Raw genomic sequence first — 57671 nt, 5'->3', positions numbered from 1 at the left:
ATGTCCAGCGGCTCCAGCTGTTTTAGCAGTTTTAAAGCCCGTTCCACGTAACCATGGGTATCACCTATAACGCCTATACGCATGCAACAACACCTGCTTTAGCCGGAATCAATTCAGTCCGGGGAGCCGCCCTCCCGTAAACCGGCCAGTATCTCTCTGGCCAGGGCCAGGGCGCGGCCCCGGTGGCTGATGCGGTTTTTCACCGCCGGTTCCAGTTCGCCAAAGGTTTTACCGTATTCAGGCACCAGGAAAAGGGGATCGTAGCCGAACCCGCCCTCCCCCCGGGGTTCGGTGGTGATGACGCCTTCGCACGTTCCCTCGGCCGTAAAAACCCGCCCATCCGGCGTGGCCACGGCCACCACGCAGCGAAAGCGGGCGGAACGCTTTTCCGCCGGCACCCCGGACAACAGGTTTAAGAGCTTTTCATTATTGGCCCGGTCATTGTGGCCCTCGCCGGCAAAGCGGGCCGAGTATACCCCCGGGGCGCCACCCAGGTAATCCACCTCCAACCCCGAATCGTCGGCCAGGGCCAGCCGGCCCGTGTGGCGGGCCACGGTGGCGGCCTTTTTCACCGCATTGTCCTTGAATGTGGCCCCATCCTCCACTATTTCCGGCACACCGGGGTACCGGTCCAGGGAAACCACTTCATAGCCCAGCGGGGCCAGCATCTGGCTCAATTCCCGTACCTTGCCCGGATTGCGCGTGGCCAGCACCAGTTCCATATCCATTCTCCTTAGACTCCTTAATACACATTATCGACCGCCGATCTGAGCCGCCAGTTCCGGACCCAGTACCTTCTTCTGGTAATCCACCAGCAGGCGGATCCCTTCCGCCGCCAGATCCAGCATCCGGTCCAGCTCCTCCCGGGTAAAGGATGCCTCCTCCCCGGTGCCCTGTACCTCCACCAGACGGCCCCGACCGGTCATAACCACGTTCATGTCCACCTCCGCCGCCGAATCTTCGGCAAAACACAGGTCCAGCACTACTTCCCCGTTAACCCTGCCCACACTGGTGGCAGCCACAAAATCCTTCACGGGCAGGCAGGGAATCAGCCCTTCCCCCACCAGGTGGGCCAGGGCGTCCACCAGGGCCACAAAGGCGCCGGTGATGGAAGCGGTGCGGGTACCCCCGTCGGCCTGGATCACGTCGCAATCCAGGGTCACGGTCCGCTCACCCAGCACGGCAAGATCCACCACCGAACGCAGGGAACGGCCGATGAGCCGCTGGATCTCCATGGTGCGCCCGCCGGCCCTCCCCCGGGCCGCCTCCCGGGGCGTGCGCGTACCGGTGGACCGGGGCAGCATACCGTACTCGGCAGTCAGCCAGCCCATGCCCGTATCCATACGAAAGGGCGGGACCCTGTCCTCCACGCTGGCCGTACAGATCACACGGGTATCACCCACTTCCACCAGAACGGATCCTTCGGCGTATTTATTGTAGTGCCTGGTTATCTTCACCGGCCTGATCTGGCCCGGTGTTCTACCATCCACCCTTACCATGGTTCAGCATCTCCTCTAAAAAGGTTGACGGATACAGGGGACTTTTCAAATGATAAATTGTTGGTCGTCAGAAATCAGTGGTGAATCAACAGCCGGCACTAAAGCTAATAAAGAAAGTAGGTGTCCCCTTCCGTGGCCAGTTCCACCCGGCCGCCGAAGGCTGCCCCGGCCTGGGCTCTCAGGGCTTCCAGATCATATTCGGGAAAGAAATGGGTAATGATCAGTTCCTTCACCTTTGCCTGCCGGGCCAGGGCTCCGGCCTGCCGGGCGGTCATGTGCCGGTCGCCGCAGTGCTCTTCGTCCCCATCCTGCCCGCTGGCTTCACAGAGGAAGATTCCCGCCTCCCGGGCCAGGGCGGCCAGTTCTTCCGTGGGAGCGGTGTCCCCGGAATAGACCATATACCCCGATCCTTCTATCCCCAGGGAGTATGCGGGCAGGGAATGCCGGGCCGGCAGGAAAAAGAACTGCACGGGACCCACGGAACCGCAGCGCACCCTCACCCCCGGGGGCACCTCTTCCTCCGGCAGGCTTTCAATGGGAATTATTTCAAAGGCATCGGTGCAGGCGGACAGCTCCGCAAAGATATGTACCGGTTCCGATGGTATAAAAAGCTGCACCTTGCGCTGGCGGCGGTTGTGCATGAGTTCAGCGGCCACGGCATGGCGCAGGCAGTGCAAATCCACGTAATGATCCGGGTGCAGATGGGTAATTACCGCCGCGCGCAGATCCCCGTGATGGATAAACCTGGTCAGGTGACTGAAGGAACCGTGTCCGGCGTCGATAAGCACATTGCCGCCGGCATCCTGCAACAGGTAGCCCGAACAGGCGCCACCGGGCCGGGGATAGGGTGCCCAGCAGCCCAGCACTGTAATGCGCATACTGCAAAACCCCCCCTATCTCAATATTTTTCATTGATACTTTAAAAAACTCACTCAATCTGCCATTTTTAAAATTTATCTTGGGTGGTCTAACCCACCTGTTCGCCCCCTGCTCACCCTATCATGTCTCCCGGGGTCAATGCCCTTACATTCCTCGGAAAATGGTCACTGGTCTTAAAGCCGTTACTACTCCCCATTTCTACCTTCCCGCCCCTCCCTGGCTTCCACACAGCAGCCCACCGCCCCGGTATACTGGGGGTTTTCCGGCACCACCACCCGCACCCCCAGCTCTTCGACCAGGATCTGCCGCAGGGCACCGTTTAAGGCCACACCCCCGGTAAAAACCAGGGTGTCACTGAACAGGCGCAGGATCATGGGCCGGATGCGTTTGAAAATGGTATGATTGACCCCCGCCGCCAGGGAAGGGATGGAATGACCCTCCACCACCTTGCCGATCAGTTCCGTCTCCCCGAAAATGGCACAGGTGGAGGTGAGGCCCACCGGGTCCCGGTAGTGGCGGCTGAGCTCGTCCAGGGTAATATTTAAAACGGCGGCCATATTTTCCAGATAACGGCCGGTGCTGGCGGCACACTTGTCATTGGTCTGGAAGTCCACCAGCCTTCCACCCCGCACCAGGGCCACCTTGCTGTCCTGACCGCCCAGGTCCAGCAGGGTAAAATCCGCAAGCCCCGTGAGATAAACCGCCCCCAGAACGTGGGCTTTGATCTCGGGAATGGCCCGGGCCCCCCGCAGGGCCACCGTCTGGCGGCCGTAGCCCGTGCTCACCACTGCCAGGGGTTTTACCCCTGCCGGCAGCAGGGCGGCCATATCCACGGCCAGCTGTCCTTCCACCAGCCGGCCGTGCTCCCGGTAAAAGGCAATGGTTTCATATATAAAGAAATCCAGGGCACCGTCCGCGGCCATTAGAGCCACCTTTACGTTACGGCTGCCCAGGTCGATACCACAGTACAATGGCAGGCACCTCGTTATGGCTATATTAACCGCTCATGGAACCGCTGGCGGCATATCGAAGGCCGTGGCTGGCGCGCCCCGGGTGTAACGGATGGCAGCGCCTTGCAGCCCATCATCCCGGGAGTCACCGCAGCATTTCAATAAAAGCCTCCAGACGCATGCGCGTACGGGCATCCAGGCGGTTGGGCTTGTCCCCTTCCAGGGTCAGCACGGGCACATGCAACTTCTGCCGCACAATTAAATCTTCAATCTGCCGGAAACAAAAACTCTGGGCATAATGGATGACCCCGCGGATCTGCCGCCGTTCCACCTCCCGGGTGATGTCCTCCAAACGGTAAAAAATGCCGTAGGGGTAACTGTACAGGCGATACCGTTCCACCAGATCCTCCGTATCAAAAGGCAGGGTGAACTGGCGCTGGGTTTCGTTATACACCACCCGGGCGCCCCGCTCCTCCAGAAAGTCGTACAGATCGTCCATTATGGGCGGCACACCGATATAACCCAGGCGCAGTTTCTGTCCCAGGGGAGCGGCCCGGGCCAACCGGTCCAGAAAGGTGTCCACTTCCCTTTCAAAGGCGCCGGGGTCCCCTTTAAAGTCACTGCAATTTACCTGAAAAAGGTGGTTGTCCCATCCCCCCACCAGGTTTTCCTGCCAGGTAAGGCGGTCAATTTCCCACACCTTGCGCCGGATCCGGTCCAGGCGCTCCCGGGCGCGATTCACCGCCGGCCAGTCCACACCAAACCGGCCCATCAGCTTTTCCAGTTGCAGGGCCAGCAGGTCCCGGTCCCGGTCGAAGGGATAGGCAAAGGGAATAACCTCCACTCCAGCCAGTTCCAGGGTTTCCATGAGGGCGTGGGTATTGCTGCAGTCCCCCTGGGTCACCGCCACCAGGGTGCGGATATCCCCGTATTTCAAGACGGTGCTGTAAATCCCCTTGATCCAGGCGCAAACGTTGCGGGGATAACCGGCCAGTTCCGCCTCCTCCACCAGTCCCCCGGGGTCGGGGTCGGTTATAAAGATATTGTTTAGATCCACGGGGATACAGCCAGCGGCGTATATTATTTCCACCGGTATGGTGGTGGTCAGCCCCACCCGGCGGGAAGATACTCCGCCACCGGATTCCTTACCGGGTACTATTTCCATAAAACAGTTCTCCTCGGTGATGGTGCATATATTTTACTGCTTTTCCGGGTGATGGTCCTGATGATGGCAGATCTGCTTCTTATCCAATGGGAAGCACCTGCCCGGCCAAAGTCCTTCCCGGAACCGGCATTATTTATCCGGTAAACCCAGATATTCTACTTCCCATCCAGATTTACCTGCTCCACGGGCGGGATAGCACACCCTAAAAAGCAGCGGGCCGCTTCCTGCAATACCCGGGGGTCGCCGCTGACATAATAACGGTGACACGCCGGCCCTCCGGCGTCGTTCAACAATCCCCGGCGGGCCATTTCTTCCCGGGCGGCTTTCACGGTGGCCACGGCCGGGTCCACCAGTTTCACCTCCGGTCCCAGAACCTGCCGGAATTCCTTTTCCAAAAAAAGATAATGGGTGCAGCCCAGGATAAGGGTGTCGATACCCGCCTCCTTTAACGGACGTCCATATTCGGCAACGGCGGCCAGAGATTCGGCCGTACCGGCCATCCCCGCCTCCACCAGGGGCACCAGCCGGGGAGCGGCCTGGCCGAAGACCGCCAGACCGGCATCCATGGATTTTAAAGCCCTCTGGTATGCGCCGCTTTTGATGGTGGCTTCGGTGGCAATAACACCGATGCGCCCGCCGGTACTTACCCGCACCGCTTCCCTGGCCCCCGGCTCAATCAGGCCGATCATCGGTACAGCAAAAAGATTGCGCACCACGGATAGGGAGACGGACGAGTTGGTGTTGCAGGCAAAGATGACATATTTAACCCCGCGGGAAACCAAAAAAGCCAGTATGTCCCGGGCGAAGCCCACCAGTTCCTCCGCAGTCCGGGGTCCGTAGGGCACGTGGGCGTTATCACCAAAATAAATGGTGGATTCCCCGGGCAAAAGGCGGAAAACCTGCCGGGAAACGGTAAGACCCCCCACTCCCGAGTCAAAAAGACCGACCGGTCTGGCATCGCTCAATTGAAAATCTCTCCTTAAAGCAAAATTCTATGCACGGCAATAAAGTGACGTAAATCTTTTTACCCTGCAGGCGGTACAGGCGCAGGTGCGGCCCCGTCCCGCCCGGGATGGCGTAAGGCCGGCGCCACGGTAAACGGTACCGGCCGGCTCCGGCTGTTTCGATATATATGGTACCGGCCGTTTCCGTATGCCCGGGCGGCCACAAAAAAGTAGGCCCCTTTAACCAGGACCCTCATATATCATATCATAGATTTACGGAGCGATAAATATTTCACAATTACCAGATTTTGTTATGTGGTCAGATCCCTTCTGGAAAAGTTACCGGCGGCGCCGGGTTGTTGATTTGGGCAACCCGGCACCCTGCCGTTGATGGCGGCATCACCCGGTGTTTCCACCGGTTAAACCTAATTGCCGCCGCCCGATCCCCACCGCCCGGTTAAGTAATCCACAATGCCCTGGAAAATGGCCTGACAGGCTTTTTCCCGGAACGACTCCTGGTTCAGCAGGGCCGCCTCCTGGGGATTGCTGATGAAGGCCACCTCCACCAGCACCGCCGGCATGGTGGATTCCCGCAGGACGGCAAAATTGGCCTCCCTTACCCCGTCATCCTCCAAACCCAGGTTTTTAACCAGGTTGGCCTGGATTTTTTCAGCCAGCTTTCTGCTTTCCTCCCGGCGGGCGGGATCCCCCCCACCGGCCGGACTTAAAATATAGGTGGCCGTACCCCGGACGCTGGCGTCCGTGTTGGCGTTGATATGGATGCTTACAAAGAGGTCCGCCCCTGCCTGGTTGGCCATCTGCGGGCGGTCATAAAGACCCACCGTGGAATCGTCGCTGCGGGTAAGCAGGGGTCTGGCCCCTTTGGCCGAAAGCATATCGGCCAAACGCCGGGCCAGCTTTAAGGTGATATCCTTTTCCTGCAGGCCGTTGCCTATGGCCCCGGGATCCTCTCCCCCGTGACCGGCGTCCACGGCAATAAGCGTATCCCGCAAAACATCGCCGGCATCGGGAATGAACAGCTGTAATTCCAGGGTCTTACGGTCCGCCGACATGGTGGCCCGGTAGCGTACCGGTCCCTTTACTTCAAAGACCAGGCGGGTAATGTTGGGCGACCGGCCGAACCAGCCCACCCGCAACTGTTGCACCGCCGCTGAGTTAACCGTTACCGGGCTGGAAAGATGCTCACCCGGACGCACACCGGTCAAATCCACCACCAGCCGGTCCGGAGAGGACAGGCGGAAAACATGATAATCCATGGCTCCTTCAGCCATCGCTTTTACTCTGGTATATTTCCCTTCAGTGGTAACATTCAGGCTGGTCACCGCGGGACCCTGTTGATCTTCGTTGCCCGGCTGCTGTCCCGGCGTGCCGCCGCCACTGCCGCCGTTGCCCGGCTGCTGCCCCGGTGTACCGCCGCCACTGCCGCCGTTGCCCGGCTGCTGCCCCGGCGTGCCACTGCCACTGCCGCCGTTGCCCGGCTGCTGCCCCGGCGTGCCGCCGCCGGGATTTTCACCGCTTCCATTATTACCCGGTTCAGGACGCCCCTCGCCGGGCAATCCCCGGGAAGGATCTTCCCCGGGTTTTATACCGCCCTGATCGGGCTGCCCCGTCACTTCCTGCACATACGTAGCTATAATCCAGCCCCTGGTCCCCCCGGGCAGCTGCACCTGGTACCACTCGGGAACCTTTCCCAAAACCGGCAGACGGTCACCACGGCTTACCCGGGCCAGTATTTCATGGTCCACGCCGGGCCCGCTGCGCACATTGACCACACTGCCGGTAACTTCCACCCGGGTACCCGCCGGTACCGGTTGCTGAGCGTCCGGTGGCGAACCGGCCAGTTTCAAATACACGCTGCGGTCCTGCCCGTTGTAATCCACCCCGTAACCCAGGGCGTCCGCCACATAACGGGCCGGCAGGTAGGTGCGGTCCCCCCTTATTAACGGGGATACATCCATTTCCCTGTCCTGGCCGTTAACCTTACAGGTTTTGCTTCCCACCATCAGCTGGATGGTTGCTTTACTCCCCGTTATAACTACGGTTCGGTTTTTTCCGTCCCACTGAATATTTTCTTCGGATATACCCAGCGCCCGGGCCAGGTAACGCACCGGCACAAAGGTCCGTCCCTGCTCGATAAAAGGAGTTGCGCCGGCCATGGAAAAGGTTTCTCCATTGACGGTATAATTGGTTTCTCCTACCTTGAACACCACTTCCGGCACCCCTTCCGCCGGGGACCAGGAAGGTGCGGAAAAACACAAAAAACCGGCCGTCAGGCAAATGGCTGCCCTGCGGCATAATCCCGGACATATTTTTTTTATTTTCATTTCTCCCATCTCCAGCCATTGTTCTCCATGGTTTGACACCTGCTGGATCAGGGTTTCTCCATCTTTTCTGGAAATCCTGCCATTGAAAAATCAAAAAATGAATGAAATCCCTCCCCTGGTATGGCCCTGGAGAGGAACAACAGTCATCTGTGACAGGGGACGGTTCTTTGACACATTGCGGCGTGACAGGGGACGGTTCTTTGACACATTGCGGAAATGTTGCCATCAGCAGCGTCATAAAAATCACTATCTGGAACGGATCAAGCCGCTATCCCTCTGCAGCGGCCGGCTGATATCCATATGCCCGGCCAGGGTTTGCTGCCGTTCCCCCTCCACCAGCAGTTGCACCTTTTGCACACTGGGAAACTGGGTCAGCGTGTTGACAATGGAATAAACGGTGAGCAACTCCCCGGAAGAACCGCCCCAGTGCTTTGTCTTTAACTCCCGGCTGAAATCCACCGTGGCCACACCGTCTTTAATGTTGATGTCCTTTAGCCGTGTCCCCGGAGGAATGGTGGGATTGAGCCCGCTGCCGGAAACCGGCCCCCGGCACAGTTCCTCGATGGTAGCCCGGGCAATGGCCTGTGTTCTGGGAATCTCTTTCTTTACCGCCACCAGATAGCCCCGGTCATCACTGAAATAGAGTACCACGGTAACGGCTTTGCCCGGCTCCCCTCCCGCCTGCCCCTGGCCCGCACCGGCAGTGTCACCGGGCATAACAGAGGTATCCCGTCCCCCGGCCTCGCCAGCCGGTACGTAGGGTTTCTCTCCTCTGGCCGGGGCGGTGCAGCCGCACAAAAAAAGGACCAGAGCCAGAACCGCTACGCCGGAAAACATCCACCGGACGGACTTCTTTTTGGCAATGGCCATCATTGGTTGTTCACCCCCTATACCATTATATTCCATTTATCCCTCTTTATGAAATACCCGGGGCATAATTTTTCATGGCGGGCAAATAATTATAGCAGCCGTCCGGTAGTGATCAGCGCAGGAGATTAAAGGCCGGGCATGCCTGCAATACCCGGTAATCCCGGGGAAAACACCCCGGTCACGCCTGAATAATCCGCCCGGAATCCGGCGGCAGGACCAGCTATGGAAAACCATAGAGCCCGGCATCCGGCGCCATAGCCGGCTGACGGGCCCATGGTCAAAAAAGGGTGAGTGAGTATGATGGGCAGATTATACCAGATTGTTTTATCACTGCTTTTTTTACTGCTCTACACCGCATTGCCGGCCGCCGGACAGGAGCAGCCGCCGTACCGCTGCCCGTGCCGTCCCGAACAGCCACCGGAAACAACCACCGGTGCGCACCACTGGCCGAAACTCCCGGCCCCGCCGGACTGTTGTCACGACAATTTTAACAGCGGGACAGTCAAGGGACAGGAACCCGGCGGAGTGATGATGCCGGCTACCCGACAGACCACCGGCCGGCCGGAGGAACAACCGCTCTCCGGTCAAAAGGGAACTCCTCCGGCCGGTGAGATAAGCATCCTGATTGACACCACCCGGCGCACCCTCACCGTTCTGGCCAACGGGGAACCCTACCGGCAGTACCCGGTGGCCGTGGGCAAGCATGAAACCCCCACCCCCCTGGGGAACTACCGGGTAAAGCGCAAGGCCATGCACTGGGGGACGGGTTTCGGCTCCCGCTGGCTGGGGCTGGACGTGCCCTGGGGCCTTTACGGCATCCACGGTACCAACAAGCCCTGGGCCATCGGCAGCTACGCCAGCCACGGCTGCATCCGCATGCACAACCGGGATGTGGAAGAGATATATCCCTGGATTCCCGTGGGAGCGCCGGTGATTATCATCGGCAACCCCTTCACCTACCGGGAACCGCCCTACCGGGACCTGCGGCGGGATTTTTGCGGCTCCGACGTTATGGAAGTACAGCGTACCCTGGCTCGCCTGGGCCTGTTCAAGGGAAAAATCGACGGCACCTGGCGTGAGGATATGGAGGAAAGCGTCTACACCCTGCGGGCCAGACACGGCCTTTCCCGGGACAACGTAATCGACAGGCCGGCCTACCAGGCGCTGGGCCTATAAGGCAGCCGGGGCGGCAATTGCAGGCAAAAAGTAATCTCCTGGAGGAGTTTTTATGTACCTGGTAACATTAAATTGTTTTCCAGTTACGTTTTTTCAAATCCAGCCGGATCGGCCGGTTCGGCCACCGGCCTCCGGCGACGGGCCGGCCGCCGGGGCTGGTAGCGGCTTTTGAGCACGGGCACCACCTGGTTTACATAATACAGGCAGAGGAGGAAACCCGCCAGCAGGTAAAAACCCGCCGACGGATCCGTGAACACCACAGCCAGGGCCAGAACGGCAAAGATTACCGCCGTTGTAACAGGAACAACCGCCCCGCCCGCCACCCGGCAGGGACAATGTTCTTCCGGAAACTTCCGGCGCAAGCGGATCACCGCCAGGCCGGCCAGGGCGTATACCACCGATTCCATGACCGCCGCCAGATTGATCAATACCAGGTAATGCCCCGTGAGCAAAACGAGCACCGAAAAGGCCAGGCCCACGGCAAATACGGCCACAATGGCCACCCAAGGGGTAAAAAAGCGCATGTTCAGACGGCTGAATGCAGGAGGCAGGGCGTATTCCCTGGCCATGGCATAAAGGAAGCGGGAAACGCTGACCAGACCGGCATTAAAGGTTTTCATGGAGGCCGCCAGGCTCAAAACCACCATCCAGATCAGCCCCACGGGACCCAGGACGGTACGGGCAAAAACCACCTGGGGTGCGGCGGCACCGGTTAAGGCTTCCCGGGGCACCACAGCCGTCATGGCCACGGTAAACAGGGCGTAAACCACGCTTAAAAGACCCACCGCCAGCAGCATACCCCGGGAAACCAGCCGGCTGTCGGTCACCTCTTCCGCCAGGGGTGTAACCCATTCAAAACCCACAAAGAGAAAAATGCCCACTGCCACGGCGCTTACTACCGAACCGGCGCTGCCGGGAGAAAAGGGAGCGGTCAAATGAAAGTGCACCCTGCCCAGGGCCAGAAAAGCCAGCACCACCAGTGAGACCAGCAGGCCGTAGGTCAAAACGTCCTGAAAGATTCCCGCCACTTTCACTCCCCGGATATTTAAGGCGGTAACCGTGACCAGCATCAGCACGATCCACACCAGCGGGTGCACCGCGGGCACGGCTGCGCTCAAAACCGCGGCCAGCACGTAACTTTCCGCCCCCACCACTCCCATAACCACAACCATATACAAAAGGGACACCGTCAGTGAAACCCGGTCGTTGTAGGCCCGGGCAAAATAAAGGCGAATGCCGGCTGCCGAGGGCAGCCGGGCATTCAACTCCGAAAAACAGGCCGCCGCCAAAAGGCACAAAAGCCCGCCGGTGAGGATGGCTATCCAGGCCGTATCCCCGGCCAGAAAACCGGCCACCTGTACGGCAGCCACAAAGGAAGAACTGGCCAGGGCGATGCCGGCGCTGGTGGCCACCACGGTACGCAGGGTGAGCACCCGTTTCAAGGCCATGTCATTCACCCCAGATCATCAGGGAAATGAAATCCAGGCGGACAATATCATCCTCGGAACCAAGGATTTTCAGCGTCCCGTTCATATAGGGCTCGGTGGGGGTGATGTCGCCGTAAAAAAGATCGGCCAGGGTTTCGCTGTCGGAAATCACCGTCAGATCGGGCTTCTCCGGTGCTCCTTCCCGGACGGACAGTTCGCCGTCCTTCAACTGTAAAGTATGCTCGGACGTAATATCGGTGGCCTTAACCAGCACCACCCGGTTCCAATCCCGGTTCATTGTTTTTAAACGCTCGTTTTTATTATAGCCTTCCTGGAATGCCTGCAAACTTGCGGTAATTTCGGCATGACTGGCCAAGACGTCAAACCTCCAGACTGTAATTTAAAGCGGAACGACGGTTCTTCCAGCACCGGCCGCACCGGGGGTCCTCCCAATTACATAAGCTGACGGCCCGTGCTTATGCCGGGACGCCACCCCTTGCTGAAAACCGGCCTTCGCTTTCCCTTATTGCAGGGGCACCACCCTGGGCTTAAAATCCAGCCGCTTTAAACAATCCCGGTAATCCCGGGCGGTAATTTCCTCCCGGGGCTTTTGCAACAGAGCCACCAGCACCGCCTCCATGACGTTGGTACCGAAGGAACGTCCCTCAAATTCGGGGGTGGTGGTAACCAGATAACCCGCACCCTTTTCCTTCAGGAAGGCCACGTCATCGGCAGTGGTGGTATTGGTGATAATAATCTGACCGTTCAGCCGGGGCATGTAGCGGCGCATCAGATGGTAATCCCCGGCAATAACCTGCGCCTCCTGGTAATAGTGACCGAATTTTTTAATCTTTTCCTCGTCCTGGGTTTCCTGTTTCTTTCCGGTGGGATAGAGCATATGAAAGGGCAGTTTGACCATTTCCGGCAGAATCCTGGCGGCCATTTCCTCCAGTTCCGCCACCGTGCGGATGGGATAGGGGATGCCGGCCGAAAAGATGAGGTCGCCGAAGGTTAAATCGCACCCCAATTCGGCCAGGGCCTCGGCCATGCCGAAGCGGTCCACCGCGCTGACCATGAGCACCCGGGTGCCCGGGGGCAGCAGGCCGGTATGTTCCCGCAGAAAATAGGCCGTTTCCCTTTCCAGGGTATTCTTCAGGCCGCTGCCGTCCACCACCGGCGTATGGCGCACGGCCTCCATCAGTTTGAGGCCGTCCTGCACGGTATAACGGGTTTTTCCCGCATAAAGATAAACATCGATCCCTCCCAGCCCGATGGCGTCCACCTTTCCATCCAGTTCCCTGAGCAGCTCAATGGCCCGTTGAAAATCACCATCGGTACCCCGCCGGCTGATCTCAAAATGCTCTCCCAGAAGATCTACTTCCACCCGGTGATCCCGGCGGGAAGAACCCAGGCTGACGCTGACCACCCGTTTCAAAAAAGGACCCCCGTTTCATAAACTGATCTTCCACCATTGTAACCAAAATACGCTAAAAATACAAGCGCCGGCTTTTCATCTCCTGCTCCAGGTAACGGCGCACCTCTTCGGGAGCCGACAACTGCAGGGCCCTGTGGGCCACCTCCCGGGCCTCCCTCAGGGTTACCGCCCGGATCACCTTTTTAATTTCCGGCAACGACCCCGCCGCCGCGCTGAATTGCTGCAACCCCAAACCCAGCAGAAGCAGGGTGGCCAGGGGTTCTCCGGCCATTTCACCGCACATGGCCACACACTTGCCGCTATTCCGGGCCGCGTCAATGACGTTTTTCACCAGGCGCAGCACGGCCGGATGCAACGCCTGGTGCAGGGGATTTACCCGGGCACTGGTCCGGTCCACCGCCAGGGTGTACTGCACCAGATCGTTGGTGCCGATGTTGTAAAAGTCGATTTCCGGGGCAAACAATTCGGCGGTGAGGGCGGCCGAGGGCACTTCCACCAGCAGGCCCACTTCCATCCGGGGGTCAAACTTTTTCCCTTCCTGTTCCAGTTCCAGCTGTGCCTGCTGCAGCATGTCCTTCGCCCGGCGCAAATCCTCCACCCGGGAAATCAGGGGGAACATCACCTTGACCTTGCCGTAAGCGCCGGCCCGCAAAATAGCTTTGATCTGGACTTTAAAGATCTCCTCAAAGTTCAAATTAAGCCTTATCCCCCGGCACCCCAGGAAGGGATTGGGCTCGTAATGCATGGACTGGAAAAAGGGGCTGCTGGGACCGGCGTAATCCAGGGTACGGATAACCACACAGCGGCCGCCCGTTTTCTGCACCACCTGGACATAAACGGCAAACTGTTCGTCTTCACTGGGCATGGTGTCCCGGCCCAAAAAGAGGTGCTCGGTGCGAAACAGGCCCACTCCCTCCGCCCCCTGGGCCAGGGCGCTGGTCACCTCACCGGGATGATCGATATTGGCCAGTAATTGCACCCGGTAACCGTCCCGGGTTTCGGCCGGCAAATCGGAAAGCATCTGCAACTCCTTGCGGCAGGCCAGGTATGTCTCCCGGCGGTGCCGGTACTCGGCCACGGTGGCCTCGTTGGGGTTGATGATCACCGTACCTTTGCTTCCGTCAACAATAAGCAGATCGCCGGACTGTACCTTGTGCACGAAACGGCCCAGACCGACCACCGCCGGTATTTCCAGGGAACGGGCCAAAATGCAGGCCGTACTGGTCCGCCCGCCACTTTCCGTGGCCAGGCCCAGGATGCGGGAACGGTCCAGCTGCAGGCTGTCGGGAGCGCTCAGGTCCCGGGCCACCACAATAGCTTCTTCCTTTAAGCGGGGAACCGGCGTCCAGGACTGGCCCAGCAGGATGCGTAACAGGCGGCAGCCCACATCCCGGTAGTCGGCCGCCCGCTCCCGCAGGTACTCGTCCCGGGAGTCCTCAAATATGTTTACATAACTGGTGACGACCTCACCCACCGCCCCTTCCACATTGACGCCCGAGCGGATGACATTGATCAGTTCGGACTCAAAGGTGGCATCCTCCAGAATCATGATCTGGGCGTGAAAGGTCCCGGCCCGGTCCCGCCCCAGATCCGACAAGGCCCGGGCATAAATGCTGGAAAGTTCCTGGTGGGCCTGGCGCAACGCATGTTGCAGCTTAACCAGCTCCTGATCCACATCCCGGGACGATATGGATTTCCGTTCAAATTCCAGCTGTTCCGGACGGAAGACAAAGGCCCTGCCAATGGCAATCCCCGGTGCTCCGGCAACTCCGCGCAACATGTTTATTACCCCCTTCAACCGGGAATGGTGGGACAAAAATAGCCAGCAAAAAATGCCGGCATTACTGGAACAAATAGGACTGCTTCTTTTGCTTGAGTATACTTCCATTATACTGGTCTTTATTTTCGAAGTCACTACCTTTTAATCCTTTTTTCCCCCGATTAACCGTCCAATTGAAAAAATCCTTGTGGCAATTCCCGGTTAAACCTGCCCCCCATGCTTCTCCAGAATTGCAACGGCCGGCTGCACCCTGTCCCCACCGGTAACCACCGTGACCAGGAAAGCCCTTCCCCCCGCCACACCATAATCATGGGCGCCATAACCGCTCACCGAAGGATCGGCCGCCTTTAACACCCGGGAATCGCTATTGGCCAGGCTGTCGATACCGGCGGAAAAGAGGGTCAATCCGGTAATGGTTTCCGCCCGACCGGCTACCGCGTAGTTGACTTCCGCATCATCCTCCACCCCGAAGCGCGATACCCTGTCCAGACCAACGATCTCATACCCGGCCGCTTTTAACTCCTCCACCGCCCGCCGCGCCGCATTGCTGGAAGGAAAATAGGCCAGAATGGAGCGTTCTCCTGGAGAAAGACGCATCTGATCACCTCCGGTCCGTTTTCTATATTATCACCCCGGGCCGGAGGAAACATGCTTCCATCTTTCTCCAGGAGGAATATTATTTCCGTCCGACCGAGCAAAAAAGTTTGCCGCCCCATGTCCGGAGGCGGCGTTGCTTAAAAATTTTGATGAGCAGTTATTAATTTCAGGATATACTGGCCGCACCTGTGATATAACGGTAAAAATAAAGAAAGAATCCGGCCGTGGAGCATTGCGCCCGGGGAAGTAAAATTTCCGTGGCCTGATGATAACCTTCCTCATTGGAGGAAGCACAGACCAGGTGGTAATACTCCCGGGCCACCAGGGCGTTGGCCCGCACCCATTCCTCGGGCGTAGCGCCCAAATTATACAGCCCGCCGGACCACACCCGGTAATAATGTTTCCTTTTTTTGGCCCATTTTTCATACTCCAGGTGTCCGTCGAAAAGTTTGCAGCAGGCGTGATGGGGTACGCAGGCATCCTGTACCAGGTGCGCGGCGGCCCCCAGCATGAACATGGCCTTACCCCGCCGGCCCCGCTGCCAGAGCAGCAAAGCCCTCTCAAAATACTGCCTGCACTTCTGGATGGCATTGGCCCAGGCCCACACCCCCCTTCCCCGCAGGGGATCAAAATGGTGGGTGGTGCTCCGTAATCCACGGTCGGCCCAGGTCACTCCCCTATTTAAATAAATGGCGAACTGGCTCAGGAAGCGGGCACATTCCCGGTGACCATCGTTAAACAGAATGAGCCTTCCCTGCTCGTTGCAAAAAACATGGGTGTCGCTGGCCCCCAGCACCTGCAGGGGAAGGGGCATTGCGGATAAATAACGGGAAGCGGTAGTCACCGGATGGGTTAAGCCGACAACGTTAATTCTCATTTGTCCACCTCGTTAACCTTTTTACAATTCTACCGGGCATTAAATAATTCTCCATCAACCAGAAAACCCCTTTTGCAAATTATGTTGATTCAGTTAAAATCAATGGCTAATTATGGTTAAATAAAGGCCCGCCTGCCGGTGGCAATTTGTATTATTTTTCACAAAACCCTCTTGTTTTTTCCATTTGATGTGATATTATTAATTACAGAATACATGCTAACTTTTGAATTATGCAGGCGTCCCCGGCAAGGGGGGAAGGGTTATGACAGCGGGGTGAAGTATTCCTCCAGGGAACAGCACTGTTTAGTGAAAATTGTTTCAGAATGGCGGGAAAACATTGTTTCTCCTGTCTTGTGAAAAGGCTAACTTTTCACAATCCCCACTGGAACGGTAATTTGCACCATTTGCCGGATTAAGGTTTTCTTTTCAGGGCAAATGTATATGATCAGTGTTATAACCCCCGTTGGAGGTGAGGGCGATGACCCTGGCACAAACCATCAAGTTTTTCCAGGAGGCGGGGATAAAAGCCATTCCCATCCCGGGCACCAGCAAGTATTACATCCAGTTCCGGGATGGAGGCAGTGTTTTTGTGGGGGAGAAAACCCTGTTCCATCTCCTGGACTCCACGGAAGACCGGGAAGAAGTGATCCGCTCCCTGCGCAACTTTCCCCACCGGCCCGGAAATTACCCCGAGCGCTACCGGAAAAGGGTAACCGTTGTATAAAAACCCTTTAAGCACCGGGTTTGTCCCGGAAAGGTTCGTTGCCGGTTTGCCAAAGGGATCCTCCCCCGGAAGGTAGGACTGCTTCCGGTTTATTTAACCCTCAAAAGAGGCCGGGCGATTCTTACGGCCCGTCTCCGGTACGGGCAGGGGGGCCGCAAGAGATGCATATCTGCCGGAACAGTAACCGGTACCCGAAAGTTCCGGGGGTACGACCCCCTGAAAGACCGGTACCGCCGGAGGCGGTACCGGTAAAGGCAGTGTGTGTTTGCGTGTTTTCCGTCCTTTCGTTCCAACGAGGTCAGGGGTCCGGGGGCAGATCCGGGGGTATATGGCTTTCGTGTTTTTGGAGCTTTTGTTCCCACCACAAAGGGGGAAACCAAAGGTCCGGGAGCGGAACGACGGGTGTAACTTTTTGTGTTTTGGGAAGCTTTTGTCCCAATCCGGTTGTTGGGATCAGCGCAGGCCGGCCTTTTTCTCCATCAGCGCCCTCACTTTTAAAGGCAAACCAAACAGGTTGATGAACCCGGCCGCATCGGCCTGGTTATAGATCTCATCCCGGCCAAAGGTGGCCAGCTCCGGATCGTAAAGGGAATAGGGGGAAGTAACTCCGGCCGGTGTGCAGTTACCCTTGTACAGTTTCAGGCGCACCGTACCGGTAACCGTGCGCTGGGTCACGTCCACGAAAGCATCCAGAGCCTCCCGCAGCGGGGAGAACCATACACCGTCGTAGACCAGCTCGGCATAGCGGGCAGCCACCATTTCTTTGAAATGGAGGGTGCTCCGGTCCAGGGTCAGCAGCTCCAGCTCCCGGTGAGCCAGGTACAGGATGGTGCCGCCGGGGGTTTCATATACACCCCGGGATTTCATCCCCACCAGGCGGTTTTCCACCATATCCACAATACCGATGCCGTTGGCGCCCCCCAGGGCGTTTAATTTTTCCACCAGGGAAACGGGATCCGGCTCTTCGCCGTTTATTCTGCGGGGCCTCCCCTTTTCAAAATATATTTCCACGTAAGCCGGCTCATCCGGAGCCTTTTCCGGGGGGGTGGTCAGCAAAAGCACATCATCCGGAGGTTCTCTGGACGGATCCTCCAGATCCCCTCCTTCATGGCTTAAATGCCATATGTTGCGGTCCATGCTGTAGGGCCGCTCTTTGGTTACGGGAACGGGAATCCCCCGGGCCCGGGCGTAATCAATGGCATCTTCCCGGGAACGGATGTCCCATTCCCGCCAGGGGGCGATGATTTTCAGGTCCGGATTCAGCGCCTTTACGCACAGTTCAAAGCGCACCTGGTCGTTACCCTTGCCCGTGGCCCCGTGGGCCACAGCGATCGCCCCTTCCTTTTCCGCCACCTCCACCAGCTTTTTGGCAATCAGGGGGCGGGCCATGGAAGTGCCCAGAAGATACTTGCCCTCATAAATGGCGCCGGCCCTTAAGGTGGGGAAGATGTAATTCTCCACAAATTCCCTTTTCACATCCTCGATGTAAATTTTGCTGGCCCCGCTTTTGACGGCCTTTTCCTCCAGGGGGGCCAGTTCCTCTCCCTGCCCCAGGTCGGCCACCATGGCAATCACTTCATAACCATAGTTTTCCTTCAGCCAGGGAATGATGATGGACGTATCCAGCCCGCCGGAGTAGGCCAGCACTACTTTTTTCATTTTCAGCAATCCCTCCCTCGAAAATAGATTTTCATGCCTTATGTTGGGAACGAATGTTCCCATGGGTAACTCCATCTAATATCATGTTGTAATATCATGTTCTCTGCCCGTTATGCCCCCACTTATCCCCTTCGCCTCCACAGCCACAGGACAATGGCCCAGCCTGTGAATATGCCGGTAAACCAGGCGCCCAGCTGCACGGGCAGGCGGGAAAAGTCCCGGCTTATCACAGCCAGCACCACAATGCCCCCACCGCCCAGGAGGGCCAGCAGGATGGGCACCCGCCATCCGGGGGACGGGCGGGATTGTTTGCGCAGGGATTTCTTCCTCCGGTCCACCGGTATCACCGACCATTCCATGATCAATCAACCCATCACCAGGGCCAGCACGGCCTTCTGGGCGTGCAGCCGGTTTTCGGCCTCGTCCCAGACCACCGAGTGGGGACCGTCGATGATCTGTGCGCTCACTTCTTCGCCCCGGTGGGCGGGCAGGCAGTGTAAAAAGATAAAGTCCGGCCTGGCATGGCGTACCAGCTCTTCGTTTACCTGGTAGGGGGCAAAAATTTTCCGGCGCACGTCCTGCTCCCGCTCCTGGCCCATACTGGCCCAGACATCGGTCACCACCACATCGGCATCCCGGACTGCTTCAACCGGATCGGTAGCAATTTCAATGCGGCTTCCGGTGGCCGCAGCATCGGTTTTGGCCTTTTCCACAATCTCTGCCCGGGGTTGGTAACCCGGGGGCGAGGCCACACTCATATGCATCCCCGTTTTGGCGCAGCCAAAGAGCAGGGAGTGGCACACATTGTTGCCGTCCCCCACATAGGCCAGCTTCAGTCCGGCCAGCCCGCCCTTGTGCTCCCGGATGGTCAACAGGTCTGCCAGAATCTGGCAGGGATGCTCCAGGTCGGTCAGCCCGTTGATCACCGGAATATCGGCGTAACGGGCCAGCTCCTCCACATCGGACTGGGCGTAGGTACGGATCATGATGCCGTCCAGGTAGCGGGAGAGCACCCGGGCGGTGTCGGCAATGGTTTCCCCCCGGCCCAGCTGCAGGTCGGCAGCATTGAGGTAAAGGGCATAGCCCCCCAGCTGGTACATGCCCACCTCAAAGGAAACCCGGGTGCGGGTGGATGACTTTTGAAAGATCATGCCCAGGGTCTTGCCGGCCAGGCAGGAGCAGGGTTTACCCTTTTTTTGCCCGTCCTTTAACCCGGCGGCCAGGTCCAGGATGGTGTTTATTTCTTCCGGCGTGAAGTCATGCAGGGAAAGGAGATCCCGGCCTTTAAAATGTTCTCTCACTCCCATCAGCCCCTTATTTTTACGCTAACTTACCTTGCGTTAAATTCAAGAAAAACATGCATCATTCCTGCCTGGCCTGGTAAAAAGCCCGGTTACCTGAAAATGGGGGTAATAATTGCGGTCAACGCGCTTAAGACACGGCGTTGTCCCTAACATTTTATCTCACCCATGACGCCGGACAGGATGGCGATGGCTGCATCCACATCGGCCGGGGTGATGATCAGGGGGGGCAGGAAGCGCAGGATGTGGCCGTCCACACAGTTGATTAAAAGACCCCGTTCCCGGCAGCGGTCCACAATTTCTTTGCCTGCCACGGACAGCTCCACCCCCAGCATCAGGCCCCGGCCGCGCACCTCCCGGATGAAGGGGAACCGGTGCGCCAGTTCCGAAAGGCGCTCCTGGAAGTAAGCCCCCACCCGGGCGGCGTTTTCCACCACGCCCTCACCCAGCAGGTACTCCATGGCCGCCAGGCCGGCAGCACAGGCCAGGGGGTTGCCGCCGAAGGTGGAGGCGTGATCCCCGGGTTTAAAAGCTGCCGCCACCTCTTCCCTGGCCACCATGGCCCCAATGGGAAAGCCGCCGCCCAGGGCCTTGGCCAGGGTGAAAATGTCGGGCTCCACGCCGTAATGCTGGTAGGCCAGGAATTTGCCCGTGCGCCCCAGGCCGCACTGCACCTCGTCGAAAATTAGCAGCGCGCCGTGGCGGTGGCAGAGATCCCGGGCCGTTTTTAAAAATGCCTGCGTGGCCACATGCACCCCGCCTTCACCCTGCACCGGCTCCAGAAGCACGGCACAGGTGCGGGAATCCACGGCCCGGGAAAGGGCTTCCACATCGTTGAAGGGTACATATTTAAAGCCCGCCGGCAGGGGCTCGAAGCCCTGCTGGTATTTGGGCTGGGCCGTGGCGGTGATGGCCGCCAGGGTACGGCCGTGGAAGGACTGCAGGGCGGTGATAATCTCATATTTCTCCGGACCGCCGTGGAGCTTGCCGTACTTGCGGGCCAGTTTGATGGCCGCCTCGTTGGCCTCGGCGCCGCTGTTGCAGAAAAACACCCGGTCGCCGCAGGAATTCTCCACCAGCAGCCTGGCCAGCCGGGCCTGGGGCTCAATGTAATAGAGGTTGGAAACATGGATCAATGTGCGGGCCTGGGCGGCTATGGCCTCCACCACCGCCGGGTGGCAGTGACCCAGGGAGCAGACGGCCAGGCCGGCCACAAAGTCCAGGTATTCCTTCCCGTCCGCATCCCACACCCGGGCGCCCTCTCCCCGCACCAGGGCCAGGGGCAGGCGCCCGTACGTGTGCATTACATATTGATCGGTTAACTGGATTATCTCTGCACCGGTCATTTTTGTACTCCCTTCATCCAGATATCCCTATCAGGTTCCGTGACCCGTCATTTACCGCACCACCATGGTCCCGATGCCCTTATCCGTAAACACTTCCAGCAAAATGGAGTGGGGCACCCGCCCGTCCAGAATGTGGGTGGTGTTCACGCCGCCGTAAAGGGCGGCGGTACAGCACTCCACCTTGGGAATCATCCCGCCCTCAATAATTCCCCGGGCAATTAAATCGGGAACATCATCCGCCCGGATAACCGACAGGAGGGAATCCCTGTTATTCCTGTCCTCCAGGACACCCTCCACATCGGTCAGGATGATCAATTTGTCGGCATTCAGGGCCACGGCCAGTTCCGCAGCGGCGGTGTCGGCGTTGACGTTGTAGCTTTCCCCCTCGGCGCCCACGGCCACCGGGGAAACCACCGGGATATAACCCTCCCGGATCAGGGTGTCCACAATGGCCGGGTTCACCTTTTTCACCTGGCCCACATAGCCGATATCCACCATTTCCACCGTCCCGTCGGGCTGGTAAACCTTGCCCGGCTTTTTAACCGCCTGCAAAAGGCAGGCATCCTTGCCCGAGAGGCCCACGGCCTTGCCGCCGAAGCGGTTGATCATGGCCACGATTTCTTTATTGAGCTTGCCGGCCAGGACCATTTCCACAATCTCCATGGTCGCCTCATCGGTAACCCGCAGGCCGCCCACAAAGCGCGATTCAATGCCCAGCTTTTTGAGCATGGCCGTAATTTCCGGTCCCCCGCCGTGGACGATAACCGGATGGATGCCCACATATTTCATCAGGACCACGTCGGTCAATACCGCTTTTTTCAACTCGCAGTCCACCATGGCGTGACCGCCGTATTTGATGACCACCGTCTTGCCGTAAAACTTTTTTATGTAGGGCAGGGCCTCCACCAGGATGCCCGCCTTCTCCTGCGCGCTGAGCAACAAGACACCCCCATTATGTCCGGTAGTGGGCGTTGATGTTGATATATTCCTCGGTCAGGTCGCAGCCCCAGGCCGTGGCTTCATGCCCCCCGGCATGCAGATCGATCAGCACCTTCACCTCATCTCCCGCCAGCACCTGCCCGGCCGCCTCCTCGTCAAAGGGCAGGGCCGCACCGTTTTTGGCCACCGGGACGTCTCCCAGGAAAATATCCACCCGGTCCGGGTCGAATTGGGCTCCGGAGTAACCGGCGGCGCAGATGATGCGCCCCCAGTTGGCATCCCGGCCGTAAATGGCCGTCTTGACCAGGTCCGAAGAAACCACCGCCCGGGCGGCCAGGCGGGCGTCCTTTTCCGTGGGGGCGTTGATCACCTTCACTTCCAGCAGTTTGGTGGCCCCCTCCCCGTCCCCGGCCACCGCCCGGGCCAGCCGGGTGCATACGGCAGTCAGGGCGTCCCGAAAAAGGTAATAGTCATGACCGGCAGCGGTGATTTCCGGGTTACCGGCCCGGCCATTGGCCAGGGCCAGGACCATATCGTTGGTGCTGGTATCCCCGTCCACACTGATCATGTTGAAAGAACGGTCAACCGCGTAGCGCAGCATTTCCTGCAGGCAGGACGCCGGAACGGCGGCATCGGTGGTGATAAAGCAGAGCATGGTGGCCATGCTGGGATGGACCATCCCGGAACCCTTGGCACAACCACCTATGGTCACCCGGCGGCCGCTTAAGATGAGGGACACCGCCGCCTCCTTGGGCTCGGTGTCGGTGGTCATGATGGCCTCGGCGGCCGCCGCCCCCCCGTCCGGTCCCAGTTCCCGGGCAGCGGCCGCAATGCCCGGCAGGATGCGGTCCATGGGCAGGGGCAATCCGATCACCCCGGTGGAGGCCACCAGGACATCCTCTTCGGGAATATTCAATACCCGGGCCGTCTCAATGGCCATGGCCCTGGCATCCACGATACCCTGTTCCCCGTTGCAGGTATTGGCATTGCCGCTGTTCACCACTATGGCCCGGGCACGCCCCCGGGAGATACGCTCCATGGTCACCAGCACCGGGGCGCCCTTTACCAGGTTGGTGGTAAACACCCCGGCCGCGCTGGCCGGAACCTCGGAAACAATTAAAGCCAGGTCCCGCCTTCCCTTGTATTTAACGCCGGCGGCCACCCCCGCGGCCAGGAACCCCTCTGGCGCAGTTACACCGCCGGTAATTTCTTCCCATTGCCCGGTCAAAATAAAACCCCCTTTTCAGTCGTTGGACTTCGGCTACCGGTCGCCGGAGGATCGACCGTCAAAGCCGGTTGTGCTTGCGGTCACATTACGGGTACATACCCGGACCGGCCAGCCCCGTATCCTCCGGCAGGCCGAACATTATATTCATATTCTGCACCGCCTGTCCGGCAGCACCCTTGATCAGGTTGTCAATGGCCGACACCACCACCACCCGGCCGGTGCGGGAATCAACCACCAGGCCGATGTCACAGTGGTTGGAACCCACCACCATTTTGGTGGCCGGCAGCATCCCGGCAGGCAACACCCGGACAAATTTCGCCTCCCGGTAGAATTCCCGGTACAGGCTCAAAATTTCCTCCTGGCCCAAAGACATGAGCAGCCGGGCATAAATGGTGCTCAAAATACCCCGGTTCATGGGCGTCAGGTGGGGGGTAAAGGAAATGACCACCCTTTTCCCGGCCAGGCCGCTCAGCTCCTGCTCCATCTCCGGGGTATGGCGGTGGGAGGCCACCCCGTAGGCCTTGATGCTTTCGTTGACTTCACAGTAATGGGTGGTCAGGGACAGGCCCCGCCCGGCGCCGGAGACACCGGATTTAGAATCTATCACTATGGTATCCGTATCTACCAGGCCCCTTTTCAGGAGCGGGGCCAGGGCCAGTATGGCCGAGGTGGGATAACAGCCCGGATTGGCCACCAGGCGGGCGGAACGGATTTTCTCCCGGTGGATTTCCGGCAGGCCGTACACCGCCCGGGGCAACAGCTCCGGGGCCGTATGCTCCAGCCGGTACCAGTCCTGGTAAACCTGCACCTCATGCAGGCGGAAGTCGGCCCCCAGGTCCACCAGTGCCCTGCCGGCCTGCAGCACCTCCCGGGCCACGGCCATGGCGTGGCCGTGGGGCAGGGCGGTGAAAACAACGTCGCTTTCCGCCAGCAAAGCCGGCAGATCCTGCTCCCGGCAGATTATATCCACATAACCGTAAAGGTGGGGATAAACCTCCCAGAAGGCCTGGCCGGCATAACTCTGGGTGGTCAGGCCCACCAGCTGCACTGCCGGGTGGGAGCTCAACAACCTGACCAGTTCGGCCCCGGCATAGCCGGTGGCGCCAATGACACTCGCTTTAACCATAATCGGCCCGGTGCATTGATTAAACCCGCCGGGGCGGGCTTACGGTCACCGGTGTACTCCTTTCTTTACGGTAGTATCAATGGTCTGCTACATACCCGATTGCTTTATAATTATAAATTTAAATGCATAATAATACAACACCCGTTTTCCTGAAAAATAAATAAAAATGGCCGGGCGGATTTGTTCCCGGCAATACCATCGGTTCTCTACGTCCTGTTCGCCGGCAGGACGGGCACCGGCACCCCATATGGAGGGTGATGCATAATAACGCGGTCTTTATATAACGCTCCCTTTGGACTGGGTGGCATCAAAGATGTCCGAATCATTCAAAGCCCCCAGGGAGAAACTGGCGGGAAAATCGCCATTCTGGGCGCCCGTACTGGTGTTGGACTTGGTGAACACGCTCAGGTCGGTAACTATGGAAGAGCCAAAGCTGATCGAAGAGTTATGTTCCATCGTATTTACTTTAAAACCAAGCATGTTGATCTGAACCGGAAAGAAAATCACCGGCATTTACTTCACCTCCCCCATGTTCACCGGCAGGCGCCGCTGCTGGCAGACGGGCATATCGGTTAAATCGCTGTCATCGAAAACAATGTTGCTCCCATCCACATCACTGGCATCCCCATACTGGGAGCCGATCCCTGAATTCGATTTACTGATGGCCGTCCAATCGGGAAAAAAGTTCTGTCCCACCCCAATGGCGGCACCGGTTTGTATTACGTTTATCTTAAGGAAAAAAATGTTGATGGATACCGGCAACAAGACTCTCGCCTCCCTTCCCGATAATATATTCCCGGTGCGCGGCGGAAGGTGAGATGTCCCGGTGGTGCTCCGGATGGAAAATGCCGGGTGGTGACCCTGCTTTGCTTAAAACTACTCCCTGATTTCAGCCGCCCGGGGGAAACGGCAGGCGAGGAAAAGGGCCAGCAAAAGCCCCCCTATGGCCAGCAGGTTCAATACCGTGAATACCGCCGGCACACCCAGGTGGTCGGCCAGCACCCCCAGCAGGGTTACCCCTACGCCGCCCATGCCCACGCCAAAACCAATGGTGAAGCCGCTGGCCAGCCCCTTGTTATGAGGCATGAGCTGCTGGCCCAGAACGATGGTGGTGGAAAAGGTGCTGATCAGTGACATACCGATCAGGGCCAGCAACGCCAGGGAGGCAAAACCGCCGCCGGCACGCTGAAAGAGGTAAATCAGCGGAATGAGCAGGGCCATGGAACCGGCCATCACCCGGGGCGCGCCCAGAACATCGGTCAAAGGCCCGCCCAGGAGGGTGCCCAGGGCCCCGGCCAGCAGGAAGACGGAAACAAAGTAGCCGGCCACATGGGGATCGCCATGCAGGTAATCGGTATAATACAGCGGTATATAGGTGGATAACCCCGCGTGCAGCCAGGAACGGAAGATAATATAAACCAGCAGCAAAGAGAAGGCGGCCAGGATACCCCGCCTGCCTTTCGGAACGGCCGGAGCGGCAGCGTATGCCTGCGGGTCAAAGGCCCGGCCACCGTCCGGCCCCGCCTCCTTCCGCCCCGTTGTTCCCGCTCCGGCTTGTTTCCGACCAACAGGCGAAACACCGGAACCGGTAGTGGAAACCGGCGGGCCAACCGGGATCCCGGAAACCCGGCCGGCCTTTCCGGCGGCTTCCCCCGGGGCGGAAACCGGGGAGCCGGCCGGTATACCCCTCAACGCCCCTTTCCCCGAACCAACCCGGGACCAGTAAAAGGTCAGGAGACCTGCCGTGAGCAAGCCGGGCAAAAGAAAATAAACCGTGGCCTGCGGCCCGCCCATGGTCAGCAGCCAGGCCATAAACAGCGACCCCAGGCCGAAACCCAGGTTCCCCCCCACGGAAAACACGGCCATGCCGCTGCCCTTGCGTGTGCCGCTGGCCAGGTTGGCCTCCCGGGAACCCTCCGGGTGGTAGGCGGCCACCCCCAGGCTGGATATGGCCACGGCCGCCAGGAGCAGGGCAAACCAGGGCAATCGGCCGGTGAGGGCCAGGCCTATTCCGGCCACCAGACAACCGGCGGGCATCAACCAGCGGGCCGGGCGCCGGTCGGCCACGTAGCCGAAAAGGGGCTGGATGACAGAAGAAGCCACGTTGGATACCAGTACCAGCAGGCTGGTCTGGGCGTAGGACAGGACAAAGGCCTGCTTTAATACCGGCAAAAGGGCGGGCAGGGCTCCCTGGGCCATATCGGTGACCAGGTGTCCCCAGGACAACAGCAATAGCCTGCTCATTGCCGGTCGCTTCCGTTTTTCCACCGGTTCCGCCGGTATTACCTTTGGGTTAACTTCCGTTTTGGACAAGGACAAACTACCTTCACCTCCAGGGTATATCCTGCGTGAAATGGCCACAGGAAAATTACATTTGAATCCTGAGAATTCCGGTGGCCAGCCGTTTTCCAGCCCGCCACCGTCAGTGTCATAAGTTTAATGATACTCCCGAAATTCCTGCCTGGCAATGTCAAACAGCAGGCAATTTTTTGGTTAATATATTAATATTCAACTGTTTTTATCTTTTTATGAAGACTTACTCTGTACCCTGAATAAGTTCATACCAGGTACGTTAACTTACTGCGGGTTGAAATATAAATATAAAAGACCTGCCGCCCTGATGGCGGCAGGTCCCGCCGGCGCAGGTCGCTTTAATAGATCTTTTATATCAGGAAAGACTTCCACTGGCCAGAATCAGTACAACCAGAAGGACTATCCCCAAACCCAGGCTCCAGCCGATAAGCTTTTTCTCCGCCGGCATGAGCTCCACATACTGCTCTTCTTCGGGAAGCGGCTTTTGTAATGCGGGTTCCGGCATTTAAATCCCCCCTTGAAAACGTTTGCCAGTCTTTCCGTCCTTTACCTTTACCGGCTTTGTTCACATGTCAGCCTTTGATCACAGGCGGATGGATACCGTGGAAGAAAATCCAGGAGATGAACAGCCCCACCCAGATAATGAACCCGAACAGGCATAGCAAATAAACCAGGGCCAGCTTGCCCATCCCCTCTTCCCGAAGCTTGCGGAAGTCGGAAATCAGGCCGATGGAGAAGAAGGTCAGGGCAAAGAAGATGCCCCGCAGGCTGTCGGCCTGGCCGATGCCGGCCTTGGCCGCTTTCATCAGATCCGGAGAAGAGAGGCCGATAGCCAGGAGGATGACAAAGGTCAACACATAACCAATGACAAACTTGGGGAAGCGGTACCATACTTCCATGGGGGAAACCTTTTCCCCGGGCTTGCATTCAATGGCGTAACACCAGACCACAGCCAGCACAAAGGCCCAGATGCCAATAAAGATGTCGATGAAAACCTTGGTGGTCACCGCAGCCATGAGAATCCAGTCCTTTTCGTAGGCAATGCCCAGGACGGACATGGCTTTGGCCCGGACCAGGGCGTCGGTGATGGCCCCGCTGGCCGCCGCCGCTCCGTCGGTTTTCACCGCCAGGCCCATCCAGGCACCGGCCACCATGGGCTCGTTAAACAGGAACCCCTGGGCCAGCCAGGGCAGGAGCACCAGCTCCACCACGGCAAAGACGATGACCAGGGAAGAGACGATGATCGGCACCACCGGCCGGGAACGGATGGCCGCCCCGGTGGCAATGGCCGCCGAAACGCCGCAAATGGATATGCCGGAGGCCAGGGGCGCGGCCCACTCCGGCGTAAACCGGAAATACTTGCGGGAGATGAAGTAAACAATGGGCCAGTAAAGAAGGTAGGCCTCCACAATGGCGCAGAAGCCCCGGAAAAGCACCGTGCTGGCCAGGCCGATGGATTCAGAAGCCTTGATGCCGATGGTGGCGCCCAGAATCACTATGGCCGTCTTGATAAACCACTCCGGCCTGGCCGCCTCCTGCAGAAAACGGCTGACAGCGGGGAAAAGATTGGCCAGTATAAGACCAACCAGCAGGGCTACGACAAATCCGGCCTCACCGGTAAGACTTAAGGACCAGGGAATTTTAAACCTGGCCAGCACATCGGGAGTGGCGGCGATATAGGCATAATTGCCACAGATCCAGCAGGCATAGGTTATCCAGAAAATGATGGTGAAACCGGCCACAAATTTTTTCAGATTCCAGCCCATGGTGGCGGCACCAATGGTGGTTACAGCCAGCATAAAGACGTAGGTCAACAGCAGGGAGAGAATCCCCGGCATGCCCTTATAGGCATCAGATACCGGAGACAGGGCTTTGGAAAGATCAGTCCAGACGTTGGTTTTGACCACCCAGCCCAGCAGGTCCATCCCGGCCAGCTTGCCCAGACCCAGAACAAAAATAAACAGACCCAGCCAGACAGCCCACCAGTCTTCACTATTCAACAGGGAAGACCGCTGCGTGGAAGACATGTTTTTCCCCCCTTCGATCCATTTGGCACAAATAAGGGTATATTGGCCCACCAGAAAACCACAAGCCATTCCACCATTCCAGTGACCATCCGGCAGCAACACTCCCAAACACACACCAGCTTTTTCCCGGCTACCATCACCCCCCCGAATGGCTTCCATTGCTAAAAATAATTATACAACTGGCCTATTATTATTAAAACAGGTAATTATGTCGATATTTGTCAACAGGGTAATAACCATGGTCGTTTTCCCGAAAAGGGTGTCCATATGGAAATTCCGGCCGGCAAAAAAGAGTAATTGGATAATCCAGACAATAAAAAACCCCCGGCAAAAGGGGGTTCGGAATGACTCGCTCCCGAACGGCACTGCCGAATAAATTACTCTTTCCCGGTCGGGGCATCCAGCGCCTGCATGGCTTCCGTGGCACAGGCCGCCGCCGGCCCGCCGCCCATCAATACGGCCACACCAGTGGCCCCATTTCGGTAACCAGTATAACAAATTAATCTTTTTCTTAACTTTCGACCCGGCTCCAGCATTGCCTTCCTGACCTGGCAAATATTTTTGGGTCCTGTCAAAAAGGAACACTGTCCTTATGGAGAATTAATTAAATATGAAACAGGTTGTTTGCCAGGCGAGGTTTATTTTTAAATGATCGTTTGCCTGCCCCTGCCGGAAAAATCAGAAGAAGCATTTTTCTTACGCCGGCTGAACCGTTTTGCGGCCGAAATTTCGTTGCAGGGCAAGCGGGAAATAGCCCACGTGCCCAGTTCCGGCCGCATGGCCGAGCTGCTGGTGCCCGGCGCCCGGGTCTGGGTGAAACGCCATAAAAACGAAGGACACAAAACCACGTGCCGCCTGCTCCTGGTGGAACACAGGCCCATTCTGGTTTCCGTGGACGCCACCCTGCCCAACAGGCTGGTGGCCCGGGCTCTGCAGGCCGGCGCCATCCGGCCCTTTGTTCAGTATGACCGGATTCGCCCCGAATATTCCCTGGGCCACAGCCGTTTCGACTTCATGTTAAGTGGCCCGGCCGGCCGGTGCCTGCTGGAAGTAAAATCAGTCACCCTGGTGGAAAATAAAGTGGCCCTCTTCCCCGATGCCCCTTCCCTAAGGGGGACAAAGCACCTGGAGGAACTGGCCGCGTTACGCAAAGACGGAATGGAGACAGCCGTGCTCTTTATTGTCCAGCGGGAAGATGCCACTTGCTTCGCCCCCCACCGGCGGCAGGACCCCGCTTTTGCTACCGCCCTGGCCCAGGCTGCAGCAAAAGGGGTGCAGGTGCTGGCCTACCGCTGCCGGGTAACCTTAAGGGCCGTTCATTTAGAAAAGCCTATTCCGGTAAAATTAAATGACGCCCGGCCCTGACGGTCACCCGGGTTCTCATCAACGCACTCACAACCGGGGATTTCCGGATAATCGTCAGGAATGGGATTGGCCGTAGCCTGCTGTGCCTGGACAAAGGACAGGTTTTCGTTGCAATAAGGGCAAATCCACATTTCACGGAGGGAAGCCGAGTAGGAAAAACCGCCACAGAAGGGACATCTTTTCATATACAACCCATCACCCCCCTATACCTGAAACGGACTTGCACCACCGGGTCAGCGCCCATGCCGGGCGCAACCACAAATAGTGCGGGGATTTAATTTATCCCCGCACCATTTCTTAAATTACTTGTTCAACCTGATCAGCAGGTGGCGCCGGAGTGCCGCCTCCGCTGCCACCGCCACCTCCAGTGGCTGCCGCCGCTGCGGTAAAGCTGAAGCTGTAGCCTGTCGTCAAAGGGTTGCCGGCCCGGTCTTTGACCGCTCCCGCCGGCAGGTAGACCGTGTACGACACGCTGTTGTTCAGGTTGGCGACCGGGTCGATGGTCAGGATGCTGCCGCTTAAACTGTACACAGCATTGACTACGGTGTTGCCGCCATCCTTCAGGGTAATGCCGCTGAAATTGCTCCCCTGTTGCACCGTTTCGCTGAAGTTCACCGTAATGGTTTGCCCCACCGGTACTCCGGTCGCCCCATTTGCCGGGGTCGTGCTGGCTACCGTCGGCGGTGTTGTATCGTCACCGGCGGAAAGTGAGATGTCCACAAACTCGGAACAAGTTTCATTTTGCGCGATATCTTCAATATAGAACCCATACAGGTACTCGCCCGGGGGCAGATACTCCGCCTCGAGTTCCAATTTCGAAGGATCCTGCACTGTGAAGGGTTCGCCCGGAACATCTCCGTCTTTGTCCGTAGCGGTGTCATAGTAATAGAACATTGGAGTGATGACGTCCCGGTCACCCTTGCCCGCAAAGAGAAAGAGTTTGAAATACTGGCCTTACTGGCAAAAAACCCCAACCGGATTTTCAAAAGCGAGCAGTTGTTGGATCTGGTTTGGCAGTCAAAGGAGGTCAACTTTCCCTATACAAAGTTATATATCAGTTAACTAACATATAACTTCGTACCAGGGTACTCATCGTACAGACAGTATTACTGCCGACGGCTACCTCCGTCACCGTCTGGCCCGACCTTAAACCCCCGGAGGGGAAGCCCCGCGTATCCGCAGAGCAGATACGCGCCTGGCAGGTTTATGGCTTTAAGGCGGCACTCCAGCGTTTTTCCGTCCCGCAGGACAAACTTCCTGCTTGCGCAGGGAGCTGCCCCTTGGGCACATACCGGAGGGGGGAGTTACCCCGCCTACCTGCCGCTCCCGCTCTCCCCTTGAACGGTTACTAAACCGCGAACACTGCTCTATCTATGCACATATTCTGTCCTTTTCTATCACGGGTGCCCGGCCTCCCAGGAAATCCGGGCGCGAGGCGAGAAGGGCAGGCTCGAAAGTTTATGCAATTTTTAGCTTTGCGTGAGTCAGGTAATTCTCGATTGTCCAACTCTTTTCATAGTCGCCGTTTTTCCTGGCTTTTTTGCGGGCAGTCTTGACCATGCCGAAAAGCTTGCCCCAGGTGGAAAGGTGCGGCTGTCCTTCCTTAGGCGCCAGCAGCCTCTTGACTCCCCTGGGCAGCTTTTCTTTGCAGCCCAGCGCCCGCCTGGCGATGACCAGGGCGGCAGCCTGGTGGACGGCCAGGCCGTAGGTGTCTTTATACTTGGTAAACCCGATGAGGGAAGTGAACTTCGGGTCTACCGTAAAAACTGCAATTCCTTCTTTTCTTAAGCGGATGACCAGATTGACAAACATCGCCCGGTGCGAAAAGTTGTGGCTCATCCGGTTGAAGAAACGGTTGGTGTCGTGGTCCTGATTGAAATACAGCTCCTCCAGGGCAACCTGGGTGACACCCTGTTTCTTTAACCACCCGGCAATTTCTCTGCAGAGGTTGCCGATGATGTGTAACCTTTTTTCATGGCTTACGTAGGGCAGGTCCGGACAGGGAAAATTGCGCGAAATCAGGTAATTGCCGTTGGGATGAACAATGGTTACCGAAATAACCTGCGGGTTCAAGTCTATCCCGCCCATTTTTGATGACTGGTCGACCTCTTTATTGTCTTCCAAAGCAAAGGAAATGTGGCAGAAAAACCGGTTCTTTTTGCGGATGACCTGCACCGTGTAGGGCCGGCCGGTGGCTAAATATTCAGCCAGGTACTTGACGTAAGAAGCAGGTATGGACAGCGGCAGCGTGATCCAGTCTTCCTTCCGGCGGGGAATGCCCCGCCCCAGTTTTATATCTTCGTCTTCCGGGGGCAGGTAAACATTCAGTAAGAAATTTTCTCCGTCGAAGAAGATTTCCGTGTTGGCGTTGCCCGGCTGTCCTTTTAACCCCTTCTGGTTGGCCTGGCCGACGCTGGTAAAGGAATTGCTCCGCAGTTCCCGCCACTCTTCTTTGGAAAGCTTGCCTTTCGTCAAAGCAATGAAATTTTTCTTTCCGCCGAAGACAGCGGGGGGAACGGTACCTTTTTCTTTATGCGATTGCCAGTAAGAAAGCTTGCCCTTCAGTTCTTCGATCCTGTTTAAAATTCCTTTGCGGTGGATAAACTTTTCCGTCCGTTCCAGCTTCTCTTCGGCTTTTTTGATTTTCGCCTCCAGGTCGTGAATGTACATGTCGATGAGTTCTTTCTGAGAGCGGATGGTATCTTCCGCTTCGGCACAGGCCCACTGGCACCACCGGGCATTGCGGATGAATTTTTCTTGAAGGGAGGAAATGATTTCGTCCCGTTTGACGCCCCGGCGGATGGCCTGGTAGGCGGTACGCTTGGCAGCCTGAAAGATGCGCATAAAGTCGGTCAAGACTGCCGCCATACGCTCATCCACGGTCAAAACGCCTTTTATGGTGAACATGTTATTCGGCTTTTTCGGCGGCTTCAATGTCTTTCATGGCCTCCCTTACTTTTTTTCGGAACTCCTTGCTCCGGTGGCCGTATAACTTGGCGCTGAAACTGGAAAGAATGGCTAACATGTCAGCGACAAGCTCTTCCTGAAGGGATTTCGGTTCTGCCCCATTGACGACTTCTACCCGGACACCAAAAGCGTTGAGGTATTTTTCGATGTAATTGCAGCCGAACCGGGCCAGCCTGTCTTTGAATTCGACTACCACCAGGTCGATTTTCCCTTCGCGGACCATTTTAAAAATCCGGTCGATACCTTTTCTTTTTTCGTTCAGTCCTGAACCCTGTTCGGCAATGACTGCTTTTATCTCGTAACCCTTTTCCCGGGCATATCTTTCTAAACGCTGCTTTTGGCGTTCCAGGTTTCCTTCGCCGGCCTGTTTCGCCGAAGATACCCGGGCGTAGATTGCGGCCCGAACGCCTTTGGGCTGATTTTCTCCCAAAAGGCGCAGGATTTCGCTCCGGGCGTAGCGCCTTTGGCCGGAAGGAGTGCGGGTGGCCTGGATTTTACCTGCCTTTTCCCACCGGCGCAGGGTCATGGGTACGACGCCCAGAATTTCACAAGCTTTTCGCATCGGTAGATAATTTTCCAGTTCATGTTTCATAAGGTAAGTATAATATTGTATAGTAAATAAGTCAACTGTTGACTAGACTGCCGGGTTTTCCCCGGGCAAAACTGTGGCAATGCCGAAGTCGATAATTTTGACCCGGCCGGTTTCCGGATTCCAGACGATGTGGGACGGGTTGATATCTTTGTGAATGATCCCCCGCCGGTGAATCATATCCAGTGTCCCGGCCACCTTGACGGCAAGAGACAGGAAGGTATGCAAATCCATTTTCACGAACGGCCGGAAACGGTCCAGCGACGCACCTCCGAAATCTTCCAGTACCATAACAAGATAACCCTGGTCCCTTTCAAAGGCATATGCTTCAACAACCCCTTCTGCGGGCAGGCCGCGGATAATTTCGTACTCCCGTTTGAAGCCGGCGGTTTCTTCAAGCGCCGGATATCGCCTGTTCAGTATTTTGAGAACGACGGGCCGGTCGTCTGCCTTGCGGCGGGCACGGTAGACGACAGAGTTTTTCTTATGGAGTTGTTCAATAATCCGGTAATTGACAGGTTGCAGCATAATTTCTTTCCTTTTTAATTTTTATCCACCGGGAGGTTGTTAGATGTGATTATTCAACAAGCTCTGCAGCTTCCCTCCCGTCTGGTATTGACTGTTGGAAAGAAATTGTCGTTAACCTGCAGCGGCAAAGGAGGAAGGGAAGCACCAAAAAGCCAATTATAAATCTGTGAGAAAAATATCGTTCTTTATGGAGGAAGGGAAAATTGCACCAGGGGAAGCAACCGGCCGGACGGCAGGGCCTGGGGATGGTCCTGGTTCTGTTCTCCACCATCTGTCTCAGTGCCGAGGCAGTGGCGGCCAAAATAGCCTACCAGGGCGGGGCCACTGTTCTGACCACTCTGACTCTCCGTTATGTCCTGGCGGCGGCCGTTTTCTGGCTGCTGGTACTGGCCGGCGGTTACGACTGGAGGCTCTCCCGGCGGCAGCTGTTTATAGTGTCCATCCTGTCCGTTGGGGCACAAACCCTGACCGTGCTGGCCCTTTTTGAGGCCTTTCGTTATATACCGGGGGCCATGGCCATTTTGTTTCTTTACTTTTACCCCACGGTAGTCACCATGCTGGCCTTTTTCTTTTTAAAAGAGCCATTAACATGGCCAAAGGGGGCGGCCCTTTTGCTGACCTTCCTGGGCTGCGCCGTCATTCTGGGACAACCGGTCGGGGCATTGAATATGAAAGGGGTGCTGCTCTCCCTGTCCGCCGCCCTGACCAATGCCGTGTTCCTGGTGGGAACCACCCGTTTGCTCTCCGGCATACAAACAACGGTTTACAATGCCTATCTGACCACCATTGTCGCCCTGACCGTGGGCCTCCTGTCCCTGGTCCGGGGGCAGTTCAGCCTGGCTTTCAATCTCCAGGCCCTGGCGGCCATCGGGGTGCTGGGCATTGTCTGCACCGTGCTGGCCCTGGCCGCCCTTCTGCGGGGCGTGAAGGAAATCGGCGCTTCCCGGGCGGCCATCATCAGCACCTTTGAACCGGTGGCCACGGCGGTGCTCGGTTTTATCATCCTGGGGGAAGGTTTGACGGCCTGGCAGGCGGCCGGTGGAGCGGCCGTGCTGGCGGGGGTGTTTCTGCAGAGAAGGGACTGAACGATATAGGATAGCGGTATACGCGTATATTTCCCGGAAAGGACAATTACCCGCTTGAAGATATACACAGTGCCGGAGCATGTAAAGCATTCGTGAACATCCTCCGGGACAAGCCCGGAGGCTTCAAACCGTCCCCAAAGGCTATAAATCCTGTTTATAATTCCTGATCACCACTTCCGTCACCGGCCCCCGCCCCCGGACCCGGCAGCTGATGGCCCGCCGGGCCTGGACCACCCGTATGTCATAGCCGGCATATAGTTCGCGGATGAAGGGCGTATCGGAATTGCTCAGCATGACCTGACAGCCCAGGGCGTCCAGCCGGCGAAACACTCCGGCCAGACGGCGCTGGTCTTCATCATGAAAGGCACCGGCCGTGTAACTGGTAAAGTTGGCCGTGGCCGACAGCGGGTGATAGGGCGGGTCCAGGTAGACAAAGGCGCCCGGCCGGGCAAAATCCAGGGCGCGGCTGAAATCCCCCGCCACTATTTCCGCCTGCCGCAAAGCCAGGCTGACCAGACGCAGGTTTTCCGCATCCACTATGCGCGGGTTTTTATAACGTCCATAGGGGACATTATGCCTTCCCCGGCTGTTGACCCGCCACAGGCCGTTATAGGCCGTCTTGTTCAGGTAAAGAAACCGCGAAGCCCGGCTGATCCGGTCCATTCCCCCGGGATCCAGGCTCCGGAGGTGGTAGTAATACTCGGCCGTATTTTCGTGTTTGCCCAGATCAGCCAGCAGGGGTTCCAGGTCGTCCCGCACCACCTGGTAAAAGTTGATCAATTCCGGGTTGCTGTCGATGAGCACCGACCTGGGCGGCAGCAGGTAAAAGAACACCGCCCCGCCGCCCACAAAGGGTTCGATATAAAGGTCATACCCGCCCCGGGGGAAAAGCGGATCAAAAGCCCGGAGAAGCTGGGTCTTGCCGCCGGCCCACTTCACCGGCGGTTTTGGCTTATTCCCGTATACAGACAAGGTTTTACTCCCCCCCTATTTTACCCATGCCCCTTCAAGCACCCGATTGTCATCCTTTCAACCTGGTTCGAAAAAGTGCACAATACCTGACAGTTGTTGGTTTTTGAAACCGTTTCCCCATAACCAGGCCCTTCTTTCCATAAATACCCAAAGGGGAACCGCCCCCTTTAGGGGAGTTACTTTATATGCTTCAAATCCCCCGATGGCCGGGCCATTAATAATTCAATAAATGTCGGGGCTTGTCCTGCAGACTCTCCTGGTTCCCCGGGTAAGTTCCGGCCAAACCCTTTCAGTTAGGGAGAAAAAATTATATTGCCCGGTGCTTTATCAGTAATTTATAATATTAAGCGAGAAAAAAGTTCGGGGGGAAACGGTTTGCCCAGAAAAAAGGTCCTTTTCCTGTGCACCGGCAACTCCTGCCGCAGCCAGATGGCCGAAGGCTTCGCCCGGGCCATGGCGGGGGATAAATGGGATGTATACAGCGCCGGCACCAATCCGGTGGGGATAAACCCCCGGGCGGTGCAGGTAATGGCCGAGGCCGGTGTGGATATCTCCGGCCGCACCTCAAAGGCCATTGACCCGGAAATCCTGCATTCGGCCGATGTAGTGGTCACCCTATGCGGGGATGCCCATGAAAGTTGTCCCCTCACCCCGCCCGCGGTCAAACGCATCCACTGGCCCCTGGAGGACCCGGCCCGGACCACCGGCACCGAAGAAGAAATTATGGCCAAATTCCGGGAAGTGCGGGATGAGATCAAAAAAAGAGTGGCCGAACTACTGACCACTGAATGAGAATATGCGATGCCCGGCATTGCGGTCAACCGGCCGGGCACATTGTTTTTCCCATCCCCTTTTCAGGAATTAACCTTTCGGCATGAAGACCCCGGACCTATCCCTGGGAAGGTATGCAGCAGGTTCACCTATACGCAATGCCTTAAATCACTGGAGGGGAGAGGTCGGAATCGAACCGGACTCCCGCCTGGATCGCAGGCAGGCCCAAAGCATTGATCGTAAGAAAAAAATAAGCTACAATTATCCCAGAATTTGTTTAAGGTGATGATGCTCTTGAAGGCTCAGAAATTATACCTTTTACCGGATCAGCGGGAGGCAATCAAAGAGGTCAAAGCGCTTTTGCAAAGCAGGTTCCCGGTTGAAGAACTAATGGTCTTCGGTTCGGCAGCACGTGGGGAAGCTGCTGAAGAGTCTGACCTGGACTTATTGGTACTTACCAGTCGACCGATGAGCCACAGCGAAAAACACGCCATATCCGATTTAATTTTTGAAGTTAACTTATCCAGGGGGACAAACATCAGTATTTTGGTGGTGGATCGGAAAACATGGGAAACCGGTCTATGGTCCCTGCTGCCAATACACCAGGAAATTATCAGGGACGGGGTAACCATATGACCGAACAGCGCCAGGAAATAGCGGATTATCAGGGATAAGAATCCAAAATTGAATCCAGGAAGGTTGTTGAAAGCAGTGGGATGAAGGTGAGGGATATTCTCCGGCTGCTCCAGGAAGATGGTTGGTACTTAATTGAGCAGAAGGGCAGCCACCGTCAGTTCAAGCACCCGACAAAACCGGGCCGGTTTAACGGTGGCAGGTAAACCAAGTGAAACGTTACATCCAAAAACTCTGGGCAATATATTAAAGCAAGCAAAACTAAAAATCGGGAAGGGGGATAAGTAACGTGAAATACCTTGCCGTGGTTGAACAGGGTCCGGAAAATTATTCGGCCTACCTGCCTGACGTGCCGGGTTGCGTCGCCACTGGGAAAACCGTGGAGGAAACTTTGCGCCTGCTGACCGAAGCATTAGAACTGCATTTGAAGGGGCTGAAAGAGGATGGCCTGCCGTTGCCGCTGCCGTCTTCGGTGGCAGAGTATATCGAATTGCCGCCGCGTCAGGTGGCCGGGTAAGGTAAAGAAGTTGTGGCACGGTGATTGCCGGGCCTTTTGCTTTTACTACGCCGGGGTGGTATCATTTACGGTTGATGCGCTTACAGCCCCAGCCTATGGGCCAGCAGGGTGAGGATTTCTTTCTCGCACCTGAAAAAACTTGATTCGCTCATCCCCAACTCCTGGGCCACCTACCAGGGAGGGTAACTGTCGAAGAAGCGCAGTTCCACCAGTTTTCGCTGTTCTCAAAGGAAGAAACCAAAAACAGAGGCAGGCTTAAAACCCGCCCCTTTCTTTTTGTGCAGTTTGGTGGTCTTGCGCCTTGTTTGCTCCCAAATTGCTCCCAAAATGGTCTTTCTGCAGAATTCGCTGCAAAGTAAAAAAGCCCCGCCAATCGGTGCGGGGCCTGATTTTACTGGAGGGGAGAGGTCGGAATCGAACCGGACCCCCGCCTGGATCGCAGGCAGGCCAACGGGTTTGCGGCCCGCGGGGGGCACCAGCCCCGCTCTCCCCGGTTTATTATATTCGCGCCGGGTATATATAATCCTTTAATATATGTAATTTAAATATTTTATGGCCATGCCGAGCAGGTATAAATTGTTTCCATCCAGGTACGGAACTTAAAATGTAAGGGCCCGCCGGATAGGCACAGGCCCTTCGCAGATTAGCCATAGAAACGGATCCGGGAAATTGGTTTTCGTATGCCCGGATATAAACCCCTGAACAACCCTGCGTCAATTAATTAAACAATTCCGAGAAAAATTTATGCCTTAAGGCTTTCTTGTTGAACTTACCCACACTGGTCCTGGGCACCTCGTCAATAAACTCTACCCGGTCCGGCAGCCACCATTTAGCCACCCGCCCCCGTAAAAATTGCAGAATATCTTCAGCCGTAACCTTGCCCCGGAACTCCTCCTTGAGCGCCACACAGGCCAGGGGTCTTTCCTGCCATTTTGCATGGGGCATGGCAATAACCGCCGCTTCGGCCACCGCCGGGTGGGCCATAATGTTGTTTTCCAGATCCACCGATGAGATCCATTCCCCCCCACTTTTAATCAAATCCCTGGACCGGTCGCAAATGTAAACATAACCTTCTTCATCAATAGTCACTATATCCTGCGTTTTAAACCAGCCATTACGCATGGCCTCCCCGGTCAATACCGGTTCCCTGTAATATTCCTCAGTTATCCACGGCCCTCTTAAATGCAGTTCACCCATGGTTTGCCCGTCCCAGGGAACCTCATTACCATTTTCATCCACCACCTTTATTTCCAAACCGGGCACATACAAACCTTGTTTGGCCCTCCGGGCATAAACCCGTTCCTCCGGCCAGTCTTTCATATAACTTTTGGGACGGGATAATAGAACAAGGGGTGTGGTTTCCGTCATACCGTAAGCATTAATCACCGGAATACCCAGCTTCTTTTCATATGCTTCGATAAATACCCGGGGTACGGCAGCACCACCGGAAATGATCCGGTTTAAACTGCTCACATCATAGGAACCATCTTCCAGCAACTTAAAACACTCCATCCAAATGGTCGGCACCCCTGCCGTTACCGTTACTTTTTCTGCCTGAATCAACTGGCACAAAGTGCGGGGGTCCGGACGCATTCCGGGTAGGACCTGCTTGGCTCCCACCAGTGTGGAGGTATATGGCAACCCCCAGGCATTAACGTGGAACATGGGAACGACAGGCATAACTACATCTTTCTCCGATACGGCAAAGGTATCGACCATCCCGGACATCAGGCTGTGCAGGTACAAAGCACGATGGCTGTACATAACACCCTTGGGATCACCGGTGGTGGCAGTGGTATAGCACATGGCCGCAGGAGACCATTCATCCAGATCGGTGGGAAAATCGTAAACCGGGGAAGATTGCCGCAAGAGCGATTCATAGGAATCCAAAGGTTTTAAAGATGATTCCGGAAGATTACCGGCGTCAGTCATGATAATAAAATGCTCCAATGTTTTAATCTGTCCCCGGATACCTTCAACAATGGGTATAAGATCCTGATCGATAAAAATGACCCTATCTTCCGCATGATTTAAAACATAGGCTATTTGCTCGGGAAACAGGCGTAAATTGACCATGTGTAAAACCGCACCCGTACAGGGTACGGCAAAATACAATTCCAGGTGCCGGTGATTGTTCCAGGCCAGAGTAGCCACCCTGTCCCCCCGTTTTATCCCCATCTTTTGCAAAACATTGGCCAGGCGGCAGACACGCTCGTAAAACTCACCATAGGTATAACGGAACATACCGGAAAAATCCCGTGATACTATCTCTTTTCCGGGAAACAGCCGGTGGGCACGTTCCAATATGGTATGCAGGAGAAGTGGGTATCTCATCATAGGCATTCACCTCTTTTTCTGGTATTTAAATAAATCCTGCCTTAATATTGATAAAATCCCTTGCCCGTTTTCCGCCCCAGGTGTCCGGCCCGCACCAGCTTTCTTAAAAGGGGCGCCGGGCGATATTTGGAGTCACAGGTTTCCTGGTAAAGGGTATCCATGACCATGAGCAGCACATCCAGGCCAACCAGGTCGGCCAGGGCCAGCGGGCCGATGGGATGGTTGGCCCCCAGTTTCATTCCCTTGTCGATGTCCTCAGCTGTCGCGATGCCTTCCTGTAACACAAAAATGGCCTCGTTGATCATGGGCACCAGAATACGGTTGACCACAAACAGGGGTGCCTCTTTAACCGTAATGACGGTTTTGCCCATCTTTTCGCAGACTTCCCGGGCAATGGCATAGGTCTCATCGGTGGTTTCCTCACCGCGGATGATCTCCACCAGCTCCATCACCGGCACGGGATTGAAGAAATGGGTGCCGATGAACCGGCCGGCCCGACGGGTAACGGAAGCCATCTCCGTAATGGAAAGGCCGGAGGTGTTGGAACAAAAGATGGTCTTCAACGGGCAGATGCCATCCAGTTCCCGGTAGAGGGATTTCTTTTGCTCCATATTTTCGATGATGGCTTCAAAGACCAGGTCGGCCTTTTCCACACCGGACAGTCCTATAACGGGGGTTATCCTCCCCATGACCGCCGGCACATCCTGATCGCCCAGCTTTCCTTTAGCTGCCAGCCGTTCCAGGCTGGTGCCAATGCGGAACAGACCTCCCTGCACAAATTCTTCTTTTACGTCCGATAAAACCACCTGATAACCGGCCGCTGCAGCCACCTGGGCGATCCCCGCCCCCATGGTCCCGGCACCGATAACAGCAACCGTATTTATGTTCACAATACCATCTCCCTACTTGATGTTTTTCCAAATCACCCTTAAGAAGGACTTGTCTTTTTGCCGTAATTCTTGCAAACCATTTGAACATGAAGAACCCGTTTAACTGGCCCACCGGCAGGCTGGCCAGCCTTTTCTCCTGAATATTGGAACTAATCGCTATATTGTGATCAATAGTTGTAAATGTTACTAAATAAATTCCGCAAATCCCTTTTTAAAATCTTACCGCTGGGTGTTTTGGGCAGCTTTTCGGTAAAAACAATTCTTTTGGGCACTTTAAAAGGCGCCAGATGCTCCCGGCACAGGGTGATAATTTCCTCCTCCGTCGCCTTATGCCCGGATTTCAACACCACAACGGCCGTTACAGCTTCCACCCACTTCTCATGGGGTAAGCCTATTACCGCCACTTCCGAAACAGCCGGGTGCCGGTAAACAACCTCTTCCACTTCCCGGCTGGATACATTCTCTCCCCCTGTTTTAACCATGTCCTTCTTCCGATCGACCACTGTGACAAAGTCATCCTCATCCAGAACACCGATGTCTCCACTGTGGAACCAGTCATGGGCCAGGGCATCTTCGGTTTTTTCCGGCTCTTTAAAGTACATGAGCATGACATGGGGACCCCGGCCACAAATCTCTCCCGGCTCACCTGGGGCGGAAATGGGATTGTGATTTTCGTCTTCAATACGGGTTTCCATATTCAATCCGCCCTGACCGGCGGAACCCGGCTTGGTGAACTGAAAGGCCGGCTTTAAAATGGTATGATAGGGGCTTAGTTCCGTCTGGCCGTAGTAGTTATAGAAGCGCCGGCAGCTGGGAAGACGCTTTTGCAGTTCCTTCAATACCTCAACCGGCATAATAGAGGCACCGTAATAACCTTTGTTCAGGGAAGTTAGATCAAAACGGTGGAAATCGGGGTGACGCAACAGGGCAATCCATACTGTCGGTGCGGCAAAGAACATAGTTGCTCTATACTTCTCAATGGAAGCCATAATGTCTGCCGGGACTGGTTGAGGAAGGAGAATATTGGTTCCTCCCACCATAAAAATTGGATTCAGAAAAACATCCCTCTGGGCGCAATGAAAAATGGGCATGGCATTAATATTTACATCGTCAGAGACATATTCCCCATCAATAATGGCTCCTACGTATTCTGAGACCAAAGCCTGATTGGTTAATATGACACCTTTGGGCAATGTTTCCGTACCACTGGTATAAGTCATCTGCACCGGATCCTCAATACGCAGGTATACATCTGGCTCGACGGATGGGTAATCTTTATACCAATCATTGAATTCCAGAAAATTCTCTGGTGCCCTGTCACCCCTGCCCTGATCCGACCAGATGAATGTTTTTACCCCGGGCATATCATCCAAAACTTCTTTCACAGTATCATAAAGGGCGTCTTCAATTATAAAAACTTTACTTTCCGAATGATTGATACAAAAGCTGATGTCTTTCCCACGCAACAGATAATTTATAGCAAGGTATATCCCACCGGCTTTGGCGGTACCCAACCAGGTTAACACGTGATGTATTGTGTTATGGGCAAGTATAGCTACGCGATCGTATTTTTTAATTCCCAGATCTATCAACGCATTGGCCACTTTATTGCATTCACTTTCCAGCAGGGCATAGGTTAAAATATTATCACCAAAAATAAGCGCCGGTTTGTCCGGATAGCGGTATGCGCTGCGTCGTATCATATCGGCAATAACCCAGCGGTTAACTCTGTTATACCGTTTGCGGAGAAACTCCAGGTTTTCCTCAGTAATGGCCATATACTTTTGCCTTTCTTCCTCATTCAAGAGATGCCGGCAGGACATGAAAACACACCTCCTATTTTCCCTTTTCCAATAAGCTCCGGGCGATTACCAGGCGCTGGATCTGGTTGGTTCCCTCGTAAATCTGGGTGATCTTGGCGTCACGCATCATCCGCTCCAGGGGGTATTCCTTCATATAGCCATACCCGCCGAGAAGCTGCACCGCATCCACGGTCACCTGCATGGCTACATCGGAAGCGAAAAGCTTGCACATGGATGAATACCGGCTGACCCCGGCAGGAGAAACCCCCAGTTCGGCGGCGTTTTCAATGGTAAAGGCCGCTTTGTAGACCAGCTGGCGGGCGGCTTCCACTTTTGTAGCCATATCGGCCATCATGAATTGCAGACCCTGGAAGGAAGCAATGGGCCGTCCGAATTGCACCCGCTCCCGGGTGTAATTGACGGCGTAATCCAGGGCCCCCTGGGCGATACCCACCGCCTGGGCACCGATGACCGGCCGGGTGCGGTCCAGGGTCATCATGGCAATTTTAAACCCGTCTCCCTCCTTCCCCAGAAGATTTTCCGCCGGCACCGGACAGTCTTCAAAGATCAGTTCCGCGGTGGGCGAACCCCTCACCCCCATCTTCTTTTCTTTTTTGCCGACGGCAAACCCGGGAAAATTTTTTTCCACAATAAATGCGGAAAGACCCTTTAACCCCTTTTCCGGGTCCGTGCTGGCAAAGACCGTATACACATCCGCAACGCCGCCGTTGGTGATAAAGCACTTCTGCCCGGAAATCAAGTACCTGCCGCCTTCCCGGCGGGCCCGGGTTTTTATCCCACCGGCATCGGAACCGGCATTGGGTTCGGTCAGGGCAAAGGCGCAAATACGCTCCCCTGATGCCAGTTCCGGAAGATATTTTTGCTTTTGCCCTTCGCTCCCGGCCAGTAAAATGGGCATCAGGCCCAGTTCCTGGGCCGCCACAATCAAAGAGGCCGATGCGGAAGCCCTGGCAATCTCCTCCACAATCAGGCACACCGCCGGCAGGCCCTGCCCGCTGCCGCCGTACGCCTCGGGAACCCCGGCCCCCAGCAGACCCTGCCCGGTAAAAAGTTCCTTAAGATCCCAGGGATAGGTGTCCTCTTCATCGATGGCGGCCGCTCTGGGAGCCACTTTTTCGGCAGCCATCCGGCTGACCACCTGGCGCAGCATTTCCAGTTCTTCCGTCAACTGATACAACATACATTTCACTCCATTATTTAAGTTTGACAGCAACCCTGAAAGTCAATTCCGCCCGATTAATCATAAGGAAAGCAACCTCAAGCATATAAGGGATGGTAAATTCTTGCTATTGGGTGGGCAAAACCCTTAACTGCGCAAGCCATCCACAGAAATGGGACGGCGCGCCGGTTCCCGCAGGGACAATGCCCGGTGAATCCGGCTGAGCGTCACCGGCCATGCCCCTTCTCCGGCAGGTGGGGACATGGCACCGTAAAATAGTTAAACCCTTTCCAGAACCATGGCCATACCCATGCCGCCGCCCACACACAGGGAGGCCAGTCCCAGGCGCAGGTTGCGGCGGGCCATTTCGTATAAAAGGGTCACCACTATACGCGCCCCGGTACAGCCCACGGGGTGGCCCAGACCGACCCCACTGCCGTTGACATTGGTAATCTCCCGGTTCAATCCCAGCAGTTTTTCACAGGCCAGGTACTGGGCCGCAAAGGCCTCATTCAGCTCAATCAACTGGATGTCACCCAGGGTCAGGCCGGCCCTTTTAAGGGCCTTTTTAATGGCCGGCACCGGCCCGTAACCCATCAGGTCCGGTTCCACCCCGGCCCGGGCATGGCTGACAATGCGGGCCAGGGGCTTTATGCCCAGTTCCCGGGCTTTAGACGCCGGCATGACCACCACCGCCGCCGCCCCGTCATTGAGGCCGGAGGCATTTCCCGCCGTAACCGTGCCGTTTTTCCGGAAAGTGGGCTTTAAGCCCGCCAGCTTTTCCATGGTCACGTCCGGGCGGGGATGTTCGTCCCTATCCACCACCTGCGGCGGCCCCTTGCGCCGCGGGACGGCCACCGGCACTATTTCCTCCTGGAAACGGCCTTCCTCAATGGCCCGAACGGCGTTCCGGTGGCTGCGCAGGGCAATTTCATCCTGCTCTTCCCTGGTGATGCCGTATTTGTCCGCCAGCCTTTCGGCCGTTTCCCCCATCAGAATGTGGTGGATGGGGTCGGTAAGCATTTCCCACAGGGCGTCGGTCATTTCCCCGTGCTGCAGGCGCAGACCCCAGCGGGCGTTTTTCAACACATAGGGAACGCTACTCATGCACTCCGTGCCCCCGGCCACCACAATTTCCGCATCCCCGGTGAGGATCTGCTGGTAGGCCGAAACGATGGCCTGCATGCCCGAGGAACACTGGCGCTGGATGGTCATGCCCGTCACCTGCACGGGCAGGCCGGCCACCAGGGCCGCCGTCCGGGCCACATTGGGTTCATCGGTGCGCTGGGCGCAGTTGCCCAAAATCACCTCGTCCACCATATCCCCCGTAATACCGGCCCTCTTCAACACCTCTTGAATGACCGGCACGGCCAGCTGGTGGGGAAGCATATCCCGGAAAGCCCCGCCAAAATCACCGATGGCCGTCCGGGCGGCTGCTACAATCACCACATCTTCCATGTTTTTCAACTCCTTGCCGGAAATGATCAAAACTTCGCGGCGGCTATTTCAATAACTCCGCCACCGGGAAAGCTCACCCGGTAAATTTATACCGCTTAATTCTAAAAATTCATGCAATAAAAGTGCCACAAAATAAAACAGGAGCGGTGCCTCCCTAACCGCCCCGAACGGGGAAAAAATCACGTTTCTTCCCTGCAAAACCGCCCGGAATAATTCTGCCCGCCCGATGCACCGACAGCAAAAGCATCAACAGTGCATCAAAATAATAACTCCCACCGTAAAACCGAAACCGGACATTCGAAAGTTTTCCCAATGCTACACAATATATAGTGTTCTTTAGCGCCAAGAACGGCTATATATAGTGTTTGAATGATGAACTTTTGACTCTCAAGACCGGAATTAAACGGGGAATATTACCGAACCCTGTTGTGGACATGTTTACGCATCATTGTTTACACCGCCGGAGCGAGAAGCGGCCGGCTTGTACCCGTATTTCTTCAACCACCTGACTACGGTAGACTGATGAACGCCCAGGGCAGCCGCAACCCTGCGGGTACTCCCCATCCGCTGATACAATTTGAACAGACCGGCCGGTTCCACGTTTCCCTTCTTTAGCATGCCGGGAAAGGTAATTTTTTTGATCTGTTCCGGCAAGGCATCAGGTGTTATTACCTGCGCAACGGAAGTCACCACCAGTCTTTCCATTACATTTTCCAGTTCCCGCACATTACCGGGCCACGAGTAACTTTTCAACCACTCCATTGTTTCGGGGGCCACCTGCCTATCAAGGTTGAACTTTCTGTTGTACCGATGCAGGAAGTGATGCACCAGCGGAACAATATCCTCCGGCCGCTCCCGCAGGGGGGGAATGGTGATGGGAATAACATTGATCCGGTAATAAAGGTCTCCCCGGAAAAGCCCCTTACGCACCATTTCGGCCAGGTCCCTGTTGGTGGCAGCAATCAAACGGAAATCAACCGGCCGGGACTTTGTTTCTCCCAGACGACGTACCAGTTTTTCCTGAATAACCGTCAACAGTTTTGCCTGCAGGCTCAGGGAAAGGTCTCCAATTTCGTTGAGAAACAACGTGCCGCCCTCCGCCAGTTCGATAAGGCCGGCTTTCCCCTGACGCTCGGCACCGGTAAATGCCCCGGCCGTATATCCGAAAAGTTCCGATTCCAGGAGATTTTCCGGTATAGCCGCGCAGTTGACGGAAATAACAGGGCCGGCGGATCTGGCGGACCGGTAATGAATAAACCGGGCCAGCAGATCTTTACCCGTCCCCGATTCACCCAGGATGAGCACGTTGCTGTCATAGGGCGCCACTCTTTCGGCTACGGCCAGCAACTCCCTCATGGATGAACTGGCGGCCACTATTTTATCCCGCTCCCAGGATTCGGCCCGCAGGCTCTCCAGTTGGGCGTGATAACGGGCCCTTTCTTCTTCCAGCTGACGGCGCAGTACAGCCAGTTCGGTGAGGTCACGGCAGTTTACCACTATGCGCCGGATATTCCGGCTTTGTTCATCCACTATGGGAGTGGCCGTGCTGAGCACTTCCCTGCCGGTCCGCAGGCGCTCGATCACACAGGCCGGCCCGTTTTTCTCCAGTGCCGCCGGAACGGCCAGAAAGGAAAGATAGCCTTTTTGTATCAATTCTTTTACCCGCAATCCCCTGATTTTCTCACCGGGGACCCCTTCCACCTGTTCATAAGCCCGGTTGAGCTTAATTATTTTCCCTTCCTGATCCAGCAGGGCGATTCCCTCGCTGGAAGCACTGATAATAATATCCAGTTCCTGGGCCATCCTCTTTACAGTTTCCAGTTGCTGGGACAGGGTTTCCACTTCGGAAATATCATGAAAAAGGCTGACCGCACCGATAATTTTATCGCCATAGATTACCGGGGCCTGGTTGGCAATGACCGTACTCTGCCGGAAGATGATTTTGTGGCCGTAACTGGCTTTGCCTGTCTGCAACACTTCCAGCAAACCCGATTGGGGAATAACATCGTTAATGTGGCGATTCACCACCTCTTCGGCGCATAAACCGGTAATTCTGGCGGCAGATTGATTGAAAACAACCACAACCCCTTCTTCATTGACGGCACAAATCCCGCTCAGGGCACAATCCAGAACCGCGTTCAGAAAAGAAATTATATTTTTATATTTTTGTTCAAAGGCATAGACCAGCCTGGTTCTGGTCATCATCCCCACCAGCCGGTCATTCCGGTCAACCACGGGTAGGCGGCCAATGCCGTATTTAACCGCCTTCTCCCATGCGCTTTCCGGCGGGTCGTCCTCACAAATGGTATAGACCTGGCGGCGCATAAGGTGCCCCACAGGAGTGGTCAGAGGTAACCCTCCGGCCATGGCCCGCATGACATGGGTTTTGGTAAAAAGACCGGTGAGTTTTCCATCCCCGTCAACCACCGGAGCACCGTCAATTTCATGTCGACTGAAAACGGCCGCCGCCTCCCGGATGGTATCATCCGGCCGCAGGCAGATGGGTTCCCTGGCCATAAAATCGCGAATGAACAGGGTTTGCATGTCTGGTTATCCCCCCAACCCGGGGCGGGTGCCCGCAGGCACCCGGCCGTAAAAGCTTTTACTCCTGCCCTTCCGGCACTCCCAGGGAGCAGGGGCCGGTGGCGCATTTGCCGCAGACGTCGCACAGGCCCAGGTCGCTGAAATGGGCGTCCACTTCCAAAAGGCGCCGGTAGCATTTGCTTTTGTCCAGCCCCTCCGTGGTCAGCGCCCCGGTGGGACAGAGTTTCACACAGGCCGCACACACTCCTTCCCGGCGGTACAGGCAGTTCTCCCCTTTCGCCACCGGGGTGGGCGGCAGGGGAATGTCCACCACCAGGCTCCCCAGGCGGCCGGCACACCCGGCCGGAGTAATCAGCATGTGATGCAGGCCGAAGGTGCCCAGTCCGCACAGATACGCCACATGTTTGTGGGACCAGAAGGAGACCAGGGCCACGGGATCAAAATTATGGGTGGGCTTTTGCCAGGCGGTCTTTACCCCTTTGCCTTCCAATTCCCGGGCCAGGGCGGCGCATATATCACTGATCAGCCGGTTGGTTTCAATATAGGCTTCAGCCCACTGGCGGCTTACGTAAGGGTCCCGGCGGTGGATTTTCACCAGTTCAGGGGCAAAGGGAACAAAAAAGGCCACCACGGAACGGGCGTCCGGCAGCAGGTCCCGGGGCAGCAGGTGTCCGGGGCCCACCACCTCCTTTAACCGGGCAAACCCCGGATCATCGGCCCGGGCAAAACCCACCAGGGGAGGGCGGTAGGCCGTTTTCCCCCGGTAATTCATAACCAGGTGGTCGATGGCGTTCTTAATCAACTCTTCCATTTGGTGCGTTTCTCCTTTAATCAGTATTTCGAGCCGGAACCGGGCTGTTCTATCGAAATGGCCCGGAAAACTCCCACCTCTGTAATCTGATTCGCCATTTTTCCCCCATTCCCTGCCGGCGGGAGTCCGGACCTCAAGAGCCGGAGCCGCTCCCATTGATCCCCGGAATATACATTTTATGCGATGGCTGCGGAGTAAGCAGGATAACTCCCTGCATCAAGTCCGCTGCCGGCGATAACACCGCCGGTTTATGATCAAAACCTTACCGCCTCTGTGAGGCAAATCACTGCCCTGCCCGTCTCAGACACCTATAATGTAAACAGGTTTTGAAAAATTTCTGCCCGGCCCAGAAAAAAATGGAAGATTTAACGCGGGTTGGCCGGAGCAGCCGCCTGATTAACGGGCAGAAACGGTAAAGAAAATTTAAAGGAGGTCTCGGAAACCATGTTTTGTTACCAGTGCGAGCAGACGGCCGGAGGAACCGGGTGTACCAAAGTAGGGGTGTGCGGCAAAAACGAGGACATCGCCAGCCTGCAGGACACTCTGATCATTGCCTTGAAAGGGGTGGCCGCCTACGCCTACCACGCCCGGGAACTGGGCGCCAGGGACGAGCAGGTGGACGCCTTCATGCACGAGGCGCTGTTCACCACCCTGACCAATGTGGACTTCGACCTGAACCGGCACATTGAACTGGCGCTGAAATGCGGTGAAATGAACCTGCGCATCATGGAAGTGCTGGATCAGGCCCATGTGGCCCGGTTCGGGTCCCCGGAACCCACGAAAGTGTCCACGGGCACCAGGAGCGGCCCGGGCATCCTGATCACCGGTCACGACCTTTTGGACCTGTACGAATTGCTGAAACAAACCGAGGGCACCGGGATCAATATCTACACCCACGGGGAAATGCTCCCGGCCCACGCCTACCCGGAGCTGAAGAAATTCCCCCACCTGGCGGGCAACTACGGCAGCGCCTGGCAGAACCAGAAAACCGAATTCGAACAGTTCCCCGGCGCCATTCTGGGCACCACCAACTGCGTGCTGCTCCCCAAAGAATCCTACCGGGACCGCATGTTTACCTGCGGCATCGCCGGCCTGCCGGGTGTAACCCACATTAAGGGCCGGGACTTCACGCCGGTCATTGAAAAGGCCAAACAGCTGCCGCCCCTGCCGGAAAAAGAGGGCGGTGTCCTGGTCACCGGCTTCCACCACAACGCCATTTTGAGCATCGCCGATAAGATTATCGACGCCGTCAAGGCCGGCAAGATCCGCCACTTCTTCCTGGTGGGCGGCTGCGACGGGGTGAAGAAGTCCCGGAATTACTACACCGAGTTCGTGGAAAAGGTGCCCAAAGACTGCGTGGTCCTCACCCTGGCCTGCGGCAAATACAAGTTCAACTACATGGACCTGGGCGACATCGAAGGGATCCCGCGGCTCATCGACATGGGCCAGTGCAACAACGCCTACTCGGCCGTCCAGGTAGCCGCCGCCCTGGCCAAGGCCTTTAACGTCAGTGTCAACGAACTGCCGCTCTCCCTGGTGCTTTCCTGGTTCGAGCAAAAGGCCGTGGCCATCCTGCTCAGCCTCTTGCACCTGGGCATCAAGAACATCCGCATCGGCCCCAGCCTGCCGGCCTTCATTACGCCCAACGTGCTGCAGGTGCTGCAGGACAACTACAACCTCAAGCCCATCACCACTCCCGACCAGGACTTGAAAGAGATCCTGGGGTAATTGAAGGTTGCGGGTTACCTGAAAAAAATAAAGAAGCCCTCGCCGGAAACGAAAACCGGCGGGGGCTTTTATAATTATTTGAAGAATTCGCCGTGACGGTTTCAACCGCCGTTCATTTCACATCCTCAAAAATCGCCGTAAACCAGGTCTGCCGGGGAAGCGGCCGTATAATTTGTGCGGTGAAAATTTTGATGCGGGACCTGTAAGCTTAGATAAAATGCCGTGCCATGCATTCATGCGTCAGCACTGTTCCCCCACCCGGATAAATTCCGCCGGCTCGATACACTCCTGCTCCAGGCGCACCCCTTCCCGGAGCATCTTCTCGATCAACGGATGAAAGACCCGGTAATCCGCATAAAACGGAGGCCGGCCCTTTTCAAAGGGACCGGTCCCCGCATCCGGTACATGCCGGTCCATTAATGCAGGCCGCCGCCTTCCAGGGGGGCCATCAAACCTTTTTCAGATAAGCGAAAGGACTGGCCGTCAATCTCACCCCGGCCACCAGGTTCTTTAAGTGCTCCAGGGAAAGCTGGCCGGTGAGCAACCTGTGCACAAACCACTTCATCGTATTGATGACGTGGCCGGGACGCAGGTAGGCCCGCCGGTAAAGCTCGGCAAACTCCCGGTAAAAATCCTTCAGGGGCATCTGGGTGGGCAGCACGGCGTGCAACAGGTCGAAGAACTCGTAATTGGTGGTGGTCAAGCGGTCTTTGAGCTTCGCAAAGAGCTCGGTGCCGGGCAGAGGGGTGAGAATGCTGAACTGGGGCTGGGCAATTTTCAGCCTTTTTACGTAATCGATGAGCTTCTTAAAATCGGGGATGGTGAAATCCGGGTCTACGATAAAGGAGGCATAGACGCCCACCCCGATGGATTTCAGGAAATGCAGGGCCTTTTCATTGTTTTCCACGCTGTTTTGCTTGTTTACGTGTTCCATGCCCGACTGATCAATTTTTTCGAAACCGATAAAGACCTGATCCAGGCCGATTTCCTTCCACTGGCGGAGCACATCGGGATGTTTCACAATGGTGTCGCTCCTGGCCTGAATGATATAACGCCGCCTGGGCACGCCGCGGCCCTTCAACAGGGCGGCAATCCTTTCCGCCCGGCGCACATCGGCCAGGAAATTATCGTCGGTGAACAGCACATCCCCGGGCGGCAGGCTCTGCACCTCTTCCGCCACCCGTTCGGGGCTCATGAAACGCACCCGGCCCCGGTAAAACCGCCAGATACTGCAGAAATTGCAGCGGTGGGGACAACCCCGGGCCGTCTCCAGGGTCACGAAGGGACGGCGCAAACCCAGATAATAATGTCTCCGGTAGGGGGCCGTCAGGCTGCGGTCCGCCGGCGGCACATCGTCGAGCACTTTCAGTAAGGGCCGTTCCCCGGTAAAAAACTGTCCCTCCCCGGTATTCAAAACCAGGCCGGGTATGGTGTGCAGGTCGCCCCCGCCTTCCAGGGCGGCCATCAGCTCCGGCACGGTGGTTTCCCCCTCGCCCACCACCACCGCGTCCACCGCCGGGTGGCAGAAATCCTCCGGGCTCAGGGAAGCGTGGTGACCGCCCACGAAAATGAATACGCCTTTTCCGGCGGCTTTCACCTCCCGGGCCACATTTAACGTCTGCTGCACGTCCACGGTAAAGGAACAGCTGATGCCCACCGCCCGGGGACGGAATTCCTGCACGGCGGCAGCGATATTTTTTTCGGCCAGCATGTCCAGCAGGCGGACGGTGTGGTCCTGCAGGGCGGCACCCACAATCTCCAGTCCCAGGGGCTCGACGGCGATCAAACTCTTATACCCAGCCCCGGCCCCGGGCCGCGGCTGAATCAGCAATACTCGCATTGGTCATATCCTCCCTTTGGTAAATGACGACGCATTTTGCCGGCTTCCCGGATCAGGCGGTAATTCTTCCATGCCCGGCTTCAATTGCCGGGCGTTCACCCACCAGCGGCCCCTCCCCCCTTGCCGCGAAACAGTTCTCTGCCGGCCATTTTCCCTTCCTGCTATTTGAGTTTTACCAGTTCCACAGCCCTTTATAATAAAACTTCCCTTTTTTACACTATAAACACACGCAACCGGAAAATGCAAGCAAAAAATAACCATATGGCGAACAAGGGATACTACGAACTTTTTTAACAATGCCCGGGGTGGACATATACGACCATCTTACCCGGTGGGTAGTCCCACAACGGGTTTAGCCCAAAATCTCCATACGTTAAAGCCAAGGCTGAATATCACCCTGGCTTTGCAACCCCATGAACCACCCATGAAGACTATTGTTATCACACACATCGGAGTAAAGCAACGTCCCCGGCGGATCTACCCGCTGAAAAACCGCTTCACCGCATACCCCATTTCCATAACTACATTGATCAGATTATCCTGGGGAGTTCGCTCGGGATCAAATATTACCACCGCTGTACCGGCTTCACCATCCACGCAGACCCATTTGACTCCGGCAACGTCTTCCAGCGCCCTTTTCACATCCATCCTGTCTTCCTCGGATTGGAGACCGTCAATACGCAGGATCAGGTTTTCACTGCCCATCACCATACCACCTCAAAACACGGGCTTGTCGTCGGAAACCTCTATGGCCGCTACATGGCCCACTCCACCTCCCGGACACCAGGGCGAAACCATTTTACCGTGACAGGCCGGAGCTTTTCCTTCCATACCCCCTGTGGAAACGGCCTCTATTTCGGACCTATGATAACATAAGCTCCATCTTCTGACAATTACCTTTCGCAATCTTTTAAACAAAATATTGCAATACGTAACTCACTGCCAGGAAGGTGACCAGAGCGCCCAGAATCCCCCGGATAACCCGGTCGGGCAGGTATTTTTGCAAATAGGCGCCAAAATAGGTGCCCAGAAAACCACCCACACCGAAGAGGGCTCCCAAAAACCAGTCCGGGGCAACATTGGCACTCGCCCCGGCAGCGGTGAATTCCAGAACGTGATAAAAGGTCACCCCGGCAATGGAGGTGAGAAAGGTGCCGGCCAGGGCGGCCCCGGCCACCGTATAGACGGGCAGACCCATAACAGAGACCACAAAGGGGGAAATGATGGCCCCGCCGCCGATGCCGTAGATACCGCCGATGAGTCCCACCACCAGGGCCAGGGTGAAAACGGCCATGGTGCTGAAGGAAAAGGTTTCTCCCCAGAAATCGTACTCAATCTTGCGCAGCGACACGGAGCGGGTTTTCACCACCGCCTCCGGGGGCAGGCCGGCGGCCAGACGCCCGGCGGATTCTTCCTTCACCCGGCTCACCCGTTCCCGGAACTTCTTCTCCAGGCTTCTGGTTTGCTCCTTGCTTTTCAGATAACGGCCGGTGGTTTCGTAGAGCAACCTGATGCCCAGGTAGAGCAAAACCAGGCCCACAAAGAGTTTGAAGGCCCTGGGATCGGGCAGGTAGCGGATGCGGATCCAGGCGCCCACAAAAACCCCCGGCAGGGTGCCGATAACCACCACCCAGGTCAGGGGCCAGGCCATGCGCCCTTCCCTTATGTAACGGGCCAACCCCCCGGGTATGGCTATAATGTTGTAGATCAGGTTGGTGGGGCTGACGGCGGGACTGGTAAACCCCAGCACACTCACCTGGAAGGGCAGGAGCAAAAAGGCCCCGGATACCCCGGCCGATGCCGTCAGGGAAGAAATGAGAAAGGCCACCAGCGGAGGAACCAGGGGAAAAACTTCCACACCGGAAACAGGGAAATACATAATAACGACCCCTTTCATTAAGTAGCTTTAAAACGTGCGTGAGGAAAGGCCCGCGTAAGGAGAATTTCCCGCTCCACCGTACCCGCCTGTGCCTTTTGCTAAATAATGCCACGCAAATCCAGTAATGATGCGGTTTCTAGAGACCGGTGTCAAAACCCGGGCTACCAAATAAACCGGTGAGCCGGTCTATAACCGTACCCACAGATACCCCGTGCTAACAGGGAACCAGTCCGCACGCCTCCAGTATCTGCCGCCCCCTTTCACCGGTGAGCAGCTCCACAAACCACCGGGCCTCCTCCGGGTAGCGGGCATGGCGACATGGGGCTACGGCAAACTCAATGGGGGCGCCGGACAGGGTCACCCTTTTCCCCGACCCTTTTTCTTCCAGGACCACCCCTGCGGTGGCATAGTAATCGACCAGGGCCGGATGGGATAGGTTGATCCGGGAGGCCAATCTGACAAAGTGAAGGCCCAGCTGACGGGCCACCGATGAATACAGAAAGCCATAATCTACCCGCCCTTCCACCAGAGCGCCGGCCAGATCTATGGACTTGGGATAGATGCGGGAGCAGCCGGCATCAAGGGCGGCATACAGCCCCGGCCGGTTGTAGAATTTTTCCGCCAGCTGCCAGACCATCAGCGTCCGGTAACCGCAGGGGTCCCGCTGGTGATCCGAGCGCCCGTAGATCACCCCCTTTGACAGGAGCACATCCATCCAGTTATTTGGACCTACCTCCCGGCTGCGCCGGGAAAAGCGATCAAAAGCCACCACAATCTGATCGGTGGCAAAGACAAAATAGCGGTCCACATATTCCGGCACCAGCCACCGCTCAAAGATAACCGTATCGGCCAGGGCCACCACATCATAGATACCGCCGTCACAAATCCGGGCGGCACACTCCCGGGAACCGGCCGACTCCAGTTCCACGGCCAGGTGGGGATAACGCTCCCTGAAAACCTGGGCGCATTCGCCTATGGGCCGGCGCAGGGCACCGGCATGCAGGACGCGAAAGGGGATATGTGACATGATTCACACACACCTCCGGAATGACCCTTCTTTTTTATATTTCCCGGCCAACACCACTTTTGACTACCTGCTCAAACTTTGTTCATAGAGGCCAATAAACCGGTCCAGTTTCTCCTTTTGACGCCGGATGGCCGCCATCCAGGCATGGAGCAGCTCCTCCCCCCTGGTGGTGATGGCATACTGGCGGCGGGCAGGACCCGTTTCCGCGGCTTCCCAGCTGGAACTGACCAGCTCTTCCTGTTCCATCCGGCGCAAATTCCGGTAGACCGTGGTGGGATCCGTCTCCCCCTCCAGCAAATCCAGGCGGGCCAGCCTCTGAATCAGCTCGTACCCGTGGGAAGGCTGTAATTTCAGCAGGAAAAGAAGCAACGGCTGCAACAAACGGTCCGCGGGCAAATTGCAGGAACACCCGTTCTTGCACATAATAGCGCACCTCTAGTATTGGCATGATGCACTTACCTTGAAAATATAATAACACAACCATTCACTGGTGGCAACAGCCGGTTGTATTTACAGAAAGTTTAATGCCGGCCCAAAGGGGTCCGCCCAAAAAAAAATCCTCTGGACTAACCGGCAAACTGGAGTAAAATTAAAAGTATGTTGATTGAAGAAGGAATGCCTTTTGAAAACGGAGACAGCGGGTGCGAACCGCAAGACATCCCACATCACGCTCATCAGTACAATAAACTTTCTGCTTAACTTTGCCGTGCAGGGCTCCCTCATTTTCATCCCCCTGCTGGGGGCCCAGATGGGGGCGAAGGACTGGCAGATCGGCCTGGTAGGGGCATCCTACGGGGCGGCTTTTTTACTTTCATCCCTTTTTTCCGGCTGGAAATCCGATTCACTGGGCAGGCTTTTGTTTGTGCGCCTGGGCCTGGCCGCCAGCGCCCTGGCCTTTGCCGCCCAGTTGCTGGCCCACAACCTGGTGGTTCTCACCCTGGTGCGCTCGGTGGTGGGCTTCGCCCTGGGCATTGCCACGGCGGCGCTGCTGGCCTACGCCTTTGAGTCCGGGGCCGATATGGGCAAGTTCAGCTCTTACGGGTCCCTGGGCTGGATTTTTGGCGCCCTGGGAGCGGCGGTGTTAAAGGAGTTCCACCTGCTCTTTTTCACCAGTGCCTTCACCTGCCTGGCCGCCTTTGCCATTTCCTTCACCTTCCGGGAGGTGGCGGCGCAATACAGCCGGCACCGGATCAACCTGTGGCTGGTAATCCGCCGGGGCTTCCGGGTTTATCTGGCCGTGTTCCTGCGCCACCTGGGGGCCACGGCCGTGTGGATTATTCTGCCCCTGTACCTGACCGCCCTGGGCATGGACCGGTTCTGGGTGGGCCTGCTCTGGAGCATAAACTTTGCCGTGCAGTTTGTAATCATGCGCTATCTGCAAAGGTTTAACGAAAACAAGGTGTTTGCCTTCGGCCAGTTGCTTTCCATCGGTGTCTTTGCTTCCTATGCCTTTGTCAGTGCCCGGCCTGCCCTGATTGCCGTGCAGTCCCTGCTGGGGGTAGCCTGGTCCTGCCTCTATGTGGGCGCCCTGCTTATCGTCCTGCGCAGCGGCGAGGAGAGGGGCACGGCCAGCGGGATTTTTCAATCCACCTTAAATCTCTGCAATGCCCTGGGGCCCTTTCTGGGCGGCCTCATCGCCGGGTGGTGGGGCTACCGCGGGGTGATGCTTTTCGCCGCCGGGCTGGGTGTGGCCGGACTGCTGGTGGCCGTGCCGCCGGCCCGTCCGGCCCGGGAAACACCCAAACAGCCGGTATGACCGCTTCAGGCCATCCCGCCTGACATGTTTTTCAGGGCGGCACCAGGCCGTTTTATCCGCATCCGGAGTGTTGAATTATCCCCTTTATTGCCCTGCTGCCGGCAAGGATAAACTCATCCACCGTACCCGGGTTCAGTTCCCCCCGGCCGGCGGCATCCAGCAGGCCGGACAGGAAATCCTGCAGGAAAATGTTCAGGCGCCGGAAGGTTTCCGGCCGGCGGGCGGGACTGCCGCTGCATCCGTCCCCTTTTCCGGGATAATCAAGCCCGTCACCGGGCCGCCCCGGGCCGGCGGCGGCCTCAGCCGGGCCCTTTCCGGCCGGGGCCTCACCCGGCGCTCCCGGACCGCAGCTATTCCCATCCGTACCGCTGTCCCCCGCCCCCCC

57 protein-coding genes, 1 tRNA gene and 1 pseudogene (1 of these 59 running past the window's edge) are annotated in these 57671 nt (G+C 56.7%); 11 read left to right on the top strand and 48 right to left on the bottom strand.

Annotation, left to right across the window (positions count from 1 at the left end; translation table 11 throughout):
• The 9 genes from GFC01_RS02400 to GFC01_RS02360 form a co-directional block, all read right to left on the bottom strand.
• Nucleotides 1-83: the beginning of a YfcE family phosphodiesterase gene (locus GFC01_RS02400; protein ID WP_152945046.1), read on the bottom strand. It extends 406 nt beyond the left edge of the window; 83 of the gene's 489 nt are visible here — the first part of the coding sequence; its start codon is at nt 81-83; its stop codon lies beyond the left edge, outside the window.
• Between the two features lie 30 nt (nt 84-113).
• Nucleotides 114-722: an XTP/dITP diphosphatase gene (locus GFC01_RS02395; protein WP_152945105.1), complete on the bottom strand. Its 609-nt coding sequence runs from the start codon at nt 720-722 to the stop codon at nt 114-116.
• A 30-nt stretch (nt 723-752) separates the two neighbouring features.
• Nucleotides 753-1499, bottom strand: coding sequence for a ribonuclease PH (gene rph / locus GFC01_RS02390; protein WP_152945045.1), 747 nt, complete (start codon nt 1497-1499; stop codon nt 753-755).
• Between the two features lie 104 nt (nt 1500-1603).
• Nucleotides 1604-2377, bottom strand: coding sequence for an MBL fold metallo-hydrolase (locus tag GFC01_RS02385; RefSeq protein WP_152945044.1), 774 nt, complete (start codon nt 2375-2377; stop codon nt 1604-1606).
• Between the two features lie 186 nt (nt 2378-2563).
• Nucleotides 2564-3349, bottom strand: a complete 786-nt coding sequence (locus GFC01_RS02380) for an acyl-CoA dehydratase activase (protein WP_152945043.1) — start codon at nt 3347-3349, stop codon at nt 2564-2566.
• 124 nt (nt 3350-3473) lie between these two features.
• Nucleotides 3474-4493, bottom strand: a complete 1020-nt coding sequence (locus tag GFC01_RS02375) for a 2-hydroxyacyl-CoA dehydratase family protein (protein WP_152945042.1) — start codon at nt 4491-4493, stop codon at nt 3474-3476.
• Between the two features lie 155 nt (nt 4494-4648).
• Nucleotides 4649-5458 (bottom strand): glutamate racemase, encoded by an 810-nt coding sequence (murI, locus tag GFC01_RS02370; RefSeq protein WP_152945041.1) that lies wholly within the window; start codon nt 5456-5458, stop codon nt 4649-4651.
• A 404-nt stretch (nt 5459-5862) separates the two neighbouring features.
• The gene (locus GFC01_RS02365; RefSeq protein ID WP_194174761.1) at nt 5863-7782 is read right to left on the bottom strand and encodes an N-acetylmuramoyl-L-alanine amidase; all 1920 of its coding nucleotides are present in this window, start codon (nt 7780-7782) and stop codon (nt 5863-5865) included.
• Nucleotides 7783-8028: 246 nt separating this feature from the next.
• Complete coding sequence (locus GFC01_RS02360; protein WP_194174760.1) at nt 8029-8655, bottom strand: GerMN domain-containing protein; 627 nt, start codon at nt 8653-8655, stop codon at nt 8029-8031.
• Nucleotides 8656-8949: 294 nt separating this feature from the next.
• Here GFC01_RS02360 and GFC01_RS02355 point away from each other — a divergent pair, with 294 nt between their 5' ends.
• Nucleotides 8950-9828 carry a L,D-transpeptidase family protein gene (locus tag GFC01_RS02355; RefSeq protein WP_243137161.1) on the top strand — a complete coding sequence of 293 codons (879 nt, stop codon included), beginning with the start codon at nt 8950-8952 and terminating at the stop codon, nt 9826-9828.
• Between the two features lie 83 nt (nt 9829-9911).
• Here the strand turns inward: GFC01_RS02355 and GFC01_RS02350 are convergent, their stop codons facing one another.
• The 6 genes from GFC01_RS02350 to GFC01_RS02325 all read right to left on the bottom strand — a co-directional run bounded on the left by GFC01_RS02350 (nt 9912) and on the right by GFC01_RS02325 (nt 15944).
• Entirely contained in the window at nt 9912-11276 is a 1365-nt protein-coding gene (locus GFC01_RS02350) for an APC family permease (protein ID WP_152945039.1), read from the bottom strand.
• Between the two features lies 1 nt (nt 11277).
• Complete coding sequence (locus GFC01_RS02345) at nt 11278-11631, bottom strand: SCP2 sterol-binding domain-containing protein (RefSeq protein WP_152945038.1); 354 nt, start codon at nt 11629-11631, stop codon at nt 11278-11280.
• A 147-nt stretch (nt 11632-11778) separates the two neighbouring features.
• Nucleotides 11779-12690, bottom strand: coding sequence for a quinate 5-dehydrogenase (locus GFC01_RS02340; protein ID WP_152945037.1), 912 nt, complete (start codon nt 12688-12690; stop codon nt 11779-11781).
• 52 nt (nt 12691-12742) lie between these two features.
• Nucleotides 12743-14470, bottom strand: coding sequence for a phosphoenolpyruvate--protein phosphotransferase (gene ptsP, locus GFC01_RS02335; RefSeq protein WP_194174759.1), 1728 nt, complete (start codon nt 14468-14470; stop codon nt 12743-12745).
• A gap of 201 nt (nt 14471-14671) precedes the next feature.
• On the bottom strand, nt 14672-15067 hold the full coding sequence (locus GFC01_RS02330) for a hypothetical protein (RefSeq protein WP_152945035.1): 396 nt from the start codon (nt 15065-15067) through the stop codon (nt 14672-14674).
• Between the two features lie 166 nt (nt 15068-15233).
• Entirely contained in the window at nt 15234-15944 is a 711-nt protein-coding gene (locus GFC01_RS02325) for a zinc dependent phospholipase C family protein (RefSeq protein WP_152945034.1), read from the bottom strand.
• Nucleotides 15945-16422: 478 nt separating this feature from the next.
• Between GFC01_RS02325 and GFC01_RS02320 the strand changes: the two genes are divergently transcribed.
• Complete coding sequence (locus GFC01_RS02320) at nt 16423-16668, top strand: hypothetical protein (RefSeq protein WP_152945033.1); 246 nt, start codon at nt 16423-16425, stop codon at nt 16666-16668.
• A 453-nt stretch (nt 16669-17121) separates the two neighbouring features.
• Here the strand turns inward: GFC01_RS02320 and GFC01_RS02315 are convergent, their stop codons facing one another.
• The 13 genes from GFC01_RS02315 to GFC01_RS18685 form a co-directional block, all read right to left on the bottom strand.
• The gene (locus GFC01_RS02315; protein ID WP_152945032.1) at nt 17122-18327 is read right to left on the bottom strand and encodes an argininosuccinate synthase; all 1206 of its coding nucleotides are present in this window, start codon (nt 18325-18327) and stop codon (nt 17122-17124) included.
• A 122-nt stretch (nt 18328-18449) separates the two neighbouring features.
• On the bottom strand, nt 18450-18692 hold the full coding sequence (locus GFC01_RS02310; RefSeq protein ID WP_152945031.1) for a hypothetical protein: 243 nt from the start codon (nt 18690-18692) through the stop codon (nt 18450-18452).
• The gene (argF, locus tag GFC01_RS02305) at nt 18693-19634 is read right to left on the bottom strand and encodes an ornithine carbamoyltransferase (protein ID WP_194174758.1); all 942 of its coding nucleotides are present in this window, start codon (nt 19632-19634) and stop codon (nt 18693-18695) included. It lies immediately after the preceding gene.
• Nucleotides 19635-19777: 143 nt separating this feature from the next.
• The gene (locus tag GFC01_RS02300; protein WP_152945029.1) at nt 19778-20974 is read right to left on the bottom strand and encodes an acetylornithine transaminase; all 1197 of its coding nucleotides are present in this window, start codon (nt 20972-20974) and stop codon (nt 19778-19780) included.
• A 51-nt stretch (nt 20975-21025) separates the two neighbouring features.
• Entirely contained in the window at nt 21026-21913 is an 888-nt protein-coding gene (gene argB / locus GFC01_RS02295) for an acetylglutamate kinase (RefSeq protein WP_152945028.1), read from the bottom strand.
• Between the two features lie 13 nt (nt 21914-21926).
• Nucleotides 21927-23141: a bifunctional glutamate N-acetyltransferase/amino-acid acetyltransferase ArgJ gene (gene argJ, locus GFC01_RS02290; protein WP_152945027.1), complete on the bottom strand. Its 1215-nt coding sequence runs from the start codon at nt 23139-23141 to the stop codon at nt 21927-21929.
• 85 nt (nt 23142-23226) lie between these two features.
• The gene (gene argC / locus GFC01_RS02285; RefSeq protein WP_152945026.1) at nt 23227-24267 is read right to left on the bottom strand and encodes an N-acetyl-gamma-glutamyl-phosphate reductase; all 1041 of its coding nucleotides are present in this window, start codon (nt 24265-24267) and stop codon (nt 23227-23229) included.
• A gap of 276 nt (nt 24268-24543) precedes the next feature.
• On the bottom strand, nt 24544-24780 hold the full coding sequence (locus GFC01_RS02280; protein WP_152945025.1) for a hypothetical protein: 237 nt from the start codon (nt 24778-24780) through the stop codon (nt 24544-24546).
• Nucleotides 24781-25032 (bottom strand): hypothetical protein, encoded by a 252-nt coding sequence (locus GFC01_RS02275; protein WP_152945024.1) that lies wholly within the window; start codon nt 25030-25032, stop codon nt 24781-24783.
• 111 nt (nt 25033-25143) lie between these two features.
• Nucleotides 25144-26511 carry an MFS transporter gene (locus GFC01_RS02270; RefSeq protein ID WP_152945023.1) on the bottom strand — a complete coding sequence of 456 codons (1368 nt, stop codon included), beginning with the start codon at nt 26509-26511 and terminating at the stop codon, nt 25144-25146.
• A 424-nt stretch (nt 26512-26935) separates the two neighbouring features.
• Complete coding sequence (locus GFC01_RS18690; protein WP_194174757.1) at nt 26936-27085, bottom strand: hypothetical protein; 150 nt, start codon at nt 27083-27085, stop codon at nt 26936-26938.
• Nucleotides 27086-27152: 67 nt separating this feature from the next.
• Complete coding sequence (locus GFC01_RS02265; protein ID WP_152945022.1) at nt 27153-28607, bottom strand: putative sulfate exporter family transporter; 1455 nt, start codon at nt 28605-28607, stop codon at nt 27153-27155.
• Nucleotides 28608-28984: 377 nt separating this feature from the next.
• Entirely contained in the window at nt 28985-29143 is a 159-nt protein-coding gene (locus tag GFC01_RS18685; protein ID WP_194174756.1) for a hypothetical protein, read from the bottom strand.
• Between the two features lie 112 nt (nt 29144-29255).
• Here GFC01_RS18685 and sfsA point away from each other — a divergent pair, with 112 nt between their 5' ends.
• Entirely contained in the window at nt 29256-29972 is a 717-nt protein-coding gene (gene sfsA, locus GFC01_RS02255) for a DNA/RNA nuclease SfsA (RefSeq protein ID WP_152945021.1), read from the top strand.
• 297 nt (nt 29973-30269) lie between these two features.
• On the opposite strand, the gene GFC01_RS02250 is transcribed toward sfsA, so the two are convergent.
• Nucleotides 30270-30866 (bottom strand): Ig-like domain-containing domain, encoded by a 597-nt coding sequence (locus GFC01_RS02250; protein WP_152945020.1) that lies wholly within the window; start codon nt 30864-30866, stop codon nt 30270-30272.
• Between GFC01_RS02250 and GFC01_RS19200 the strand changes: the two genes are divergently transcribed.
• A complete protein-coding gene (locus GFC01_RS19200) occupies nt 30765-31034 on the top strand; it encodes a helix-turn-helix domain-containing protein (protein WP_341473714.1) in 270 nt (89 codons plus the stop codon). The two genes, GFC01_RS02250 and GFC01_RS19200, sit on opposite strands and share 102 nt — an antisense overlap.
• 396 nt (nt 31035-31430) lie before the next feature.
• Here the strand turns inward: GFC01_RS19200 and GFC01_RS02240 are convergent, their stop codons facing one another.
• The 3 genes from GFC01_RS02240 to GFC01_RS02230 all read right to left on the bottom strand — a co-directional run bounded on the left by GFC01_RS02240 (nt 31431) and on the right by GFC01_RS02230 (nt 34056).
• Nucleotides 31431-32879 (bottom strand): transposase, encoded by a 1449-nt coding sequence (locus tag GFC01_RS02240; RefSeq protein ID WP_152945019.1) that lies wholly within the window; start codon nt 32877-32879, stop codon nt 31431-31433.
• 1 nt (nt 32880) lies between these two features.
• A complete protein-coding gene (locus GFC01_RS02235) occupies nt 32881-33501 on the bottom strand; it encodes an IS607 family transposase (protein ID WP_243137160.1) in 621 nt (206 codons plus the stop codon).
• A gap of 72 nt (nt 33502-33573) precedes the next feature.
• On the bottom strand, nt 33574-34056 hold the full coding sequence (locus tag GFC01_RS02230) for a serine/threonine protein kinase (RefSeq protein ID WP_243137159.1): 483 nt from the start codon (nt 34054-34056) through the stop codon (nt 33574-33576).
• Nucleotides 34057-34259: 203 nt separating this feature from the next.
• Between GFC01_RS02230 and GFC01_RS02225 the strand changes: the two genes are divergently transcribed.
• Nucleotides 34260-35141, top strand: coding sequence for a DMT family transporter (locus GFC01_RS02225; protein ID WP_152945017.1), 882 nt, complete (start codon nt 34260-34262; stop codon nt 35139-35141).
• 141 nt (nt 35142-35282) lie between these two features.
• On the opposite strand, the gene GFC01_RS02220 is transcribed toward GFC01_RS02225, so the two are convergent.
• Nucleotides 35283-36113 carry a DNA adenine methylase gene (locus GFC01_RS02220; RefSeq protein WP_152945016.1) on the bottom strand — a complete coding sequence of 277 codons (831 nt, stop codon included), beginning with the start codon at nt 36111-36113 and terminating at the stop codon, nt 35283-35285.
• A 375-nt stretch (nt 36114-36488) separates the two neighbouring features.
• Here GFC01_RS02220 and arsC point away from each other — a divergent pair, with 375 nt between their 5' ends.
• The 4 genes from arsC (at nt 36489) to GFC01_RS02200 (ending at nt 38034) form a co-directional block, all read left to right on the top strand.
• Nucleotides 36489-36905: an arsenate reductase (thioredoxin) gene (gene arsC, locus GFC01_RS02215; RefSeq protein WP_152945015.1), complete on the top strand. Its 417-nt coding sequence runs from the start codon at nt 36489-36491 to the stop codon at nt 36903-36905.
• A 264-nt stretch (nt 36906-37169) separates the two neighbouring features.
• Complete coding sequence (locus GFC01_RS02210) at nt 37170-37520, top strand: nucleotidyltransferase domain-containing protein (RefSeq protein WP_243137170.1); 351 nt, start codon at nt 37170-37172, stop codon at nt 37518-37520.
• An 80-nt stretch (nt 37521-37600) separates the two neighbouring features.
• The gene (locus tag GFC01_RS19195) at nt 37601-37723 is read left to right on the top strand and encodes a type II toxin-antitoxin system HicA family toxin (RefSeq protein WP_243137158.1); all 123 of its coding nucleotides are present in this window, start codon (nt 37601-37603) and stop codon (nt 37721-37723) included.
• A gap of 83 nt (nt 37724-37806) precedes the next feature.
• The gene (locus GFC01_RS02200; protein ID WP_341473708.1) at nt 37807-38034 is read left to right on the top strand and encodes a type II toxin-antitoxin system HicB family antitoxin; all 228 of its coding nucleotides are present in this window, start codon (nt 37807-37809) and stop codon (nt 38032-38034) included.
• Nucleotides 38035-38429: 395 nt separating this feature from the next.
• On the opposite strand, the gene GFC01_RS02195 is transcribed toward GFC01_RS02200, so the two are convergent.
• From GFC01_RS02195 to GFC01_RS02160, 8 genes are all read right to left on the bottom strand, one after another.
• A tRNA-OTHER gene (locus GFC01_RS02195) sits at nt 38430-38526 on the bottom strand.
• Between the two features lie 225 nt (nt 38527-38751).
• Nucleotides 38752-40371 carry a long-chain fatty acid--CoA ligase gene (locus GFC01_RS02190; RefSeq protein WP_152945013.1) on the bottom strand — a complete coding sequence of 540 codons (1620 nt, stop codon included), beginning with the start codon at nt 40369-40371 and terminating at the stop codon, nt 38752-38754.
• Nucleotides 40372-40412: 41 nt separating this feature from the next.
• Nucleotides 40413-41255 carry a 3-hydroxybutyryl-CoA dehydrogenase gene (locus GFC01_RS02185; protein ID WP_341473713.1) on the bottom strand — a complete coding sequence of 281 codons (843 nt, stop codon included), beginning with the start codon at nt 41253-41255 and terminating at the stop codon, nt 40413-40415.
• Nucleotides 41256-41428: 173 nt separating this feature from the next.
• Nucleotides 41429-43084 (bottom strand): acyl-CoA synthetase, encoded by a 1656-nt coding sequence (locus GFC01_RS02180; protein WP_152945012.1) that lies wholly within the window; start codon nt 43082-43084, stop codon nt 41429-41431.
• A 13-nt stretch (nt 43085-43097) separates the two neighbouring features.
• Nucleotides 43098-44264, bottom strand: coding sequence for an acyl-CoA dehydrogenase family protein (locus GFC01_RS02175; protein WP_152945011.1), 1167 nt, complete (start codon nt 44262-44264; stop codon nt 43098-43100).
• Between the two features lie 258 nt (nt 44265-44522).
• Entirely contained in the window at nt 44523-45701 is a 1179-nt protein-coding gene (locus GFC01_RS02170) for an acetyl-CoA C-acetyltransferase (RefSeq protein WP_152945010.1), read from the bottom strand.
• A 438-nt stretch (nt 45702-46139) separates the two neighbouring features.
• The gene (locus GFC01_RS02165; RefSeq protein ID WP_152945009.1) at nt 46140-48245 is read right to left on the bottom strand and encodes a sigma-54-dependent Fis family transcriptional regulator; all 2106 of its coding nucleotides are present in this window, start codon (nt 48243-48245) and stop codon (nt 46140-46142) included.
• 58 nt (nt 48246-48303) lie between these two features.
• Nucleotides 48304-49056: an epoxyqueuosine reductase gene (locus GFC01_RS02160; RefSeq protein WP_152945008.1), complete on the bottom strand. Its 753-nt coding sequence runs from the start codon at nt 49054-49056 to the stop codon at nt 48304-48306.
• A gap of 444 nt (nt 49057-49500) precedes the next feature.
• On the opposite strand from GFC01_RS02160, the gene hcp reads away from it, so the two are divergent.
• Nucleotides 49501-50784: a hydroxylamine reductase gene (gene hcp / locus GFC01_RS02155; protein WP_152945007.1), complete on the top strand. Its 1284-nt coding sequence runs from the start codon at nt 49501-49503 to the stop codon at nt 50782-50784.
• A 240-nt stretch (nt 50785-51024) separates the two neighbouring features.
• Here the strand turns inward: hcp and GFC01_RS02150 are convergent, their stop codons facing one another.
• From GFC01_RS02150 to GFC01_RS02125, 6 genes are all read right to left on the bottom strand, one after another.
• Complete coding sequence (locus tag GFC01_RS02150; RefSeq protein ID WP_152945006.1) at nt 51025-51201, bottom strand: hypothetical protein; 177 nt, start codon at nt 51199-51201, stop codon at nt 51025-51027.
• 31 nt (nt 51202-51232) lie between these two features.
• Nucleotides 51233-52624, bottom strand: a complete 1392-nt coding sequence (locus GFC01_RS02145; protein ID WP_152945005.1) for a B12-binding domain-containing radical SAM protein — start codon at nt 52622-52624, stop codon at nt 51233-51235.
• Nucleotides 52625-53101: 477 nt separating this feature from the next.
• Nucleotides 53102-53329, bottom strand: coding sequence for a heavy-metal-associated domain-containing protein (locus GFC01_RS02140; RefSeq protein ID WP_194174754.1), 228 nt, complete (start codon nt 53327-53329; stop codon nt 53102-53104).
• 205 nt (nt 53330-53534) lie between these two features.
• The gene (locus GFC01_RS02135; RefSeq protein ID WP_152945003.1) at nt 53535-54503 is read right to left on the bottom strand and encodes a sulfite exporter TauE/SafE family protein; all 969 of its coding nucleotides are present in this window, start codon (nt 54501-54503) and stop codon (nt 53535-53537) included.
• A gap of 214 nt (nt 54504-54717) precedes the next feature.
• A complete protein-coding gene (locus GFC01_RS02130; RefSeq protein ID WP_152945002.1) occupies nt 54718-55530 on the bottom strand; it encodes an extracellular solute-binding protein in 813 nt (270 codons plus the stop codon).
• Nucleotides 55531-55593: 63 nt separating this feature from the next.
• Nucleotides 55594-55953 carry a helix-turn-helix transcriptional regulator gene (locus GFC01_RS02125; RefSeq protein ID WP_152945001.1) on the bottom strand — a complete coding sequence of 120 codons (360 nt, stop codon included), beginning with the start codon at nt 55951-55953 and terminating at the stop codon, nt 55594-55596.
• A gap of 199 nt (nt 55954-56152) precedes the next feature.
• Between GFC01_RS02125 and GFC01_RS02120 the strand changes: the two genes are divergently transcribed.
• Nucleotides 56153-57286, top strand: a complete 1134-nt coding sequence (locus tag GFC01_RS02120) for an MFS transporter (protein ID WP_152945000.1) — start codon at nt 56153-56155, stop codon at nt 57284-57286.
• A 52-nt stretch (nt 57287-57338) separates the two neighbouring features.
• Here GFC01_RS02120 and GFC01_RS18680 read toward each other — a convergent pair.
• A pseudogene (locus GFC01_RS18680) lies at nt 57339-57671 on the bottom strand (hypothetical protein); the annotation flags it as partial.

The organism is Desulfofundulus thermobenzoicus (assembly GCF_009428905.1).
Classification (GTDB): domain Bacteria; phylum Bacillota; class Desulfotomaculia; order Desulfotomaculales; family Desulfovirgulaceae; genus Desulfofundulus_A; species Desulfofundulus_A thermobenzoicus.
This window is presented reverse-complemented; position numbering and strand designations above follow the sequence as displayed.

Coding starts and splice junctions, on each gene's coding strand:
- GFC01_RS02395 (WP_152945105.1), bottom strand. CDS start 722: ATGGAACTGGTGCTGGCCACGCGCAATCCGGGCAAGGTACGGGAATTG.
- rph (WP_152945045.1), bottom strand. CDS start 1,499: ATGGTAAGGGTGGATGGTAGAACACCGGGCCAGATCAGGCCGGTGAAG.
- GFC01_RS02385 (WP_152945044.1), bottom strand. CDS start 2,377: ATGCGCATTACAGTGCTGGGCTGCTGGGCACCCTATCCCCGGCCCGGT.
- GFC01_RS02375 (WP_152945042.1), bottom strand. CDS start 4,493: ATGGAAATAGTACCCGGTAAGGAATCCGGTGGCGGAGTATCTTCCCGC.
- GFC01_RS02365 (WP_194174761.1), bottom strand. CDS start 7,782: ATGAAAATAAAAAAAATATGTCCGGGATTATGCCGCAGGGCAGCCATT.
- GFC01_RS02360 (WP_194174760.1), bottom strand. CDS start 8,655: ATGATGGCCATTGCCAAAAAGAAGTCCGTCCGGTGGATGTTTTCCGGC.
- GFC01_RS02355 (WP_243137161.1), top strand. CDS start 8,950: ATGATGGGCAGATTATACCAGATTGTTTTATCACTGCTTTTTTTACTG.
- GFC01_RS02350 (WP_152945039.1), bottom strand. CDS start 11,276: ATGGCCTTGAAACGGGTGCTCACCCTGCGTACCGTGGTGGCCACCAGC.
- ptsP (WP_194174759.1), bottom strand. CDS start 14,470: ATGTTGCGCGGAGTTGCCGGAGCACCGGGGATTGCCATTGGCAGGGCC.
- GFC01_RS02330 (WP_152945035.1), bottom strand. CDS start 15,067: ATGCGTCTTTCTCCAGGAGAACGCTCCATTCTGGCCTATTTTCCTTCC.
- GFC01_RS02325 (WP_152945034.1), bottom strand. CDS start 15,944: ATGAGAATTAACGTTGTCGGCTTAACCCATCCGGTGACTACCGCTTCC.
- GFC01_RS02320 (WP_152945033.1), top strand. CDS start 16,423: ATGACCCTGGCACAAACCATCAAGTTTTTCCAGGAGGCGGGGATAAAA.
- GFC01_RS02315 (WP_152945032.1), bottom strand. CDS start 18,327: ATGAAAAAAGTAGTGCTGGCCTACTCCGGCGGGCTGGATACGTCCATC.
- argF (WP_194174758.1), bottom strand. CDS start 19,634: ATGGGAGTGAGAGAACATTTTAAAGGCCGGGATCTCCTTTCCCTGCAT.
- GFC01_RS02300 (WP_152945029.1), bottom strand. CDS start 20,974: ATGACCGGTGCAGAGATAATCCAGTTAACCGATCAATATGTAATGCAC.
- argC (WP_152945026.1), bottom strand. CDS start 24,267: ATGGTTAAAGCGAGTGTCATTGGCGCCACCGGCTATGCCGGGGCCGAA.
- GFC01_RS02280 (WP_152945025.1), bottom strand. CDS start 24,780: ATGCCGGTGATTTTCTTTCCGGTTCAGATCAACATGCTTGGTTTTAAA.
- GFC01_RS02270 (WP_152945023.1), bottom strand. CDS start 26,511: ATGAGCAGGCTATTGCTGTTGTCCTGGGGACACCTGGTCACCGATATG.
- GFC01_RS18690 (WP_194174757.1), bottom strand. CDS start 27,085: ATGCCGGAACCCGCATTACAAAAGCCGCTTCCCGAAGAAGAGCAGTAT.
- GFC01_RS02265 (WP_152945022.1), bottom strand. CDS start 28,607: ATGTCTTCCACGCAGCGGTCTTCCCTGTTGAATAGTGAAGACTGGTGG.
- GFC01_RS18685 (WP_194174756.1), bottom strand. CDS start 29,143: ATGCTGGAGCCGGGTCGAAAGTTAAGAAAAAGATTAATTTGTTATACT.
- sfsA (WP_152945021.1), top strand. CDS start 29,256: ATGATCGTTTGCCTGCCCCTGCCGGAAAAATCAGAAGAAGCATTTTTC.
- GFC01_RS02250 (WP_152945020.1), bottom strand. CDS start 30,866: ATGTTCTATTACTATGACACCGCTACGGACAAAGACGGAGATGTTCCG.
- GFC01_RS02240 (WP_152945019.1), bottom strand. CDS start 32,879: ATGTTCACCATAAAAGGCGTTTTGACCGTGGATGAGCGTATGGCGGCA.
- GFC01_RS02235 (WP_243137160.1), bottom strand. CDS start 33,501: ATGCGAAAAGCTTGTGAAATTCTGGGCGTCGTACCCATGACCCTGCGC.
- GFC01_RS02230 (WP_243137159.1), bottom strand. CDS start 34,056: ATGCTGCAACCTGTCAATTACCGGATTATTGAACAACTCCATAAGAAA.
- GFC01_RS02210 (WP_243137170.1), top strand. CDS start 37,170: ATGATGCTCTTGAAGGCTCAGAAATTATACCTTTTACCGGATCAGCGG.
- GFC01_RS19195 (WP_243137158.1), top strand. CDS start 37,601: ATGAAGGTGAGGGATATTCTCCGGCTGCTCCAGGAAGATGGTTGGTAC.
- GFC01_RS02190 (WP_152945013.1), bottom strand. CDS start 40,371: ATGATGAGATACCCACTTCTCCTGCATACCATATTGGAACGTGCCCAC.
- GFC01_RS02180 (WP_152945012.1), bottom strand. CDS start 43,084: ATGTCCTGCCGGCATCTCTTGAATGAGGAAGAAAGGCAAAAGTATATG.
- GFC01_RS02175 (WP_152945011.1), bottom strand. CDS start 44,264: ATGTTGTATCAGTTGACGGAAGAACTGGAAATGCTGCGCCAGGTGGTC.
- GFC01_RS02170 (WP_152945010.1), bottom strand. CDS start 45,701: ATGGAAGATGTGGTGATTGTAGCAGCCGCCCGGACGGCCATCGGTGAT.
- GFC01_RS02165 (WP_152945009.1), bottom strand. CDS start 48,245: ATGCAAACCCTGTTCATTCGCGATTTTATGGCCAGGGAACCCATCTGC.
- GFC01_RS02160 (WP_152945008.1), bottom strand. CDS start 49,056: ATGGAAGAGTTGATTAAGAACGCCATCGACCACCTGGTTATGAATTAC.
- hcp (WP_152945007.1), top strand. CDS start 49,501: ATGTTTTGTTACCAGTGCGAGCAGACGGCCGGAGGAACCGGGTGTACC.
- GFC01_RS02150 (WP_152945006.1), bottom strand. CDS start 51,201: ATGGACCGGCATGTACCGGATGCGGGGACCGGTCCCTTTGAAAAGGGC.
- GFC01_RS02145 (WP_152945005.1), bottom strand. CDS start 52,624: ATGCGAGTATTGCTGATTCAGCCGCGGCCCGGGGCCGGGGCTGGGTAT.
- GFC01_RS02140 (WP_194174754.1), bottom strand. CDS start 53,329: ATGGGCAGTGAAAACCTGATCCTGCGTATTGACGGTCTCCAATCCGAG.
- GFC01_RS02135 (WP_152945003.1), bottom strand. CDS start 54,503: ATGTATTTCCCTGTTTCCGGTGTGGAAGTTTTTCCCCTGGTTCCTCCG.
- GFC01_RS02130 (WP_152945002.1), bottom strand. CDS start 55,530: ATGTCACATATCCCCTTTCGCGTCCTGCATGCCGGTGCCCTGCGCCGG.
- GFC01_RS02125 (WP_152945001.1), bottom strand. CDS start 55,953: ATGTGCAAGAACGGGTGTTCCTGCAATTTGCCCGCGGACCGTTTGTTG.